Below are 57,671 nucleotides of genomic sequence, written 5' to 3' on the forward strand. Positions count from 1 at the left end.
GAGACAATCCAGCAAAGGGTGACAATGAGAAAGCCGTCTCTTACCTTTAAAACAGCAGTGGAGCGATGTCCAAAGCGGATCATCACAAGTCCGGAGATTCCGGCAATGGCGATGGTGGACAAAAACGCCAAAAGAGCAGGCATTTCGTTGTAAATGCCTGCTACTGCAAGTGATGGTATCATGGAAGCTCCGATCACCAGGAGTACCAGCCCGATGATCCGGCATACTGCGCGTAAACTAAGATTCATGTTCTGACCTGCCTCTATTTCCGAAAGAAGGAGAATTTGCCGCTTACCTTCAGCAGTTTTTCCAAGTTTGGAAGCTCTGTCAGCAAGCTGAAAATGATGACCCGGTCATCTTCCTCGATGATGGTTTCGCCGTCAGGAATAATGACGTTAAGCCCCCGGTGTATGGCAGCTACGATTACACCTCTTGGCAGATTCAGCTCCCGCAGCGGCGTATCGACAAGCCGCATGTGGTCGGAAGCCACGATCTCCATGATTTCAGCTTGTCCCTGAATCAGCACGGAAGAAATAACCCGTTTGGAGCCCTGCACAAAGCGCAGAATCGTGCTGGCAGTAATATCCAATGGGTTGAGGGCCATATCAATTCCCATGCTTTCGATCAAATCGGAATAGCTTTCTCGGCTGACCTTTGCAATTACATCTTCAATGCCGTGACGTTTTGCCATGAGCGCCAGCAGCAGATTTTCTTCATCATAGCCGGTGGCCGTTACAAAGGCATCCATTTCATCCAGGTTTTCTTCTTCTAAAAGATCCAGATCCGTGGCATCGCCGTGGAGAACCATGACATCTTCCAAATGGGTTGAAAGATAATGGCAGCGGTTTTTATCCATTTCAATGATTTTGACAGCGACTCCGAATTCAGATAATTTTCCTGCCAGATAATATCCGGTCTTGCCGCCGCCTACGATCATAACTTTCTGCAGATCGGTATATTTGCCTTTTTCGTGGACCTGAGCGTTCAGCTCCATAACCGGCGTGCGTTCTCCGATCACATAGAGGCCGTCCTCCGGGTGAATTACCGTATCTCCGTGAGGAATAATCACTTTTCCGTTCCTGGAAATGGCAGCTACCAGCATATCGCCCAGGACAGAGCTGACTTCGGGCATGGACAGACCGATGAGCTGAGGCAGTTTTTCAGAATTAAATTCCAGCAAAGACACTTTTCCGCTGGAAAAGATTCCGTTGCTCAATGTATATTTTTCCACCAAGTATTTGTAGATTTCCACAGTAATAGAAAGATCTGGGTTAACAATGCTGTCAATATCCATCGTTTCTTTGATGAACCCCAGCTGCCCCATATGTTCAGGGTCACGTACCCTGGAGATCACTTTCGCGCAGCCTAGCTTTTTGGCAAAAGCGGCGATCACAATATTTGTTTCATCACTTTCGGTGACGGCGATCAGATAATCGTAAGTGGAAATACCCAGGTTTTTTAATATTTTTGTTTCTTTGGCGTTGGCATTTACAGTCATCACATCCAGATGAGAGCTTAATTTCTGCAAAACAGATTCGTCCTGGTCGATGATGGTCACAGAATGATCTCCTCCCAGGAGCGCTTCCGTAACCTTGAGACCCAGCTTCCCTGCGCCAACTATCGCAATCTTCATTTCTTACCTCCAATATGAATAACACAACCATTTTACCACTAATTTGCGGTTTGGCAACAGATATTTGAGAGGAATATTGAAGGAAGTGTAAAAATAGCAGGAAAAGGTGTTTTTTTGGACGAAATTCTATATTTGTGGTAAAATAACTGACAAAGAAAAAAGGATGGTTTTGTTATGAAAATAAAGCGTTTTATCGGAGGGGTGCTGGAAAGCAACGGTTATGTGATTTACCAAAGGGAAGGCGGACCGTGTTTTGTCATTGATCCAGGTTACAACCCGGATCGGTTTGCTCAATATATAAAGAAGATGAACCTGAAGATGGAAGGTATTCTTCTGACCCATCACCATTATGATCATACGGGTGCGGTGAAAAAGCTGAAGGCAGAATTTGACTGCCCGGTCTACCTCCATCGGGAGGATATGGATTTGTATAAAGATCCAGTGGAATATCCGCTGGAGGACGGGGATATGGTTTATCTTGAAGAGGAAGCTATTGAGGTCATTCATACGCCGGGGCATACCAGAGGCGGCGTGTGCTTTTATTCGGAAAAAAGCAAAATCGCCTTTACCGGAGATACGATCTTCAACGTGGATTTGGGGCGGACGGATTTGGAGGACGGCAGTGAAGCGGATATGATCCACTCCTGCAAAGCGATTATCGATAAATGGAGCAACGAAATTTTCATTTATCCCGGCCACGGAGATGGCTGCAATATGAAAACGGTAAGAAAGCTGAATCAAGAATTTTTAGATATAGTGAGGGAAACATCATGTCAATCAAATTAATTGCTTTAGATTTGGATGGAACGACATTAAACGATGACCGGGTGATTAGTGAGGCCAACCGGAAGGCCCTGGAGGAAGCCATTGACCGCGGGGTCAATGTTGTGATTGCCACCGGGCGGACTTACAGCGCTCTGCCGGAAGATGTTTTTCGGATCCGGGGAATCCAGTATGTGCTTACGTCCAACGGGGCTATCATAACGGATTTGAGGGAAAAAAAGGTGATTTATGAAAATTGCATCGCACCCCCAGCGGTGGAAGAGGCTGTGGCGCTGCTGAAGCAGTATGATTTTATGGTGGAGGCGTTTACGGAGGGCCATGCGTATATCGATAAGTCTTTTTATGATCATATCAAGCAAACGGGCCTCAGCTTCCGCCATGTGGATTATGTGCTGACCACCAGGGAGCCGATTGCGGGGCTGTTTGATTTTATTTTGGAGCATAAGGAGCATATCGAAAATATTAATGTAAATTTTGAGGACCAGAGGGATCGGGCCAGGATGCGTCAGGTGCTTTTGGGCCTGGAAAATACCACGCTGACCACGTCCTTTGACCATAATTTGGAGATCGGCGGCGCTACCACCAGCAAGGCGGCGGCGCTCCAGGAGCTGGAGCATGTTTTGGGCGTCAAGCCGGAGGAAATGATGGCCATCGGAGACAGCCCCAATGATGCGGCGATGCTGCGGCTGGCGGGGATGCCGGTGGCTGTGGGCAACGCCAAGGATGAGGTGAAGGCTGTGGCGAAGTATGTGACCGGGACCAATCATGAGGATGGGGTCGCGCAGGCGGTGCGCAAGTTCGTGCTGGAGTGAAGGAGCTGGCAGGCTGGGGTGTAAAGAGGAAGGCGTCTGGCAGCCTGGGCGTGAAGGCTGGGCTGAGGGGGTGTTTTGTGGGATTTGGCAGATGAGGTGAACGTTTGTGCTGCTACGCTTCGGGGGCTGCGGCCGTCGGGGCTGGGAGGCTGGGGCAGGTGCTGGTACTGGAGCCTTGAGGCTCGAGGATTTGAGGCTTTGCGATTTGATAAACCGTATCGGTAGATAAACGTTGATCTTCAGCTTTTGATATGGTCTGGTGAAAGAAGGGTGGATGCACCCATGGACACAGAATAATGAAAGATGCGAGTCTTGACGAGCATCTTTTTTCCTTTTGTACTAGTAAGTGTGGTTTTGTGGATTTGATAATCGGGCCGGGGAAGGGCGATTTTCATTTTTTTCGCCGAAACCTATTCGAAATGGGCCAAATTAGTGTGAATGTCCATATAAAAATGGAATATGTTTCCTAAAAGACATGAGAAAACTAACTAATTTGCTGCTGTACGTGTGCTTAAAATTGGGAAGCTTGCGCTAACTTGGTTTTGTGATTCTAATATTTACTTATTTTTACTAAAAAAGGATCGTTTCGTATGGACATTGGTCTCGAAAATGCCGATTTCGAATAGGATTTGAGAAAATTTCTGTTTTGTCGGGCTGCCGCTATATTGGTTGCCCAGTTTCTCTAAACGCTGACCTGATTTCCCGGGCCCTAGAACTGCCATGAAGACCAGTTCGGCCAGGTTTCCATTACGCAGACGGCTCCCAAAAACGCAAAATTGAAAAAAATGTAAAATATGGAATAAATTTCTTGACTTTTGTCTCTCGATCCGCTAACATAAGGATAAAATAGAAACACAAAGGGGATTTGAGTATGAACAACCAATTATTGGGACGTCTTGGAGAAGATGCTGCTGCACAATATCTGGGCGGAAAGGGATACCGGATTTTATGCAGGAACTTTTGCTGCAGGGCCGGAGAGATCGATATTGTGGCATTAAAAGGAACTTCCCTGCATTTTATAGAAGTAAAGACAAGGCAAAGCGATCTGTTTGGCACTCCAGCCGAAAGCGTGGATCAGCGGAAAAAGGGCCACATGCGGATGGCTGCGCGAATTTACCTGTCCACCCGATCCAAGAGCTTCCGCCAGCCCCGCCAGCTCCAATTCGATGTGGTGGAGGTCCAGATCAATCACATAGAAGATGTTTTTTAAGGGGGCGTTCAATTATGCTTTCGAAGATTTTCACTGCTTCGCTGCTGGGGATGGAAGCGGACCTGGTAACTGTGGAGATCGATCTGCAGCCAGGCCTTCCGGCCATGAACATGGTCGGCCTTGCCGATACTACCATCAAAGAGGCAAAAGAGCGAATCCGCGCCGCCATCTTGAATTCCGGATTTGAATTCCCCAAAAGAAGGATTACGGTAAACCTTTCTCCAGCAGGAAGACCCAAAGAAGGAAGTCATTTCGACCTTCCTATTGCAGTTGGTATCCTGCTCCTTGGCAGTCAATGTGTGCCGGTCCGAACAGACACGGCTTTAATTGGAGAGCTGTCATTAGATGGCAAGGTAAAACATATTCGAGGTGCCTTGCCTCTGGCCATTGGCCTCAGAGAAAGAGGCATCCGCAAGCTGCTGCTTCCCTATAAGAATCTTGAGGAAGTGGCGCTGCTCGAAGACATCGACCTCTATCCGGTCAAGGATTTGCAGGAGAGCATGGATTATTATCTGGGGCTGAGACCTGCTTCCCCATATAATAGGAAGAAAAAAGGTACCTTCAGTCAGGCAAACCCATCGGATGATTTTTGTGACGTAGTGGGTCAAGAATGTGTAAAGAGGGCTGTCACAGTGGCTGCGGCGGGAAATCATGGACTTTTACTGATGGGCAGTCCGGGCAGCGGCAAAACGATGATCGCCAAACGGATACCTCAGATTATGCCGGAAATGAGCTATGCAGAACAGCTGGAAACCACTAGAATTCATAGCGCTGCCGGGCTTTTAAGTGAAAACTGCCCTTATATAAAGGAAAGGCCTTTTCGCATGCCCCATCATACTATTTCCAGAGCAGCGCTGATCGGCGGCGGCAGTAAGCCCAGGCCGGGCGAAATTTCATTGGCCCATAACGGAATTTTGTTTTTGGATGAATTCGGTGAGTTTGACCATCGAGTGACAGAACTGCTGCGTCAGCCGCTGGAAGACGGCAAGGTAGCCATCAGCCGCGCCCGGGGGACGATAGCTTTCCCTTGCAGCATAATGCTGGTCGCTGCAGCCAATCCCTGTAAATGCGGATATTTGGGAGACGAGCGGCACGTTTGCACCTGTACGGAAAAGCAGCTTAACCAATATCAATCTAAATTTTCCGGACCAGTACTGGAGCGGATCGATTTGCACATCAAGGTATCTGCAGTGCTTGACCCTAATTTGAAAAAGAAGGAAGGCGCATTGTCCAGCTATGAAATGAAAAAACAGGTTCAAAAGGCAGCGGCGCTGCAGGCGCAGCGCTACAAAGGGACCGGCGTTCGTTTTAACAGCCAGCTGGGGGAGCAGCAGATTTACAAGTATTGCCCCATGACAGCAGCCGGGCGGAAACTTCTGACGGATGCTTATCAAAAACTAGCGCTGAGCATGCGCACATATTACAAAATTATTAAGGTTGCCCGAACGATTGCTGACCTTCATGGTACCCACACAATCGATGAGTACCATATAGCAGAGGCGTTACAATATCGGGCATTGGATGATTTTTACAGGAGGCCGGACAATGGACATTAAAAAAGTTTATATCAAGGATGCTGATTATCCACTGCTTCTGAAAGAAATAAAAAATCCGCCGAATCCGCTTTACTATATTGGTGATTTGACGTTGGCGAAGAGACGCTGTGTAGCAGTGGTCGGATCAAGAAAAGCGACGGAGTACGGGTGCTGGGCCGCAAAGCGGCTGGGAAACTGTCTGGCTGAAAGCGGGGCGGTGGTGGTCAGCGGAATGGCGAAAGGGATCGATACATGTGCCCATATGGGTGCGTTAGAAAGCTGCAGCAGCCAGCTTTCGGATGAATCCGGCGGAAAAAACCGGAAGGGCGGAACCATTGCGGTTTTAGGTTGCGGTATCGATATTTGCTATCCTCAGTCCAACCGCAGATTGCGTGACCAAATCGCCGCCCATGGACTACTGCTTTCTGAATATCCACAGGGTACGGAACCGGCCAGATACCATTTCCCGCAAAGAAATCGAATTATCAGCGGCTTGTCCGAAACCACAGTAGTCGTACAGGCTAAGGAGAGTAGCGGAGCGCTGATCACGGCCGAATTGGCCGCAGATCAGGGGAGAAATGTGTATGCGATTCCGGGGAATATTAACAGCGCCTATAATTTGGGAAGCAATAAACTGCTTCGAGACGGGGCAACGCCCCTGGCCGTGCTGGAAGACCTTTTGGCTGATATGGGACTTTCCGGTCTTAGGTTCCAGAATTTACAAAAGAATTTAGGCAAAGATGAATTTGAGATCGTTTCTCTCCTCAAAAAAAATGGTGAAATGACGCCGGACCAGCTCTGCCGCGCCACTGGAAAGCCGGCTGGCCTTCTTAACGGAATCGTGACCATTTTGGAGTTGAAAGGAGTAATTTACACTTCTTTGGGAAAAATTTTTATTGCAAAATAAAAAAAAGGCGATATAATAAGCTTTTAGAACCAATAAGGAACAAAGTCGGCTTCACCGATTCTTAAAAAGAAGTAGATTTTGTTGATACTTCGGAAATATCGCTGACGATATTTCCTACGTAATAAAAAAATTCTGCAAGTTGCAGGATAATGATAATAGATGGGGAGGATTTTTTATGGCTGCTGCCAAGAAAAATTTGGTGATTGTGGAGTCACCATCAAAAGCAAAGACGATTGGGAAGTTCCTCGGAAGCAAATATAAAGTGATTGCTTCTGTAGGGCATGTAAGAGATTTGCCAAAGAGTAAACTTGGGATTGATATTGAACATGATTTTGAACCGCAATATATCGCGATTCGTGGTAAAGGCGACATTATTAAAGAACTGAAAAAAGAAGCTAAAAATGCTGCCAAAGTCTTTCTGGCAACTGACCCGGACCGGGAGGGCGAAGCGATTTCATGGCACCTGGCGTTTCTGCTCGGCATTGACCAAAATACGCCATGTAGAATTGTCTTTAATGAAATCACTAAAAAAGCAGTACAGGCCGCGATTAAGAATCCTAGGCCGATTGACCTAAAACTGGTAGATGCGCAGCAGGCTAGAAGAGTGCTGGACCGGCTGGTAGGTTACCAGATCAGTCCCCTGCTGTGGAGAAAAGTTAGACGGGGATTGTCAGCGGGCCGAGTTCAGTCTGCGGCTCTGAAGATTATCTGCGATCGAGAAAACGAAATCAAAGCATTTATCCCCAAAGAATATTGGAATATTACGGCTGAGCTGAAAAAAGGAAAGAAGTTCACCGCAAAGCTGGCTGAATATAATGGTAAGAAACTTACGGTAGAGAATAAAGAACAGGCTGATGAAATTGTTAAAGTTTTGAAGGCCGGCGAGTATATGGTGAAAAAAGTAGAAGAGAAAGAACGCGCAAGAAAGCCGTATGCTCCCTTTACCACCAGCAGCCTCCAGCAGGAAGCTTCAACCAAGCTGGGCTTTTATACGAAAAAAACCATGCTCATTGCACAGCAGCTCTACGAAGGTATCGAAATTAAAGGACACGGGACGGTAGGTCTGGTTTCCTATATCAGAACGGATTCGGTGCGAATCTCGGATGAAGCAAAAGCCGCCGCAAAAGAATATATTTTTGAAAACCTAGGAGCTGAGTATTATCAGAATAATGTATATTCCAATAAAAAAAAGGATGTACAGGATGCCCACGAGGCCATCCGCCCCAGCTATATTGAGCTGGAGCCTGATGAAATTAAAGACTCCCTCAGTAAAGATCAATACAATCTATATAAGCTGATCTGGTCCAGATTTATGGCCAGTCAGATGTCTCCTGCCAAATTTATGGGCGTTTCCGCAGCGATCGATAACAGCGACTATATGTTTAAAGCTACCGGGTCTAAGTTGATCTTTGATGGCTTTTTAAAGGTATATTCACCCGGGAAAGAGGATGACAGCGATAAACTGCTTCCTCACCTGGAAAAAGGCGAAAAGCTGGAACTGGTGGAGCTGCTGTCAGAGCAAAACTTCACTCAGCCGCCGGCCAGGTTCACAGAAGCAAGTCTTGTAAAAGATTTGGAGGAAAAGGACATTGGCAGGCCGAGTACTTATGCCCCTATCATTGCCACCATTATCGAACGAAAATATGTCAATCGTGAAAAAAAGACGCTGACTCCTACGGAGCTGGGCTTTATTGTCACACAGATGATGGAAGAATATTTTAAAGAAATCGTTGATACTGGATTTACAGCAGATATGGAAGATAAACTGGATGCGGTGGAAGTAAAAGATGTGGAATGGAAAGATATCATTCGCGACTATTATGGAACCCTTGAAAAGGAACTTGAAACAGCGGATAAAGAAATAAAGAAGGTTGAATTTGAAGTGGAGCTTACCGGAGAACTCTGTGAAAAATGTGGCAAACCGATGGCTGTCAAGCATGGCCGATTTGGCGAATTTGCAGCCTGTACCGGTTATCCGGAATGTAAGAACACAAAGCCGATCGTCAAATCAACTAATGTCAAATGCCCTAATTGCGGCAAAGATATCGTGGCAAGAAAGAGTAAGACTGGTCGTGTTTTTTATGGATGCAGCGGTTATCCCGAATGCCAGCAGTCTTATTGGAATAAGCCGATCGACAGGAAATGCCCGAAATGCGGTTCACTTCTTGTTGAGAAAAAAACTAAAACGAGTAAGTATGCGTGCTCTAACAGCGAGTGCGATTATAAAGAAGAATAGAAGTTTTATTAATTAGAACAAGGGGAATCATGAATGGAGGTATGAACATGGTACAGTTCCACGCGACGACGATCGTTGCAGTAAGAAGAGGCCCTGACGATGTCTGCATAGGCGGCGACGGTCAGGTAACAATGGGTGAAACAGCCATTATGAAGAATGGTGCAAAAAAGGTTAAAAAAATCTATCGCAATTCTGTTTTGACGGGATTTGCAGGCTCTGTAGCAGATGCTTTCTCCCTGACAGAGAAATTTGAAAGCAAACTGGATGAACATGGAGGTAATTTAAAGCGGGCTGCGGTAGCGCTGGCTCAGCTTTGGCGTTCTGATAAAGCTATGAGAAGTCTGGAAGCGCTGATGATTGTAGCTGATCGGGAAAGCCTGCTGGTTGTCTCTGGAAACGGCGAAGTGATCGAACCGGATCAAGATTTTATCGCCATTGGATCTGGAGGAAACTATGCTTATTCAGCAGCAAAAGCACTCTATAATAATACCGACATGACCGCAGAGGAAATCGTAAAAGAGGCCCTGGGTATTGCCTCATCCATCTGCGTTTACACGAATGACAACATATCAGTAGAAAAACTGTAGGAGGAAATTATGGCAAACAAATTATACCAGATGACTCCCAAAGAAATCGTAGGGGAATTGGATAAATATATCATCGGACAGGACGAAGCTAAAAAATCAGTAGCCATCGCCCTCAGAAACCGCTATCGGAGAAGTCTGCTGTCAGAAGAAATGCAGGAAGAAATCACACCCAAGAACATCTTGATGATGGGCCCGACCGGAGTAGGTAAGACAGAGATTGCCAGGCGTCTGGCAAAGCTGATGGATGCTCCCTTTGTAAAAGTAGAGGCTACGAAATTTACGGAAGTGGGTTACGTGGGAAGAGACGTTGATTCCATGATCCGTGATCTGGTGGAGGCGTCCATTCGTATCACAAAACAAAGCCAGCTGGATGAAAAGTATGCAATTGCTGACGAGATCGTGGAAGAACGGATCATTGAAGCAATCATTCCAGGGAAAAAAAAGCCGGCTAATGAACCGAGCAACAACCGGAATCCGTTTGACTTTCTGCTGAGCGGCGGTGGTTATCAAAGCCAGAAGCAACAATATGAGCAGCAGCAGATGGAACAGAATACACAGAATCCTGACGAAAAACAGGATGTTGAACTGGCCAGAGAACAGGTGAGACAACAGCTGAGACAGGGACTTCTTGAGGAACAGTTCATTGAAATACAGGTGACGGATGCTCCCAAGAGCAATACGCTGGACCTGAACGGGGAAGGTATGGGCATTGCCATTGGAAACATTTTCGGGGATATGATGCCGCAGAAGAAAAAGAATAAGAAAGTAAGAGTAAAGGATGCCAGAAAGATCCTCAGGGAAGAAGAGGCACAGAATCTGATCGATATGGATCAGGTAATTGAAGATGCACTGCATAACGCAGAGCAGAATGGAATCATTTTTATCGATGAAATCGATAAAATCGCTTCCGGATCCGGCTACCGCTCTTCCGGCGCAGACGTGTCTAGAGAAGGGGTGCAGAGAGACATTCTTCCCATCGTAGAAGGCAGTGTTGTCAATACAAAGCATGGACCGGTCAAGACCGATCATATCCTCTTTATCGGTGCGGGTGCATTCCATACGGCAAAACCGACGGATCTGATTCCGGAGCTCCAGGGTCGTTTTCCAATCCGTGTAGAATTGGAAAACCTGGACCGAGAAACGTTCCTCAAAATCTTGACGATTCCGGAAAACGCCCTGCTGAAGCAGCATAAAGCCCTTTTAGAAACCGAGGGCGTAGAGATTGAGTTCACGGACAGCGCGATAGAAGAGGTTGCTACGATGGCCTTTTTAATGAATGAACAGACGGAAAACATCGGTGCAAGAAGGCTGCATACCATTCTGGAGAAGCTTTTGGAGGATATTTCCTTTAATATTCCGGATATGGAAGAGGACAAATTTGTAATCGATGCTGATTATGTTAAAGAAAAATTCATGGAAAAAATTCATCCGGAAGACATCGATCGGTTTATCTTATAAGGTGGAGAAGGGTTTGAGCAAACACTCTACAATATACGCAAAATAGTAAAAAAGCGAACAATATAAAGGACAACTTAGTTTTAATTTTCTCGTTATAAAAAACTTTTTAGAAAACTCAAAAAATGAGTTGTCATATTTGAGAAAACCATATATAATACCTATATCAATAAAAAGATTGGAAATTTTGTACAACGACAAGTTGTAGAAGGAGAGACATCATATATGGAAAATCAAATTTTAGCAAAAGTAAGAAAACTGAACTGGGTCCTGCAGGAAAGCGTCGCAGGTGCATTTTCATTTAAAGAGCTGTGCGCGATCCTCAGCGATCTGATGGATGCCAATGTTTACATTGTTAATCGAAAGGGAAAGGTCATCGGTGTTAACTATAAGATTCGTTCCGATAGTTCCACAATCGCCGATCCGGAAACGGGATCTGAAAAGTTCCCAATCGAATATAACGAAGCATTGCTGAAAGTGACCACCACCCAGGCTAACCTGACAGCGGAAGAAGCGCTGAAGATTTTTAAATACGATTATGATACTTCGGACAAGCTTCACACCGTTATTCCCATTCTGGGAGGCGGGCAAAGATGGGGTACACTCATCGTGACCAGATATGCGCCGGAATTCAGCGATGAAGACTTAGTTCTCGGCGAATACGGGGCTACTGTGGTAGGGCTGGAAATACAGAGAAGAAAAGCGCTGGAAGAAGAAGAAGAATCCAGACAGAGGGCTGTCGTGCAAATGGCGATTGGAACCCTGTCTTACTCTGAGATTGAAGCCGTACAGCAGATCTTTTCCGAACTGAATGGAAATGAAGGTCTGCTGGTTGCCAGCAAGATTGCTGATCGTTCGGGAATCACCAGATCAGTCATCGTCAATGCGCTGAGAAAATTGGAAAGTGCCGGCGTAATTGAATCCAGATCCTTGGGCATGAAAGGCACGCATATTAAAATCGTTAATTCCAAATTTAACGAAGAACTTGAAAACCTGAATATTTAACGAATGAATAATTCGAAAAACAAGCACAAAACATCTCTGCCGAACATAGACTGATATAGTCGGCGGAGGTGTTATTATGAAAAGAAAAAGAAGACGGAGAGAAAGACGGTCCTTTGTACTGCCTTTGTCTCTGTTTTTAATATTTATCGCCATTGCTTCCTCTGCCAGCTATTATCTCAAGACTACGATAGAGCCCAATCTGGAAGAGATCGGAAAAATGAGGGCGCGGACACTGGTAACGCGAATGGTCAACAAGGCTATCAACGATCAGTTTCACGAAGAGACGGACACGGATAATCTGATCATTCGCAAGACCAATGATAAAGGTGAGACGGAAATGATCCAGGCGGATACCAAGGCCATGAACCTCCTCATTACTGAAATTTCCAAGGAACTACAGGAGGAATACCGCCGCATGGAAGAAGACAAGATCGATGTCCCTTTGGGAGCTGTCCTGGGAAGCCAGATTTTATCCGAGCACGGCCCCAAAGTCGATGTTAAGGTGATTCCTCTCAGTGTTTCCGGAATCGACTTTAAAACGGAATTTGAAGCCAAAGGGATCAACCAGACCAAGTATAAGGTATACATAATTTTAAAGAGTCAGGTCAAAGTGTTAGCTCCACTGTCGGCAGCAACCTTCGATATGTCCAGTACGGTTCTCATCGCCGAAGCTGTTATTCTGGGCGGTGTGCCCAAGAGCTACGTTCAGGTACCGAAAGAAGATATTTTAGATGTGACGGATGAGTAAAAGGTAGCATAATGCGGAAGAGTTGTGGTAAGATATAGCCATGGTTAGATTTAATGAAAAGAATGAAATAATAAAAGAAGAAGATTATCAGGCCATTCTGGTGGGCCTGCAGCTTGGGGAGGATATCTCCTATTCCATGGAGGAACTTTCCGGGCTGGCTCAGGCAGCGGGCGTCACTGTGTTGGGCCAGATGATCCAGAGCTTGGAAAAACCCAACTCCGCCACACTGATCGGAAAGGGCAAGGTGGAAGAACTGGCGCAGATGTGTGCTAATATGGAAGCGGATACGGTTATTTTCAACGAAGAGCTTTCCGGCATGCAGCTGCGGAATCTGGAAGAATCCCTGTCCGTCAGAGTGATCGATCGCACGATTTTGATCCTGGATATCTTTGCAGCCAGGGCCACGTCCAAGGAAGGCAAGCTGCAGGTTGAGCTGGCGCAGCTTCAGTACCGCCTGCCCCGATTGACCGGCTTTGGCAAATCCTTATCCAGGCTGGGCGGCGGCATCGGCACCAGGGGTCCGGGTGAAAAAAAGCTGGAGACAGACCGCAGGCATGTTGCCGGAAGGATGGACGATATAAAAAAAGAGCTGGCCCGCATAAAAAATACCAGGAGCGTCCAGCGTACACAAAGAGAAAAGGCCCAGATTCCAGTCGTGGCATTGGTCGGATATACCAACTCGGGAAAATCTGCACTTATGAACCGGCTTTTGAGCATGTCGGAAAAGGAAGACAAAGCAGTAAAAGAAAAGGACATGCTTTTTGCTACATTAGATACACAACAGCGCAGCATTCAACTGGAAAACAACTTTGAATTCATCCTAATCGATACCGTAGGCTTTGTCAGCAAGCTTCCTCATTCACTGGTGGAAGCCTTTAAAGCAACTCTGGAAGAGGTAAACTATGCCGATCTACTGCTGCATGTGGTGGATGGATCTTATGAAAATTATGATTTCCACATAGACGTGACCAATCGAGTAATTGATGAGATTGGGGCCGGCGGAAAAGAAAAGATTATGGTCTACAATAAGCTTGATCTGATACAAGAGCTTCCAGTGGATGCTACAGAATGCGAGTGCGTTTTTGTGTCTGCCAAATATGGGGATCATATTGACGAACTTTTGGCTAAAGTACGGGAAAAACTCTTTGCCTCTCGGGTGCGGGCCGCACTATTAATCCCCTATGACCGGGGGGAACTCTCTTCTTACTTATGTGAGAAGGCTATTGTGCATGGGATGGACTACAAGGAGGAGGGTACCCTTTTTGATGTTGAATTGTCGGAGATAGATTATAACAGGTTGAAAAAATATGATACAGTATAAAACCGTTGAAAAAGAGGCTCATGCAGAGCAGATTATAGAGAAATCCCGTTTTATCGCCTATGTCAAACCGGTAGAAACCAGAGAAGAAGCAGATGCTTTTATCGCTTCTGTAAGAGACTTGCATAAAACTGCTACCCATAACGTTCCTGCATTGGTTGTGGGAGAACAGTTTCAACTGCAGTGGGCCAGCGATGACGGGGAGCCGCAGGGGACTTCCGGTGCGCCGATTGTGCAGATGCTGGTCAAAGAGGGCGTGACCAATCTAGCGGTGGTTGTCACCCGGTATTTTGGCGGGATCAAGCTGGGAACGGGCGGTTTGGTGAGGGCCTATACCAGCAGCGCCAAACTGGGGCTTGAGGCGGCGGGAATCTGCCAGATGAAAGAGATGGCAGTCCTGCAATTCAAGCTGGATTATTCCTTCCTCAGTAAAGTGCAGAATCTTTCGCGAGATGGAAATTTTTCGATTACAGACATAATTTATGAAGAATTGGTTACGATAAAAGTGGTGACCGATGTGGAGAAAAGCGATGAAATAAAGGCGCTGCTGGGCAATCTTACCGCAGGGAAGGCAGCTCTCATTTCTGAGACGAAAGAGTTGAGAAAAAATGCTCTATAAATTTCCATAAATTGCGTTGACACGCACCTTTAGCTGTGCTAATATATAAAAGCTCTCAAGTTGTTCCAAGGTAGCTCAATGGTGGAGCAACCGGCTGTTAACCGGTAGGCTGTGGGTTCGAGCCCCACCCTTGGAGCCAGTTTTTAAAAATAAGAACAAAAAGGGAGAGAACCCGAGAGGGTAGAAAGCTCCGGCGGAGCTTTCTTCGTGAAGCAGTGCCCCGGCACGGCGGAGCGGATTCAGCTTGCGCAGCAAGCGTGAGCCCCACCCTTGGAGCCAATTTTTAAAAACTGCGAGAACTGACAAAAAAGATTAAAAAAGTTCTTGACAACTTGAGGAAAATGCTGTATATTTAATAAATGTGTCGAGTAGATAAAAACACTTGCTCATGGGCGCTTAGCTCAGCTGGGAGAGCACCTGCCTTACAAGCAGGGGGTCATAGGTTCGAGCCCTATAGCGCCCACCATAACAGTTGACGTTTGGCTGAAAAAGCGGACGTGTTATCAAGGAAATGCGGTCCGGTAGTTCAGTTGGTTAGAATGCCAGCCTGTCACGCTGGAGGTCGACGGTTCGAGCCCGTTCCGGATCGCCAATTTTATCAGACTGATACCAAACAGCGATGTTTGCTGGCGTGGCTCAACGGTAGAGCAGCTGATTTGTAATCAGCAGGTTGGGGGTTCGATTCCCTCCGCCAGCTCCAAAAAAGTCATGAGTTCCTTTCAAAGGTAAGCGAGCCCGAAAGGGTATGACTGTGAATAACGTTAAGCAAATTGTTTGCAAGACGAAAGTCGCATGAGAAAGATGCGACACCTATATCGAGGGTTTCCCGAGTGGCCAAAGGGGGCGGACTGTAAATCCGTTAGCTGAGCTTTCGGTGGTTCGAATCCACCACCCTCGACCAATTTCATTATTATGTTTAGTGTGCGGAAGTGGCTCAGGGGTAGAGCATCGCCTTGCCAAGGCGAGGGTCGCGAGTTCGAATCTCGTCTTCCGCTCCATTTATGCGGATGTAGTTCAATGGTAGAACCTCAGCCTTCCAAGCTGATGGCGTGAGTTCGATTCTCATCATCCGCTCCATTTTTGGGCTCATAGCTCAGTTGGATAGAGCAACGGCCTTCTAAGCCGTGTGTCCGGGGTTCGAATCCCTGTGGGCTCGCCATTTTTTCAAGATTGGGGTATAGCCAAGCCGGTTAAGGCAACGGACTTTGACTCCGTCATTCGTAGGTTCGAGTCCTGCTACCCCAGCCATACGACCCATTAGCTCAGTCGGCAGAGCACTTGACTTTTAATCAAGGTGTCCGGAGTTCGAATCTCCGATGGGTCACCAACTTTTTTAGGGTATGGTGTAGCAGAACAAAGACTTACAAGTGAGGAGAGGTGTCCGAGTGGTTTAAGGAGCTGGTCTTGAAAACCAGTGACTCCGAAAGGGGCCGTGGGTTCGAATCCCACCCTCTCCGCCATAAGGATTCTGAGGATACTCGCAGAATAATATGACGGGAAAAAATTATTTTAGCCTGGAGAAGTACTCAAGAGGCTGAAGAGGACGGTTTGCTAAATCGTTAGGGTTCGTTAAGGGCCGCATGGGTTCGAATCCCATCTTCTCCGCCATTTATAGGGGTATAGCTCAGTTGGTAGAGCAGTGGTCTCCAAAACCACGTGCCGTGGGTTCAAATCCTACTGCCCCTGCCATATCACTAATCCCACTTTCGGGGTGTAGCGCAGTTTGGTAGCGCAACTGGTTTGGGACCAGTGGGCCGCGGGTTCAAATCCTGCCACCCCGACCATCATAGAGGAAGATTGTGACAGAAGCCCGGGTAAATGGGAAACCTGTATACGGTTCGCTTCTCAGCATACTTTGTTCGCTGCACTTGTACATAGCGATGAAAGACCGCGTGAAATGGGCAACGTGCACACGGTGTACTCCTACGCAAACAAAGTTTGCTCCGCTGTCCCATTTGTACGATGCGGCTAAAGACCGCGTAAAATGGGCCATTAGCTCAGTTGGTCAGAGCATCCGGCTCATAACCGGCAGGTCCGGGGTTCAAGTCCCTGATGGCCCACCATAAATAAATATGATTATGCCCAGATAGCTCAGTAGGTAGAGCAGAGGACTGAAAATCCTCGTGTCCTTGGTTCAATTCCGAGTCTGGGCACCATTTTAAAGGTAATCTTTTGCTGACTTTATGTCCGAAGGGTTACTTTTTTTCTTGTCTGTAATGAATGTTCCCTTAATTTTTTGGCTGCGTTAGCAGTTGATTTTCCCTTCCTGGTACGATACAATGGATAGGCAGAAAGAAGGGAAGAGGTGAAGATAATTGGCTCAGCTTTATTATAGATACAGCACTATGAACGCCGGAAAATCGGCGGAGATCATCCGCATTGCGCATAATTACGAGGAGAGGAGCAAGCGGGTACTGACTCTTACGCCCAGCGTAGATGACCGTTACGGCCTAGGCGTAATCACGTCTAGAATAGGAATTCAGAGAGAGGCCCTGGTGGTCAACGAGAACACCAATATTTTGGAACTTTTTATGATGGAGAATACCAAAGAAGAGATTTCGTGTGTACTGATCGACGAAGCGCAGTTTTTAAAAAGGCATCATGTGGAAGAGCTGGTAGAAATTGTTGACAGCTGCGATGTGCCGGTGCTGGCTTACGGACTGAAAAATGACTTCCGCAATGAGCTGTTTGAAGGCTCGTATTATTTGTTGGTCTATGCAGATAAAATTGAAGAGATCAAGACGATTTGCTGGTGCGGACGAAAAGCAACCATGGTAGCCAGGATCGTGGATGGAAAATTGGTGAAAACCGGAGAACAGATTGTAATTGGGGGAAACGACATGTACGTTTCGCTTTGCAGGAAACATTATAATGACGGTAGAATCGGGCCTAAAATTAAGAAATAACGAATATAAGAGATGCTTTGCGTATGCAGGGCATTTTTTTTATGCAGAAAATTATGGAGATGAAACTATCTCCTGCAATTAGTTGCCCGTGCCGGACATCCTGTCGGATATTATCCGAAGAAATTGACATTTGTCGTTTTTTATGATAGGCTTATTTGGCATAGGTACACAGAATGTTGTATTGTAAACTATTCCCAATCAATAATTTAAGTTGGTGATACAGTTATGGATGTTAAAGGATGCGATAAAAAAGGGATGGTGATTATGAGGAAGCGATTCGTTTAATGGGTAGTGATGAACGAATCATCAAATATTTTATTTATGAAGCTTCCATGAATCGTTTTTGTCTGTTCTATCTGAAGAAACGCCTTATGAGGAAGAAGTGAAATGAAATACGATAAATTTCAATATGATAGAATATTTGAGATCTTAAAGCACAAAATTGAATCAGGGCTGATGCCCAAAGGGACTATGCTTCCCTCTTTTGCTGATCTTTGCAAGGAATACAAAGTATCTAACAAAACGATACGCCGCGTGGTTGCAATGCTGTCTGACGCAGGACTCATTGAGACAAAGGAACGGCAGCTTTCTGTGGTTATTTTTGATCAAACTGACCCGGCGAACGATCATGCTGACAATTTGAAAGCGCCAAATGTACCGATTATGACAGACATTTTAAAAACAGCTGAAATTCTTTACTATCCTTTTATCTGCTATGGAATTTCTCTGTGCAATAAGAGCGATTGGGATATTCCCGAAAAAATAGTCCGGCAATTGAATCCTAAGCTACCGAACCTTTTTTGGAAAAACTCCAAACTGATCTGGCGCTTTTTTATCGCTAGATGCGAAAACGAGCTAAGCCTTCATATTGTCGATGCTCTTGGCTTTCTTGGGGTGGAATATCGGGAAAACAGTTTTTATTCACGCGTCGCATATCAGCAGACACTCATTGATTTTATTGAAAAGAGTAGAAAAGAGACACCAACAAGCGATGCCATCAAAGATTTTCTTGCATATATTCATTTTATTACGATTTCAAGAGATGATTTTCGGTGTTATGTTCCTGCTGATTCGCCCTTTCGCATCGGCGTTCAGGGGCTGGACCAATGGATGAAAACGGCAGAAGAGCGCTATTCCAGTGTATATCTGGATATTTTGGGACTCATCGCAATCGGTTATTATCAGCCGGGAGACAGGCTGCCGTCTCACGCCCAGATGCAAAAGCAGTATGGTGTTAGTGTTAACACAACGACGCAAGCCGTTCAATGTCTGCAAAAATGGGGTGTTGTAGAGGCTACTCGTGGAAAAGGAATTTTTGTTTCAACGAATATACAGGCATTGAACGATATTCCTTTGGACCCTCGGTTGATTGCCAGCCATATCAGAAGATATTTTGAATGTTTGGAGCTGCTTTCCTTGACCGTGGAGGGAGTGGCTTGCCATGCTGCCGCTCATGTTTCTGATGAGCAGATACATGAATTAATTCAGCGATTAGACGAAGCAAAAATATACGGGAGTTTGTATCAGCCGGCGCCTATTGTTTTGCTGGAGTTTTTAACAGAGCATATTCCATATGAGACCCTGCAGTCTGTCTATGCGATTATACTCAAAAACTATCGAATTGGCCGAAAAATACCCAAGCTAATAAATGGAGCCAACGCATCTCGAAAACTAGAGATACACCGCAAGTGTGTAGAAGCGGCAAATGCACTGATCGGCGGGGATCGCAGCGCATTTGCAAAACAAGCTGCGGAGATGTTCACATATACTAATCAGCTTATTATTGAAGAGTGTAAAAGGTTAGGCTACTGGAAGACCGTTAAAGATATTTATGACGGCTCGCAGCTGTGGAAATAGCATGAATTGGCCCCTAATAAAAGACAGATGGTATAGACGTGGTGCTGGCTTTTGGATATTTATGGCTCCTATGCACAACGTAACGATAGATGATAAAGAGCTTTTCGGTGTTTTCATGCTGGTGGATTCAAACACCTACGCAGAGATCGCAGCCACTGCGTTATATCAAAATCAAGGCGCTTCCTATGTGGTGAATCAGCGGGGCGTTATTGAACTGCGGCCGAACAAATCCGCCGCCAACAATTATTTTGGAGGATATAACCTGCTTCATACCTTGCGGGAAAAGAACGTGGACGAGCAGCAAATCCATGCGTTGCAACGGGGGATGCAAGAGCAGCAAGAAGTCGAATTTGTCGCAGATATTAGCGGAGAAACTTGGCGTATTCAAAGCTTTCCCGATAGCTGGGGCAACAGCATCATCATTGTAGTACCCGTTTCGGTTACAGCAAAAGGAAAATGTGTTAAAATTGACCTTGGAGGACGGCAGTGAAATCGAGGATGACAAGGTCTACACCGTCGCCGTTTGGGCCACTTCAATAGACGAATCCTATATTGCATCTGTCCTGAAGAGCCACAGTGAGCTTGGCAGCAATATTGATTTGGTTACTGCGTCCGTCAAAAAGGCAGGAACCATCTCACCGCCAAAGGATAACCGGATTACCTTGGTCTGGGATAAAAAAGAAGAGTAAATATTTGCAACAAGGCGTTGGGATAGGAGGATATATGCGTTATTTGATAAGAACAAAGAGGAAACATATCATAAAGTTTTTTGCTGCGGTTTTGATGTTTATCACGATACTTTCAAGTACAGCGCCTGTTTTTGCTGGAGAAGACGCTCACGCCCGGATTCGGGTTCCGTTTCCGGAGGTCAAAGGCTTTACGATGATTGACGAAAACGGAAAACGCTCCGGTTTGATCGTGGATTATCTGTATGAAATTGCAAAATACACCGGTTGGTCATACGAATTTATTGATATCGATGCCAATGAAATGACGGAAGAGTTTATTGCAGGGAAATATGACCTCATGGGCGGCACATACTATTCAAAGGCGTTTGAGCAATACTTTGCCTATCCGGATTATAGCTGCGGCAATACCAAAGCCGTGCTGCTGGCGTGTCAGGAAGATAATTCCATAAAAGGGTATGATTTAAGAGACTTGAACGGCAAAACGATAGGCGTTGTGAAGCGTGCGGTCGAGAATGTACGCCGGTTGAAGGAATTCCTATCTGCCAATGACATAAGCTGTACAATTAAGCAATATACCTCTGAAGAAGTTGCAGCCGATCAAATCAATACGGATCTGATTACCGGGAAAATTGACCTGAAACTTGGAAATGCGACTGATGACACAGGTGAGTTCCGCGCGGTCGCGTACTTTAATGCACAGCCTCATTATCTGGTTGTGCAGCCGGACAACCAGGAACTGCTCGATCAGCTGAATTGGGCCATGAAACGTATTATGTTATCGGATCCCCATTTTTCAGAAGAACTATACAAGCGATATTTTGATGATACAGGTGTGGAAAACCTGCTGTTGACTAGAGAAGAAGCAGCCTATATTGAACAGAAGGGCGCCGTGACTGTAGCGGTCCCCGACTATTTTCACCCGCTTTATTGTATTGGTTATGAGGACGGTAATCATGCTGGACTGATTCCGGAGCTGCTGGAAAAGATTACAGACCGATATGGCGTAAAGTTTGAATATATATCTGCTGACTCTTATGCAGAAACGCAACAGCTTGTTATAGATGGCAAAGCGGATATGGCGGGCTTTTTCTTTGAGGATGCAGCTGATGCCATGCGCGATAAATTGGCTCAGACGAAACCATATGCCGCATTAAATGACCTAGTGGTGCGCAACCGATCGGTTACTTATCCGTCTGAAGGATTGACCTGCGGACTTTTAAAGGGCCGCAGGCTGCCGTCATATGCAAAAGCAAGTGAAGTAAAATATTATGAGACAATTGACGAGGTTTTAAATGCGGTCGATGATGGAAAAGTGGATTTTGCCTACGGGATTTCTGCACGAATAGAGCAGATGATCCAGGACAACGTTTATACCAACGTGATTCCTGTTACCTTATCGGCGAATCGCACCAACATTAGCTTTGCTATGTCGATGCCGGCAAATCCGGAGCTGCTGTCCATCATGAACAAAGGTATCAACAGCTTATCTGAGGATGACAGGAACTCTCTTTTAGATCATAACTTGGTCTCGATCGGGGACGCTAAGGTATCACTGAAAAATTTTGTGGCGACAAATCCTATTTTATCAATTACGGTTATATCCGCTTTTTTACTGCTCTTTTCACTGGTAATTATCGTAATTGCCACTATGCGTGTAAAGAACGCCAATATGCAAAAAAATATGGCTAAAGCAGAGGCAGAAAACAAGGCAAAAAGCGAATTCCTTTCTCGCATGAGCCACGAAATCCGTACGCCAATGAATGCCATTGTAGGGACAACTGCATTGATTGCAATGAAGGATGATATACCCCAAAGTATAAAAGGATATCTGGCAAAGCTGAAAGCAACCTCGCAGTATTTGTTGGGGCTGATCAATGATATTTTAGATATGAGCCGTATTGACAACGGCATGCTTTCAATTGTAAAGGAAGATTTTTCCCTGCAAAAGCTGCTCGATGAGCTTTACAGCATGATGCAAACACAGGCGCAGGCCGAGCAAGTAGGGCTTACTTGCGAAATAAAGATTGAACATTCAGATGTATGCGGAGATTGTATTCGGTTAAAGCAAGTCTTGATGAATTTGATTTCCAATGCCATTAAATTTACACCGGCAGGCGGAGACGTTCAGCTGTCAGTAGAGGAGACCGATGCAACCGACGTACAAGCTGTCTATCTGTTTCGGATTTCTGACACTGGCGTTGGCATCAAAGCAGAAGATTTAGAGCGTGTTTTTGAATCCTTTGAGCAGGCCGGAACCAGTCATCTGCGCAGTCAGGGAACGGGGCTGGGACTACCGATCAGCCGAAATATCGTACAGCTCATGGGCGGCACTTTGAAGGTGAAAAGCGAAGTGAATATGGGCAGTGAATTTTATTTTAGCATTTGTCTCCCCTTCGGAAAGCCTATAGGTTTAGAAATACAGGCTGAACCTTCTGCCCATTTTGAAAATGCGCGAATTTTATTGGCTGAGGATCACCCAATAAACGCAGATATTGCGATGGACATATTAGAATCAAAGGGGATACAGGTGGAACTGGCTGAAGATGGAGAAGCAGCGGTTAAACGCTTTGAGCAAAGTACTCCCGGGTATTTTGACCTGATTTTAATGGATATGCGAATGCCCAACATGGGAGGCCTAGAGGCAACAAAGGCTATTCGAACCTCTTCTCATTCCGATGCAGTAAGCATTCCAATCGTTGCCCTAACCGCCAACTCTTTCCAGGAGGATCGCGATATGGCAAAGGATGCAGGTATGGATGATTTTCTTACAAAGCCATTGGAGATCGACCTGCTTTATGCGGTTCTTCAAAAGTGGATATCAAGTAAAAATGAAAAATGACAATAAGATATCAATCTTTTCTCACGATGAAAAATCATCGCAAATTAGACCAAAACAATCTTGAGCGATCATTTTACATTGCACCTTTTATGAATCTGGATCCGGAGGGCCTGATCCTTCGGCTCCAGCATGGCAGAGCAGCGCCTCTCCGAATGCCTCGTATTTCCAATCGTTTACAAAATGGATGGAAAAAAGGGCACATCGCATTCGTTTTCATGAATGCGACAGCCCCTTTGCCAGTATACAGCGCCCCTATTTCGCCAAACGCCCCTGCCAGGTTTTTCGGTCTTTGAGGGCCTTGTGGATTCCGTTTAAAATAGTCCTTTTCTTATAGCTCCACTCCGGCGCAATGAGCGTCGGCCTGGGCGCATCGCCGGAAAGCCGGTGAATGGTGATTTCGGACGGAATGATCTCCAGGGCAGCGACCACCAGATCAATGTATTCTTCGATTGACTGGAAGGATACATAGTCAGGATAGAGGGTTTCCATCTGGGAACCGCGAACTAAATTGAGCATGTGCAGCTTGATGCCAAAGATTCGCTGCGGACACCTGCGCGAATTATCGGAGCCGCTGATACCATCCAAAGATAAATCCCGGCAAACGTAGCGCACCGAATCCAGCATCTGCTGCTGTGATTCGCCGGGAAGGCCGAAAATCAAGTGGGTCACCACTGGAATTCCCCTGGCGGAAAGCGCAGCCACCGACTGATCGTACACCTTCAGCGGATAGCAGCGATTAATGAGCTTTGCTGTTTCCTCATGGATCGTCTGCAAGCCCAGTTCTACCCACAGGAACGTTTTTTGATTGAATTCAGAGAGCAGGTCTAAAACTTCTTCGGACAGACAATCGGGCCGGGTGGCGATGGCAAGACCCACCACTCCCGGATAATCCAGGGCTTGGGAATACTTACAGCGAAGCTCGCTTATAGGAGCGTAGGTATTGGTGTGGCTTTGAAAATAAGCCAGATAGCTGGCATGAGGCCACTTGTCCGACAAAAGGCGGACCTGGGAAGGTATATCGCTGGCCAGATCGCCCGAGCCTGCCGCTGAACAGAAGATACAGCCGCCGGTTCCCTTGGTGCCGTCCCGGTTGGGACAGGTGAATCCGCCGTCTATAGAAAGCTTGACAATTTTACGGCCCATTTTTTCCTTTAAGTAAGCGCCGATGGCGTTGAAAGTGTAACTCGTTGAAATCTCTGACATCTTATCCCTTTCTAATCATAGAAAAAACACATTTTTTAAGTCCTGAATATTTTCAGAAGAATATTTATATGATATAATAAATTGTTAAAATTGCAAACAAAAATCTCAGATAAGAAGGAATGAACTTTATGACAGGGGAGAAACGGACAAAACCGCTGCCAAGCGGGGGAAACTTCGGCGGACAAGCGAAAGAAAGCTTTGCCTGCATGAAAGGATTTTCTGATAAAATCGAAAAACCATCTTTGCTTCTGCACAGCTGCTGCGGTCCTTGCAGCACAGCCGTTATAGAAAGACTTGCCGGTGACTATCAGATCACCATCTTTTTTTATAATCCATGCATTACCGACCAGGAAGAATACCGGCGGCGCAGGGAAGCACAGATGACCTTCATTAAAAAATACAACGAAAGCCTGCCGCCCAAAGAACACATCAGCTTTATGGAAGGACCTTACGACACCAAGAACTTTTATCGGGCCATAGCAGGTTTGGAAGACGAACCGGAAGGTGGAAAGCGGTGCCTGGAATGTTTTCGCATGCGGCTGGAAAAAACCGCGGAAACCTGCAAACTGGCGGGATGCGACTACTTCGGCACCACGTTGACGGTCAGCCCTCATAAAAACTACGAGCTAATCAGCAGTCTGGGTAAAAAACTGGCGGTCCGTTACGGACTCAGCTTTATCGATGAAGACTTTAAAAAGAAGGACGGCTTTAAACGGAGCATCCAGCTGTCCAAACAATACGGACTGTACAGACAGAATTACTGCGGATGCGAATTTTCCAAACGATAAAAGGAGAAACTATATGTCAAAAGTAATTATACCTGAGAATTACACGCCGGTGATCGACTTTATGGAAAGCCAGAGAGCGATCAAAAAGATCAAGGATTTTTTCCAGCAGGAGCTGGCTTACGGCCTGAGTCTGCGCAGAGTCACGGCACCGCTGTTCGTGGCGCCGGAAACCGGACTCAACGACAACCTGAATGGCGTTGAACGGACCGTAAGCTTTACGGTCAAGGATATGGGAGAAAAACCAGTGGAAATCGTCCAGTCCCTGGCAAAATGGAAGCGGATGGCCCTGGGCAAATACAGAATCCAGCCGGGCAACGGCATCTATACCGACATGAACGCCATCCGAAGAGACGAAGAACTGGATAACCTCCACTCCATCTACGTTGACCAGTGGGACTGGGAAAAGGTAATCACCAAAGAGCAGCGAACAGAGGAATATCTGAGGGAGATTGTGACAAACCTTTACAATGCGCTGAAGAACCTGGGCGATTATGTAAATCGCCTCTATCGAAATCTGAGGACAGAGCTTCCCAATGAAATTTTCTTCGTCACCACCCAGGAGCTGGAGGACATGTATCCGGATAAGACGCCCAAGGAACGGGAAGATGCGATTACGGAGGAAAAACGGGCCGTATTCATTATGAAGATCGGCGGAACGCTCAAATCGGGCCGGCGCCATGACGGACGCGCTCCCGATTATGACGACTGGGAGCTGAATGGAGATATCATTCTCTGGAATGAGATCCTGGGGCAGGCTTTTGAAATTTCATCCATGGGAATCCGGGTCGATGAGAAAGCCATGGAAAAACAATTAAAGGAAGCGGGAGCTGAAGATAGGCGTGCCATGGAATTCCATCGTATGATTTTGGGAAAAGAGCTGCCATATACCATCGGCGGCGGTATCGGCCAGAGCCGTCTGTGCATGTTTTTCCTGCGGAAGGCCCATATCGGAGAGGTGCAGGTTTCCATCTGGCCGGAGGATATGATCAAAGAATGCAGTGAAAACAATATATTCCTGCTGTAAGGGGAGCGGATGAAATACATAAACGTAGCCATAGACAACAAAAGCGAACATACAGACACGCTCTATACCTACGGGTGCGAGGACGACCAGGTCCGCGTCGGACAGAAAATCCGCGTACCCTTCGGATTGGGCGACCGGGTGAAGGATGCTTATGTGTTTCAGGTGCTGGATGAACCGGAGCAGGAATACAAACGTCTCAAATTTGCCGGGGAAAGAGACCCGGAAATCTTTCTAACAGAAGAAATCATCGATACCTGCCTATGGATGAAACGCAGATATCTTTGTAAATATATCGATGCGGTAAAGTGCTTCACACCTGCGGGCAGCAGGTCCAAGCGGGGCAAAGAGAGAAACCCCTACAAAGATACGCAGGGCGAACCGCAGAACATACCCAGCTTGACCGGCGAGCAGAAACAAGTGCTGGAGCCAATCCGGCAGGGGCTCGTCCAGGGCCGCCACCGGCGCTTTCTGCTCCACGGCGTTACCGGCAGCGGCAAGACGGAAGTCTACATGCAGGCGGCGCAAACTTGTCTTGAGCAGCAGCGGCAGGTAATTATGCTGGTGCCGGAAATTTCGCTGACAAAGCAGATTATCGAGCGGTTTATCGGCCGTTTCGGCGCCGAACATATTGCGGTGCTCCACAGTCGTCTTTCTCTGGGAGAGCGGTATGACGAGTGGAGAAGAATTCGGAGCGGACAGGTAAGCATTGTCATTGGTGCAAGATCAGCGGTCTTTGCGCCGTTGTCACGGATCGGGCTTATCATTCTCGATGAAGAGCATGAAGCCACATACAAATCGGACATGACGCCGAAATACGATACCGTAGAGGTTGCGTTAAAACGGCTCCAATCCCATGAGGGCGTATTGCTATTAGGCAGTGCCACCCCCGGCATATCCACTTATTTCCGCTCAGAGGAGGGCATCTATGAAAGGCTGGAGCTGACCAGCCGCTACAATCAGGTGGCGCTGCCTCAGGTATCGGTGGTGGACATGCGGACCGAGCTGAAAGATGGCAACCGCTCCATCATCAGCAGGCCCCTTTACCAGGCCATGAAAACAGCCCTTGAAAAGAAGAAGCAGATTATTTTGTTTCTCAACCGGAGGGGATACTCGACGTTTATATCCTGTAGAGAGTGCGGAAAAGTCCTTAAATGTCCGGATTGCGGCATATCCCTCACCTATCATAAAGAAAAAAACCGGGCTGTCTGCCATTACTGCGGATATGAAGAGGTTCCGCCTCCCATCTGCCCCGACTGCGGCAGCCATTACATCCGCTATTTCGGAACTGGGACGGAAAAAGTCGAAGAGACGGTCCGTGAGTTTTTCGAAAACACGACCATCGAGCGGCTGGATTTGGACACAACCAAACGCAAAGGCAGCATTGAGCGGATATTAAATAACTTCAAAAAGGGTAAAATCCATATATTGATCGGCACCCAGCTGGTTGCCAAAGGGCTGGACTTTAAAAATGTGGGTCTGGTGGGGATTATTTCAGCAGATGTCACTTTAAACATTCCCGATTTTCGTTCCCCGGAACGGACTTTCCAGATGATCACCCAAGCCGCCGGAAGAGCGGGGCGGGGCGATGAAACGGGGACCGTGATCATTCAGTCCTACACGCCGGATAATTACGCCGTGCAGCTGGCGGCGGCTCAGGACTACCGGGAATTTTATGAGACAGAAATTCAATTTCGAAAATACATGGGGTATCCGCCCTACAGCGATCTGATTCAGATGGTCTTTGCTTCCAAAGACGAAGAAAAGGTCCGGGCGGCCGCGGAGGTTTGGTATGAACGGATCCTGCACCATCTAAAGGAGGATGAAAAGCAGCATGTGTTCCGGCCCCAGCCGGCGCCCATGAGCAAGGTCAAAGAGCAGTACCGGTACTGCCTGCTGATCAAATGCCCCCAGGGGAAGCGAAGAGCTTACTCGGAAATCCTTGACAGCATCAAGGAAAAGGAAAAAATAAAGAAAAAAGAATATACGGTTACAGTGGATATCAATCCATACAGCTTTGTATAACATGGAGGAGAAAATGGCATTAAGAAATATTGTACTTGAAGGAGATCCAATTTTAAGAAAACATTGCAGAGAAGTGGACCAGGTGGATGATCGCATCCGCATGATCCTGGACGATATGGTGGAAACCATGCGCAGCGCCAACGGTTGCGGACTGGCTGCGCCTCAGATCGGCATGATGCGCCGCATGTTTGTGGCAGAGCCGGAGGAAGGCAGGGTATACTGCTTTGTGAATCCTGAGATCGTAAAAATGGAAGGATCCCAGACCGGTGATGAGGGCTGCCTGAGCGTGCCGGGCTACCAGGGAACGGTGGAGCGGCCGATGAAAATCAAGATCAAAGGCCTGGATCGGGAAGGAAATCCGCAGGAATTCGATTTTGAAGGCTGGGACGCGGTGGTTATGTGCCACGAGTTCGACCATCTGGAAGGAATTCTTTATATCGACAAGTCGAGTAACATCTATGAGCTTACAGACGCACAAGAGGAACAATAAATGAAGATTGTTTATATGGGAACCCCGGAGTTTGCCGTGCCGGCGCTGACCGCCTTGGCCGATGCCGGCCATGAGATTGGATATGTGGTGACTCAGCCGGATGCGGTGCGTGACCGGGGCAAAAAAGTAAAAATGACGCCGGTAAAAGAAAAAGCGCTGGAATTGGGACTGAAAGTATTGCAGCCGGAGAAACTAAAAAAAGACGCTGCCTTTTTTGCAGCCCTTCGTAACTATGAACCGGATTTGATCGCAGTGGCGGCCTACGGGCAGATCCTTCCCAAAGAGATCCTGGATCTCCCCAGGCTGGGATGTATCAATATCCACGGCTCCCTGCTGCCCCGCTTTCGCGGCGCGGCGCCCATTCAAAGAGCGATCCTGGAAGGCGATGAAGAAACGGGCATTACTCTCATGTATATGGAAGAGGGACTGGACACCGGCGCCATGCTGGCCAAGAAAACCACACCCATTGGAAAAAAGAACGGGCAGCAGCTCCACGACGAGCTGGCTCTGATGGGGGCGGAGCTCTTAGCAGAAACGCTGCCGGCCATCGAAGCCGGAGAAATAAAGCCGGAACCGCAGGATGACGCCAAATCCACCTATGCGCCGATGATTGCCAAAAAAGACGGGGAAATCGATTTTTCCTGGGACCCTCAGCGGATTGAGCGGCTGATTCGGGCCTTTGATCCCTGGCCGGGGGCATTTACCTCTTATCAGGGAAAGCTGCTGAAAATTTGGCAGGCGGACGTGTCCGATGCGCCGCAAACCGAGCCGGCCGGCACCATCACTGGGGTAACGGGGGAAGGAATTGAAATTTCTGCAGGAGGCGGAACGCTGATTGCTCGGGTCATACAGCTGCCTGGAAAAAAGAGAGTGGCTGTGAGCGACTATTTAAAGGGCAATAGCATTGAAAAAGGCAGCGTTTTAGGATAAAATAGAATGAAAAACAAAAGGAGGGGTACGGAATATGCCGATGTTTGGGATGTTTGATCCTACGATTATTCTGCTGATTCCGGCAATTTTATTTACGCTGTACGCACAGGGAAAGGTCAATCGTGCTTATCGAAAATTTTCGCAGGTACAGAACCGGACCCACATAACAGGGGCGCAGGCAGCGAGAAGAGTGCTGGATGCAAACGGTCTTCAGAACGTAAGGATTGAAATGGTGGGAGGAACGCTCAGCGACCACTATGACCCGAGGGACCGGGTCATGCGTCTTTCCGCTCAAGTATATAACGATGCGACAATCGCGTCGGTCAGTATAGCAGCCCATGAATCAGGACATGCCATCCAGCATGGGGCGGGCTATACGCTTTTGACAGTCAGAAACGCCATCGTTCCGGTGGTCAACGTGGCTTCCAATCTTTCCTGGTTGCTGCTGATTATCGGAATCGTGATTTCCGGTACCGGAAGAGTCACAACCGGAAACTTGGTTTTCGATATCGGGATTTTGTTCTTTGCGGCCGTGGTGGTTTTTCATCTGGTAACGCTGCCGGTGGAACTTAACGCCAGCAGCAGAGCGATCCAGCAGCTGCAGAGCCTGGGTATTATCGGTACGGATGAGATTTCAGGCGCGAAGAAGGTCCTATCCGCGGCAGCCATGACCTACGTGGCGGCCCTTGCGACAGCCGTTTTAAATTTAATAAGGTTATTATTGATTAGGGAGCGTGATTGATCATGGATGCAAACAGGAAAACCGCTTATTTAACACTGATGGATGTGGAATCAAAAAAATCCTATTCCAATATCGCTTTGAACCACCAGATTATTTGCAATAAGCCTAATTCCCAAGGCTTTGTCAGGGAACTGGTCTATGGAGTGCTGGAAAACAAACTGCTGCTTGATTATTATATCGACCAGCTTGTGAGCTCGGGTGCAGGTTCGCTTAGAACCAGTGATCTGACAGTACTGAGGATGGGAATTTATCAGCTGGGATGCATGAATTCAGTGCCTGAATACGCGGCAGTTAACGAGAGCGTTATTCTTGCCAAACGATATTGCCGGGGCAGAGAGGGCTTCGTAAACGGCGTCCTGAGAAATTATTTGAATCGAAAGTTCTCCATCAAGCTCCCGGATCGGGCGGAAGATGAGGTCAAGTATTTATCTATAAAATACTCTTATGCACCGTGGATCATTGAGCTGTGGCTGGAACAATATAAAGTGGATTTTGTGGAAGAAATGCTGAAAGCCGGCAATGAAACGCCTCAAACTACCATACGGCTCAACTGGCTGCGGATTATAAAAAAGGACTTGATTCAAAAGCTGGAAGAGAAGGGGTATGAAGTGACGCCGGGCGAGCTGTGCCAGAATGCCCTTCATATCAAAGGCAGCGAGCTTTTAGGCACGGAACTTTACAAGCACGGCCTCTTTTCCATTCAGGATGAAAGCTCGATGTTGGTAGCGGAAAAGCTGGATCCTAAGCATGGAGATGTGGTGATGGATGTTTGCGCGGCTCCCGGCGGAAAGACGATGGCCATTGCAGAACGAATGAACAATACGGGCAGTATCATTGCATCCGATATTTATCGCAGAAAGCTGGATATCATCGATAAAGAGGCTGAGCGGCTGGGGATCACCAATGTGGAAACCCGTTCCTGGGATGCGACCAGAGTGGATTCGTCCATGATCGAAAAGGCGGACCGAGTGGTGGTGGATGTTCCCTGCTCCGGTTTGGGCGTGGTCCGCAGAAAGCCGGAAATCAAATATAAGAAAAAAACTACGGAGATGGAGCTGCTGCCAAAGAAGCAACTGGCAATCCTGTCCGCATCTTCTCAGTATGTCAAGCCGGGCGGAACGCTGCTATACAGCACGTGCACCATTAACCCTTATGAAAATCAGAGAATCATTGCTGACTTTCTCAAAAAGAACCCGAGCTTCAAAAAGGAAGAGGCCATTCAGCTCTTGCCTCATATCAATCATACCGACGGATTTTTTATCTGCGTGATGAAGAAAAGCAGGGGCCTCGTATAACATTTGTTAATACATTTGAGCGGAGAAATGAATATGGCGCAAATTGGATTTAAGAGCAATACCGGGGTAATTCGCAATAATAATGAGGACGCGTGTTTCGTCATTCCCAGCCACAACGTTTACGTTGTGGCTGATGGTGTAGGCGGAAACAACGCCGGGGAGATCGCCAGCAGGACCTGTGTGCGGGGCGTAGCCGAATATGTGGCTGCCAACCCCATTGAGGACTGCAGAGATGATCAATCGATTTATCAATATTTTACCCGGTGCCTGGAACTGGTCAATGAAGAGATTTACCAGATGGGGCAAAAACATAAAGAAAATAAGGGCATGGCCACAACAGTGGTCATCGCCTACATCAGGGAGAATACCGCCTATGTGATCAATGTGGGAGACAGCCGCGCGTATTTATACCGCCAAGGGAGGATTTCACAGATTACAGAGGATCATACTTATGTAAACGAACTTCTGCGCAACGGCGTGATCACCACCGAGGAAGCGGAGAACCACAACCAGAAAAATGTGATCACCAGAGCCGTAGGAGCAGAACCTGCGATAAAAGCTGACTTTTTTCAGACTCAGCTGGAAAAGAACGATATATTGATGCTTTGTTCGGACGGACTTTACGGTGAGGTAGATGAACAAACGCTTGTTGAAATACTGGGCAAAAAGAATACCATGTCAGGAACATGCGCCCGTCTTGTGGAAGAAGCGATCCGCTGCGGCGGCAGGGATAACATCACCGTAGTCTGTTTGAAAATATAAGGGAGGATGAGAATGAGCAGTAAGATCTTAGCTGGGCGATATGAACTGTTTGAAAAGATTGGCGAAGGCGGTATGTCTGTTGTCTATAAAGCAAAAGACAAGCTTTTGAATCGCTATATCGCCATCAAAGTATTAAAACCGGAATTTGTCAAAGACCAAAAATTCATCGAAAGTTTCAGGAGGGAATCCCAGGCAGCTGCCAGCCTGTCTCATCCCAACATTGTAAATATTTTCGACGTAGGCCAGGAAGGGAATATACACTATATCGTCATGGAGCTGGTGGAAGGCAGAACCCTCAGCGATTTAATCCATGAGGAGGGACCGCTGCCTTATCCCAGGGCGATCGAACTGGCAAAGCAGATTGCCGCCGCCCTGAGCGTTGCCCACAAAAATCAGATTATACACAGAGATGTCAAACCCCATAATGTGCTGATTACTGCCGGCGGTACTGCCAAGATCACCGACTTCGGAATCGCCAAAGCGGTCAATTCATCCACCATTGTCGATACCACCGGAGGCGGAATCATGGGGTCGGTTCATTACTTTTCCCCAGAGCAGGCCAGAGGCGGTTACGTGGATGAGAAATCCGATATATATTCACTGGGAATTGTAATGTATGAAATGCTGACCGGAAGAGTTCCTTTTGACGGCGACAATCCGGTGAATATCGCCCTCATGCATATCAACAGCGAAATGGTACCGCCTTCAAAATTGGTTTCCGGCATTCCGCCGGCATTGGAGCGCATCGTTCTCAAATGTACGGATAAATATCAGACGAACCGGTTTGCCAGCGCCGACGATTTGATCAAGGCACTGGATAACCTGGAGTTTGTGGGAAGCGTTGTCGGAAACTCGGTGTTCATGACCGGAAACGATGATCCGGAGAAACCTTTGGTAGATACGGATTTTGACGATGGCGAGGATGATGAGGACGATTACGAGGAGCCAAAAAAGAAAAAGAAGAAAAAAGGCGGTATGAGCAAAAACAAAAAGATTGTGATTGGCGTGATCGCAGGTCTGGTCGTGGTGGCCGCGGTTGCTGTGGCCGCAGCTATGGGGTTGTTCAGCGGCAAACCGGTTATCGTGCCTGATCTGAGCGGTCAGACCCTGGAGCAGGCTCAGAAGCTGGCGGAAGAGGTAGGCTTTGAGGTGGAACAGGGGGATCTGGTCTCCGATCCCAAAATCCCTGAGGGACAGGTCGTTTCGCAAAATCCGGAGGCCAATACCACTGCTAAGAAAGGGACTACCATCAAGGTTAATATTAGTAAAGGCCCTGGAAACGGTAAAGTGCCGGATGTGACCGGAAAGACTGAGGCCGAGGCCAGGGATCTGCTGGAAGCCAATAACTTTGAAGTGGGCAACGTGAGCACCGGGGCCAGTGAGCTGGAAAAGGGGAAAGTATTCAAACAGACTCCGGAAGCAGGATCGACAGAGAAGGAAGGCACATCCGTGGATCTGGTATTGAGCGACGGCTCCCAGATGAAAGTCGCAGTTCCTTATCTGATCGGAAAGGATATTGATACGGCCCGCCAGGAGTTGGAGGATCTGGGTCTGAAGCCGGGGAGAGTCGATTATGCACCGAGCACTACTTATTCGGTCAACCAGGTTATGTGGCAGCAGTACGACGCCAATAAAGAGGTCTCCAAGGGAACTTCCGTCAAGCTGACCGTCAGCACCGGACCGGAAGAATCGAAAGAAGTAGACCTTTATATCGATTTCAGTCAGGCAGAGAACGAAATGTTCTTTATGACCGTAACCCAGTCCGACAGCGATGGTACTAGAAATCTGATTTTTAATCAGCAGAGAATGAAAAGTGACGGCGGCGAGACTGTCAAGCTGGAAGGTAAAGGTACAGCTACTGTAATCGTTACCTTTGACAACAAACAAATGATGAAGAAAAAAGTGGACTTTACGAAGGGGACCATCCGTTGATGAAGGGAACCATTATCAAAGGAATTGCAGGATTTTATTATGTAAAAAGCGGCACTGAGGTTTTCCAGTGTAAGGCCAGAGGTGTCTTTAAAAAAGACGGTGTTACACCTTTTGTGGGAGATCTGGTGGAATTTGAAATGGGGCGGGGTCAGGAGGATGACGGGCTGATCACCAAGATTGCAGAACGCAGGAACCAGTTCATCCGTCCGCCCATTGCCAACGTGGACTGCTTTGCGGTGGTCATGGCGGCGGCCCGGCCCAAACCCAATCTTTCCATTGTCGATCGGTTTTTGGTTATGGCAGAAAGAAGCGGCGCTGATATTATTCTTTGCATGAACAAGATTGATCTGGCAGATGAGGAGCAAGTTTCCGCTATCAGGTCTGTCTATCAGCCCCTTTATCCGGTAGTCTGTCTATGCGGCAGCACCGGCCAGGGAATCGAGACGCTGAAAGATCAGCTGAAGGGAAAACGTACCGCCCTGGCAGGACCATCAGGTGTGGGAAAATCGACGATTTTAAATCGCCTCAAACCGGGTGCGGATGCAGAAATCGGCGATGTGAGTCAAAAGACGAGGCGGGGAAAACATACCACCCGCCACTGCGAGCTCTTTGATCTGGGCGGGGGTACCATGATCTTTGATACGCCCGGCTTTACTTCTTTTGATGTCTTGGAAGCGGATGAAGAGGAACTCCAATATCTGTATCCGGACATGGAACCTTTTATCGGCGGCTGCAAATATGATAATTGCAGGCATATCAAAGAGCCTGGCTGCGCCGTGCGTCAGGCAGCAAAGGAAGGTTTGATCGCTTTCCGCCGCTACCAATCTTATCAGGAGCAGCTGCAGGAGATACAGGAAAAGAAAAAATACTGACTATGATTAATAGAAAGGACTAGTTATGATCCGATTAGCACCATCCATTTTATCCGCCGATTTTTCCCGGCTGGGGGAGGAAGCGGCGGCCATTGAAAAGGCAGGAGCCCATGTGATTCACGTTGATGTGATGGACGGGCATTTTGTTCCCAATATCAGCTACGGAGCGACTGTTATGAAGAGTTTGTGCGGCAAAACCAAGCTGCCCTTTGACGTCCATTTGATGATCGAACATCCGGATAATTATCTTGAGGATTTTGTGACCGATCAAACAGAATATATAACGGTTCACCAAGAAGCATGCCCTCATCTGCACAGAACCGTGCAGCATATCAAAAGCCTCGGTGTGAAGGCTGGCGTGGCCTTAAATCCGGCCACCTCCCTGACGACTCTGGACTATATTCTGGATGAGGTGGATTTGGTTTTGATCATGTCGGTCAATCCGGGGTTCGGGGGCCAGAAATTCATCGGGTCGGCGCTGAAAAAGGTGGAAGCGCTCAATGCCTTGAAAGAGCAGAATGGTTATCCGTTTACCATCGAGATCGACGGCGGTATCAATCTGCAGAATGTCCGTTCTGTTACTGATGCCGGAGTGGAGCTGGTGGTTGCCGGTTCTTCTGTATTCGGCGCTGAGGACATCAGACAGCGTGTCGGCGAATTTTTGGATTTATTCTAGAAAAAATAAAAAAACTGCTTCCGAATCGGGGGCGGTTTTTTGCTTTTTCTGTCGAAAGGCTTCGAAACGTGTAAAGGCATGACGAACGGTGGTGCCTTAGAAACGTTGAAATTTCAATTTTTGTATGGTATACTGTTTTCTTGTCGGGGGTAAAATTTATGGATGAAAAAAAGAAGCAAAAACTAAGCATGATCGTTCCCTGCTATAATGAAGAAAAAGTTCTCCGATTATTTCATGGTGCACTGATCAAGCAGCTTCACCAGCTGAAACCGGAAAAATACGATTATGAGCTAATCTTCATCAATGATGGAAGCCGGGACAAGACCTTAAACTTAATTCTTGAATTCGCGGCCAAAAACGACCGCATTAAATACATTTCTTTCAGCCGAAACTTTGGAAAAGAGGCGGCCATGCTGGCCGGCCTGGAGCACGCATCTGGAGACTGCGCAATTATAATGGATGCGGATTTACAGCATCCTCCTTCCATGATCCACCAAATGCTGGATAAATACGAAGAAGGGTATGACCAGGTCATTGCCAAACGGGACCGCAAGGGCGAACCGAAGAAAGCCGCCTTCCTTGCCAGGACTTATTACAGGCTGGTTAATAAAATGGTGGATGTCCGTATGGTGGACGGCGCCGGCGATTTTCGTCTCCTCAGCCGGGAAACCATTGAAGCGGTTCTTTCTCTGAAAGAAACCAACCGCTTCTCCAAGGGTATCTTTTCCTGGGTAGGCTTTAACCAGACCTATATCGAGTACGCCAACCGGCAGCGGACGTTCGATGAGAGCCGCTGGTCCTTTAAACGGCTGCTCCGCTACGGCGTTGACGGCATCGTCTCTTTCAATGTGCAGCCTTTGCGCATGTGCGTGTACTTGGGCGGTGTTCTCCTGGGCATCAGCATGCTCTATTTAATTTATCTCTTCGTGCGAATTCTGATCTACGGCATCGACGTACCCGGCTACTTTACGACGATTACCCTGATCGCCGTGCTCGGCGGCGTGCAGCTGATCTCACTGGGGATCATTGGTGAATATGTGGGCAGGATTTATGCAGAAGTAAAAAAACGACCGATCTATATTGTGGCCAAAACAAACATCAAGAAAGATTGATGAATTTCCATTGATGAGTTTCAATTATTGCCAAGGAATGTGAGTAAGAGGAATTGTTAATATGATGGTGAGATGTGTGCTTGATAAGACTTTGTTTAAGTTCGTTATTGTTGGGATTATAAATACGCTTTTGGGCATGGCGATCATGTTCGGGCTCTATAATCTGGCGGGCGTGTCCTACTGGCTTTCAACGGCCGCCAACTATGTGATTGTCAGCTTTCTCAGTTTTTATCTCAATAAGCGGTTTACCTTTCGCCATGAGGGCAGCGCCATTAAAAGCGGACTGCGGTTCGCTCTGAATATCGGAGTTTGTTATTTTCTTGCCTATGGGGTGGCCAAACCTTGGACCATGATTATGTTCAGCGGACAGGATCGCAGGCTGCAGGAGAATGTAGCCATGCTGGCGGGGATGTGCCTGTTCACGCTGTTCAATTATCTGGGACAAAGGCTGTTCGTGTTCAGTGATTCCGGGCGGGGTCTTTGGGGCGCCCGCCGCGGCAAGACCAGGGAGGAGCTGGAGGCTGAGCTGCGGGAGGTAATGGACAGGAAAGATGACCGGGATCCTGGGTGCTATTTCGACCGGGAAGCGCTGGAAAGGCGGCGGGAGAAGGCGCTGGCTGCAGCCAGGCGCAATGTGATCGCTACCGAGCCGCCGAAGGAGATTGCCCGGCTGATTTGGGAGGCGGAGGAACGGGATCGGAAACAGGATTCGCTGGAGGGGGATGAATCCCGGCGGAAGGATTAAATTTGGTATTTTAGGGTGAAAATGGGGGAGGGATGGGGTATAATGGGAAAGGATGGGTAACTTGTTTTCAAACTCTACCCTATTGTTAGAAAAGCTGTCCAATATAGTTCGTGGATTGGGAAAGGACTTTTATATGACTAAGAACTTATTAAAAAAGATGCTCATAATGATCACTGTACTGACCGTTGGCTTTGCATTTTCCGTTTCCTCTGCCTTTGCGGCAACAGCAGGGGATGTGATTTATGGTGTAAAAGGTAATGTAATTGGCATCTACAATTCGGCTGGAGAGATTGAGTTTCAACCTTTGGAAAGCGATTATAAAGGGACAGAGTATGAGAAATTAAACGCCTTGGCACTGCAGCAGCTGTGCGGCAATGATGCGGCAAAAACCATCGTAATTCCTTCCGGGAAAACGGTTAGAATGAACTTTGCCATTTTAGTCGGCAATAATACAACGATAAAAGCGTCAGGTGCGACCATCGTTCAAGTGGATTCGAAAAAAGGAATGATTGCCAATAAGGTTGATGCTACTTCTTATAACTCGGTGAAAAATGTAAAGATTCTTGGCGGAGTCTGGAAAAACGCCAGCAGCAGCGGACTGAAAGGCTCCATGTTTAAACTGGCTCATGGGCAAAATATACTGATCGATGGGTGCGATATTTCCGCAAACTATAATGGCCATTCAATTGAATTGATTGCGTGTAAAAATGCGACTGTTCAGAACTGCCAGATATACGGATTAGGGAAAGCAAGCAAAACCTGCAGTGAAGAGCAGGTTCAGATTGATATAGCTACGCCCAAAACAGCACCGGGAATTAAAGCATATGGGTCTAAATATGTAAAAGGTCAGACCTGCAAGAACATAAAGGTTTTGAATAACTATATTAAGGGAGCCAGGGGCGTATGCGCCAATTATGCTTCCAAAGAGAAAACGTATAAAAATAAGTTTCACAGCGGTATTACAGTGACCGGGAATACCATTGAAGGCATCAGAAGTGAAGCACTGGCCTTGTTTAATACGACAAGCGCAACGGTAAAGAACAATAAAATTTACTCCAAGGGAGGCAGAACCGGGAGCGCATATACTGTTGGTGTTCATTGTGCGATTTTTGGTAAGGCGCCATCTTCCATTAAGAAAGCTAAGATTACAATAAGCAATAACACGATCAAAGGCGGCAGACAGGCTGTGCAGGTCTATTCTCATACCAAATCCAAGTATGGGAAGGTAGCCATCACGAAGAATAAATTGTATTGTAAGAAAGGGAAGAAGAATGCGATAAAAGCTCCCAAGCAATCGATCAGAAAGCTTTCGAAGAAGGGGAATAAGATTTACAAGTGGAAATAATACTTTTGCAAGCTTAAATTAGAAGAATGAAAAAACTAAAAAATCAAATTGGTATTATGCTAAAAAAGACGAGGTTTTAAATTGAAGTTAAAATGGTTTATAAAATGGAGAAGCGGTATTGCCGCCATCACTAGTATTTGTGTGCTTTTATCGTTGGCAGCGGTGCTTCCCGCAGAGGCACACGCGGCGAAAAAAGAGTCAATACCGACGATTACAGGACTGAAGGCTACCAAAGCTGGCAATAAAGCGATTACGCTGAAGTGGAAACCGGTCAAGGGCGCTGCAGGGTATGTGATCTACAGGGCGAATCCTGGCAGTAAGAAGTATAAAAAAATAAAGACGCTGAAAAATGGGAAAAAAGCTCAATGGGCTAATAAGAAGTTAAAGACCAGCAAAACCTATAAGTACAAAATTTCTGTATTAAAAACTATAAATGGAAAGAAACAAATTGGAGCAAAGTCGTACTGGGTATCGGCCTTTACTGGCACAAAAACTGCAAAAAAAGCAAATGTGAAATCCATAAAAGTAAGCCCCTCTTCCGTGTCTTTAACACTTAACCAGAAGAAGACATTGAAAGTGAAACTGGGCACAGCAGGCGGAAAAAAGCCTATAAGCAGCAGCAAGCGGTGGAGCTCCAGCAACAAGCGAATTGCAGTGGTGAACCAAAAAGGCAGGGTGACGGCTAGGCAGGAGGGGATTTGCTATATCTACTGTAAGGCCCATAATGGGAAGACTGCAAAGGTAAAAGTGAAGGTTGTTGATAAATCAAATCTTGCAAAATCAATACCGATCCTTACCTTTCATCGGATCGTACCGCCAGAGATAAAAGCGGATGCCAAAAACAAAGATAATGAATGGATTGCCTCGGCGGGTGATTTTGAACAGCAAATGAAATATTTGCACGATCAGGGTTACCAGACTATTAGTATGGACGAGTTTTATAGTTGGTACCGTGGGCAAAGCAAGCTGCCGAAAAAGACGGTCATGCTCACCTTTGATGATGGGGATTATGAACTGTACTACATTGTTTTGCCTATTTTGAAAAAGTATGGGTTTAAAGGAACCGCCTTTATTATTGGGGCAATGACAGAAGAAACAACGCATGCTTATGAAAAATCTTCAAATCGTTTCCGCATTGGCAGAGATTTGATTGATCAGATTGGAAGAGAATATCCGAACCTGGAATTTCAAAGTCATTCCTATGGACTTCATGTTTATGAAAATAATAGGCCCATTGTATATTCAATGAACCTGGACCAGCTGAAAGAGGATTTTAGAATAACTGAAGCCGCGGGATTTCAATATGTTGCATACCCGTACGGGGCTGAGACTCCCGCTCTTATAAAGGCATTCAATGAAAGCAGCCTTAAATTGGCGTTCGGCTTCAAGCATTGGAAAAATGCAACACCCAAGTCGCCCGCCTATGATATTCCCCGGGTGAAAATTAATGGACAAATCTCTTTTGAAGAATTCAAACAACGTGTGAGCAAATAGAACAATATGTTTCATAAACGGGCCGTAAAATGTAATGGATAGAACTAAAATACCAAATAACTTGCAATATGCCGTATAATGTTGAACTTCTGTGTAAAATATGATATACTAATCCGAGTTTTTGGGATTATAATAATGAACAAAACGTGTATTCATTAAGAAACGAGTGACTTTTAACCAATGGGTAAAAAATATAGCAGGATTATCATTTTAATAGTAGTTGACATGGCCATTGTCGCCTTTAGTTCAATTATGCCGCTGGCGCTGCGCTTCGGTATTTTTACGATGGATGTAATGTACCTGGGACCCGCCATAAAATGCCTTCCGGCGGATATTGTGATTACAATTCTTGTTATGGCATTGTTTAAGCTCTATAATCGTGTTTGGACGTATGCGGGAATGGACGAACTAATGTCAGTTTTGAAGGCATCACTGATCATTGAAGCTCTCTACGTGGCGTATAGGCTCTTTATGGGAATTGCGATGCCGCGTAGTTTTTATATTTTCAATTGGGTTTTTCTGTTCCTCTTATTAGCGGGCTCCCGGGTTTCTGTAAGACTGTTCCGCCAAATAAAGCATAAATACACAAAAGGAGCGGGATCTCACAGAATGATGATCGTTGGAGCAGGATCCGCAGGTTCTGTTTTGATCAGAGAACTGCAGTATAACAGTAATGCAAAGATTGCCTGCTTGATCGATGATAACCCAGGGAAAAAAGGTAAATACATCCATGGGATTCCCATTGTGGGAAATCGTCAGGATATCCCTCATACGGTTGAGAAATACGGAATTGATGAAATTATTATTGCCATTCCGGCGGCAGAGCCAAGGGTGATACGTGATATTATTTCTATTTGCAATGAAACACCAGCCAAGCTGAAAATTTTGCCTGCAATTACATCAACCCTGACTTCTTCCCTGAGCCAGAAAGTTCGTGAAGTCAATTATGAAGACCTTCTAGGAAGAGATGCCGTTGTTATTAATAATAAAGATGTCGAGGAGTTCGTCAAAGAAAAGACGGTGATGGTCACTGGAGGGGGAGGTACCATTGGCTCGGAACTATGCAGACAAATTGTGGCGAATCATCCAAAGCAGCTGATTATTGTTGACATTTATGAAAACGGCGCGTATGAATTGCAAATGGAGCTTTTGCGTACTTATCCGGAGGCAGATGTCAAGGTGCTAATTGCCTCAGTCAGAGACTTTGACCGTATGGAGACGATTTTTCAAACATATAAAACAGATATTATTTATCATGCAGCCGCACATAAACATGTGCCACTTATGGAATACTCTCCTAACGAAGCGGTCAAGAATAACTGTAAGGGTACCTTAAATATGGTCAGGCTGTCGGATCAGTATGGTGTACAGCGTTTTGTGCTGATTTCTACAGATAAGGCGGTTCGGCCGACCAATGTGATGGGTGCTACTAAACGTATCTGTGAGATGATCATCCAGTCCTACAATAAGATGTCGGAGACCGAATTTGTGGCAGTGCGTTTTGGCAATGTGCTGGGAAGCAATGGCTCGGTAATCCCACTGTTCTTAAAACAGATAGAAGCAGGGGGGCCGGTGACTTTGACTCACAGAGAGATTACCCGTTTCTTTATGACCGTCAGCGAGGCAGTATCTCTGGTGCTGCAGGCAGGTCTTCTGGCCAGGGGCGGGGAAATCTTTGTTCTCGATATGGGACAACCTGTAAAGATTTATGATCTTGCAGTGAATTTGATTCGTCTGAAGGGCTATGTGCCAGATGAAGATATTAAGATTGAAATTGTAGGACTCAGGCCAGGCGAGAAATTATATGAAGAACTCTTGATGGCTGAGGAAGGCTTGGAGAGTACACCCAATGAGTTGATTTATATTGGACAACCGATTGATATGGACTGCAAGAAATTCTTGAGACAGCTGGATGATTTGATTTATGCAGCTGAACAGAATGGTAATAGCATAAAGAAGGAAATTGGAAAAGTTTGTGATACGTATAGTCCGCAGATATAAAGTAGCAGAGAGAAGGATTTAAATGGCAGATAAAGAGAGGATCTTTCTGGCCTCACCGCATATGAGCGATGCAGGCTATGAAATGGAATATATAAAAGAAGCATTTGAAACCAATTGGATTGCACCATTAGGTGCCAATGTTACCAATTTTGAAAAAGAGATTTGCGACAAGCTTGGATGTAAAGCAGCGACAGCATTGTATTCAGGGACAGCAGCAATGCATCTGGCATTAAAACTTTTAAATGTTAAGGAAGATGATTTGGTGTTTTGCCAGAGCCTGACTTTTTCTGCAACAGCAAATCCAATTATCTATGAAAGAGCAAAACCCGTTTTTATTGACAGCGATAAGGAAACATGGAATATGAGTCCGGAAGCGTTAGAGCGGGCTTTCCAAAAATATGAAGCGCTGGGACAAAGACCAAAAGCTGTAATCGTTGTTCATTTATATGGACTTGCTGCAAATATGGATGAAATCAAGCGAATTTGCAAAAAATATGATACACTGATCATTGAAGATGCAGCAGAAAGCTTGGGCACAAGCTATAAAGGACAAATGACAGGAACCTTCGGCGATTACAGCATTATATCGTTTAATGGGAATAAAATAATTACTTCTTCTGGCGGGGGAATGCTGTTATGTAATACCGAAAAAGCTGAAGAGGATGCGAGTAAGGCACTCTTTTGGGCAACACAGGCCAGAGATCAGGCGAGATATTATCAACATAGCGAACTTGGCTATAATTACAGGATGAGCAATATTGTTGCTGGTATTGGAAGAGGACAGCTGAAAGTACTGGAAGAAAGAGTGGCAAAGAAAAGGGAGATTTACCATACTTATAAAAACGCCTTTTCAGATCTGCCTGATATTACAATGATGCCAATTCATGACGAGCTTGAACATAGCAACTGCTGGCTATCATGTATCGTTTTGGATAATGAATCAAAAGTTTCTCCTTTGGATATTCAATTAGCATTAGAAGCTGAGAATATTGAAGCACGGCCTATTTGGAAACCGATGCATATGCAGCCATTCTTTTCTGAGTATGATTATGTGGATAATGGTGGGGTAAGTGAGTGGCTTTTCGACAAAGGTATCTGCCTGCCGTCGGATACAAAAATGACAGAAAATGATATGGATAGAATTATAAAGATTATAAAGGGTTTGTGGTAGAGGATGGAATATAAGCGTTGCTTTTATGAAAGATATATAAAAAGGCTGGTGGATTTTATACTGGCATCAACCGGTATTATTATATTAAGCCCCATTTTGTTGACTGTAGCATTTTTGGTAAGAATTAAACTGGGAGCACCAGTGCTATATAAGCAACAACGGCCTGGAATCAATGAAAAGGTTTTTACAATTTATAAATTCCGGACTATGACAGATGAAAGAGATATAAATGGTGCTTTGTTACCTGACGAAGTCCGTCTCACTAAATTTGGAAAGATGTTGCGCTCTACAAGCCTGGATGAATTGCCAGAGTTAATAAATATTTTGAAAGGCGATATGGCAATCGTGGGACCAAGACCATTGTTAGTACAATATTTGCCATTATATAATGAAGTCCAGAGAAAAAGACATAACGTGAGACCTGGGATTACTGGATATGCACAAGTAAATGGCAGAAACAGCATCAGCTGGGAAGAAAAGTTTGATTTGGATGTGTATTATGTGATGAATATTAGCCTATTATTAGATTTAAAGATTTTTTTTAAAACATTTCAGGCAGTATTTAGACGGGAAGGGATTAGTAGCGATACATCTGCTACAATGGAAGGTTTTATGGGATCGCCTAATCGGGGAGATGATGAAAAATGAAAGACTTGATTATTGTAGGTGCTGGAGGGTTTGGAAGAGAACTTTTACAAATTATTAAAGAGGTGAATAAAACGAAAGCAACCTGGAATATAAAAGGTTTTATTGATGATAATTTGAAAGCCTTAGATAAATATGAGTGTGACTATGAAGTGATTGGAACAATTAAGGACTACTCCCCCTCTGAAGGAGAAGTTCTTGCCTGTGCGGTAGCCAATCCAATGATGAAAGAAAGCATTATAGGCTCACTGAAATTAAAAGGTGCTACTTTTACTAGTATTGTACATCCTGATGCAATGATTTCCGATTTTGTAGAACTCGGGAAAGGCTTGATTGTATATCGCGGAGCAATGATCGGCCCCAATGTAAAGATTGGAGATTTTGTAACGCTTTTGTCTGCAGGAATTGGACATGATGCGCAGGTTGGAGACTATTCTACAATATCTTCATTTTGTGATATTACAGGAGGAGTAGCCCTTGGAAAAAGAGTATTTTTGTCCAGTAGAGTAAGCATAATTCCTAATCGCAAAATTGGTGATGATGTATATGCATGTGCGGGAAGTGTCATCATGAATAACGTTAGGAAGGGGAGCAAGGTTATGGGGTATCCAGCCAAAAAATTTAGTTTGTAAATTAAAATTATAAAGGAGTATAAGCTATGAACACGAAAGAAATGATTGAAGAGTTGGAAGAAATTCTTGACGTAGAAGAAGGATCGTTAGAATTATCGACAAAACTTGCAGAATTGGAAGAATGGGATTCTGTATCAAAATTGTCTGTTGTTATTTTTTTAGATGAAGAATTCGGTAAAAAAGCAACTGGTGACGATGTTGCAAAGTTTGAAACTGTAAAAGATATCATTGAATATGCACAGTAGTTGGGAGAAGAAATGTATACGAGCATTATTGATTATTTTGAACGTACAACACAAAAATATCCAGACAAGACAGCAGTTATAGATGGAGACCACTTCATCTCTTTTGTAGAACTGTCAGCTCAGGCAAAGCGTATTGCAAATGAAATAATCGCTAACGTTGGCTTGCAAAGAAATGTGCCAATTGCCGTTTATTTAGAAAAGTCAAAAAATACAGTGGCTGCGGACCTGGGGATTTCATACAGCAGTAATTTTTTTATGAATCTGGACACAAAAACCCCGAACGATAGGATTTTGGCAATATTGCAACATACTGAAATAAAGCTGATTCTCACAGATAGGAAATTAGAAAACAAACTATCTCAAATAATTCAGGGTATGGAATTGGATTGTAAGTGCTTAATTATCGATGATATATTAGACCGTAATGAATTTTCGTTAAATGAGGAAGAACTAATTCAGCGACGTGGTTTGCAGATCGACACTGATCCATCATGTATTATAAATACATCAGGCTCCACAGGTATTCCGAAGGGAGTCGTTTTAAACCATAAAAGCTTTTTTGATTTTCTGGATTGGTCCGTCGAAACCTTTAGTCTGGACGAAAAGATTGTAATGGGAAGCCTTTCGCCGAGCGTTTTTGATATTTTTGTTTATGAGCTGTGGCTTATGGCTGGCAACGGTGCAACGATTGTTATTTTAAATAGTAATTTAGCCATGTTCCCTGCAAAGCTTCTGGAACAAATGAAAGAATATTCGGTTAACTTTATTTTTTGGGTGCCTTCCATTATGGTGAACATAGCTAATATGGATTTGCTCACAAAGATTTATTTAGAGGATTTAAGATTAGTTTGGTTCGCTGGCGAAGTTTTTCCAACTAAGCAATTTAACTACTGGAGAAAATCACTGCCTAACGTTAAATTTGCTAATTTATATGGGCCCATTGAAATAACATTAGACTGCACCTATTATATTGTAGAGCGAGAGTTCGAAGACAGTGAGCCATTACCAATCGGATATCCATGTAAAAATACAGATATCCTCATTTTGAATGAGAAAAATCAATTGTGTGAGCCGGGAGAAGAGGGAGAACTATGTGTAAGAGGAACATCACTGGCAATGGGCTACTACAATAACCCAGAAAAGACCGCCATGGCATTTACTCAAAACCCGCTGAACAAATCATATCCAGAGCTCATATACAGAACAGGTGACATTGTCTATATTAATCAATTTGGAGAAATTGCTTTTAAAGGGCGAAAGGATAGTCTAATTAAGCATATGGGTTATCGGATCGAATTGGGTGAGATAGAACATGCCATTATTAATAAATTGAACATTGTTGAATATTGTTGTGTCGTGTATAATAAACAGGCAAAAGAGATTACCTTATTCTATGAATCGCCAGAAGATATTTCTCCGGGTGAATTTAGAAAAGCATTGATATCCTTGTTTCCCAAATATATGATACCTACGGTCTATATTAGAAAGGATATCTTACCAAGGAATACCAATGGAAAAATAGATCGGCAAAAGCTGAGCGAAGAGGTAAATAAATAATGTACAATCCGATGTCTTTGGAAAACAAAAATATTATTGTTACTGGCGGGGCCTCCGGAATAGGGAAGGCTGCTGCAATAGAGATTTCTAAACTGGGTGGAAATGTTTTGCTAGTGGACATAGATGAAATGGGTATGAAACAAACTTTATCATCCTGTTCAGATTCATCACGTGGCGAAGTAATTGATTTGCAAGATAACGAGGCTATTGCAGATACTTTAAAAAGTGAAGCAAAGCTAATGGGAAAGTTTGACGGACTTGTTCATTGTGCAGGAGTGCCATCGGTAGTACCTTTACGAATGTTAAATAGTGACAACTATAAGAAAGTGATGGAAATTAATACATTTGCTGCAATTGAGCTGGTCAGAAATTTTGTGAGCAAAAAGGTATGTGCAGCTAGCGGAGGGTCAATTGTTTTAATATCTTCTGTATACGGAGTCGTTGGCTCGGCATGTAATTTAGCCTATACTGCAAGTAAGGCTGCAATTATTGGAATAACAAAATCGTTGGGGATAGAGCTGGCCTCAAAGAATATACGGGTTAATTGTGTTGCGCCAGGGTTTATTAAAACGAATATGGCAGAAGACGTAGAGCTTAAGTTTGATAAATCGTATAGCGAAGTCATTGAGTCGCTGCACCCCCTAGGGTGGGGTGAAGCTCAGGATATTGCAATGGGAATAGCCTTCCTTTTATCAAATGCATCAAAATGGATGACCGGAGCTGTACTGAATATTGATGGCGGCTATACAGCCCAGTAATATAGGAGGAATCAAATGAAGCCCTATGTATTAATTACAGGTGCATCTTCTGGCGTTGGTAGAGTATTGGCGAAAGAGTTGGCACAAGATTATAATTTAGTTTTAGCTGGAAGAAACAAAAAAGCACTAGAACAAACAGCAGAAGAGTGTAAAAGTGAAACCCTTTATTGGGAACAGGATTTAAGCAATCTGGAAAATCTGGAAAAAAATCTGACAGACTTAATTAGGATACAAGAACTTTCAATTAGTAAATTTGTTCATTGCGCGGGAGATATGAAAATGATGCCCTGCAAAATGTTTAATGCAGAAACCTTTGAAAAAACCTTTGCAGTAAATGTTTTTTCTGCAGCGTTGATTGTTAAAGTATTGACTTCGAGAAAAATAAATAAAAAAGCATTGAATAGTGCAGTTTTTATTTCCAGCAATATCAGTAATAGAGGGGCTAAGACATTTGGCGTTTATGGGTCTTCAAAAGCGGCCTTAGATGGATTAATGAGAAATTTGGCAGTTGAATTAGCGCCGCAGGTTAGAGTAAATTCTATTCTGCCTGGAGCCATGAGAACAAAAATGACAGAAAAGATTTTTGAAGATGCTGCAATGCAGGAGAGGATGCAGCAAAACTATCCTATGGGTATCGGAACTCCTGAGCAACTGACTGGGATGGTAAGGTTGTTACTATCCGATAGGGCTGAATGGGTTACAGGTCAACAGTTTGTTATAGATGGTGGAAGGACCATTGATGTTACAGATTAGAATTGAAAGGACAAGGAAGATGGATAAAATTAAAAATATTTTAAAAGAAATAAGACCGGAATTTGACTTTGAAACCAGTGAGAATTTTATAGAGGATGGATTTTTAGATTCTTTTGATATTGTTACTTTAATCGCAATGATTGAAGAAACCTATAAGGTTTCAATTGATGGGCTGGATATAGTTCCTGAAAACTTTTATTCTTTTGATTCAATTAAAGATTTGATACAGAAGAGCGGAGGATCAATTGAAAACAATATTTAGAAACAAACGGATATCCGGTATACTAGGGATACTGCCGGAGACTATTTCCTACTTTGATGACGAAGTAGACAACTATACTTTCCCGCCAAAGCAGACAATGCGTTTAAAAAAAATTATGGGATATGAATCACACAGGCTCTCAAAGGAAACCAGCTTTGCTTCGGATTTTTGCAAATACGGAGTTGAGTATCTATTAAGCAATCAGATGATTTCCAAAGATGAAATAGGAGCAATCATAGTAGTAACGCTGTCTCCAGATTATTTTCTGCCGCAAATCAGTAACATTGTCCAGGGTGAATGCGGATTTGATGAGGATGTTTTATGTATGGATATTCCTCAAGGATGTTGTGGTTTTCTGATGGGATTGATACAAGCGTTCATGCTATTGGAACACTTAGGGGATAAAAAGGTTTTACTTTGTAATGTTGATGTGTTGAGCAAAAAAGTATCATCTAAAGATAGAAATGATTATCCACTGATTGGAGATGGAGCTGCTATATCGATAATTGAAAATTCGTCTGGCGCAAAGGACGTTCATTGTATTATGAAAATGGACGGGACAAGAAGAAATGCACTTCACATTCCGGCAGGAGGTTTTCGCAGGCCAAATTCAATAGAAACTGCCGAGCTGAAGGATTTAGGTGACGGGAACTTTCGTGCGATGGATCATATGCATATGGATGGTACAAGTGTCTTTAATTTTGTGCAAGAGGAAGTGCCGCCATGCATCCATGAGTTAATGGAATTTTCTGATAAAAAGTTACAAGAAATGGACTATTTCCTTTTTCATCAGCCAAATCGCTTTATGCTCCAAAAATTAAGAGAAAAGCTGCAAGTCCCAGAACAAAAACTTTTTTCCGATTTGGTGACTAAATATGGAAACCCTAGCGGCGTATCAATACCACTTGTGATAGCGGATAACTTGAATCAAGAGCTTGTGTCGGATAAATTTGACTGTGTGTTATCTGCTTTTGGATCAGGACTTGCCTGGGGTGCAATGACTATGGAGCTGGGAGAACTGCGTTTTTGTCAGATGATAGAATCAAACTTATAAGGTGTATATGAAGGGTATGATCTATGGACAATTTTGAATACAAACAAATATTTGAAAAAATAAAGACGATTCGCAATAAAGGAACGGTTTACACGAATTTCTTGCCACTCATGGGGGAAGATAGCAAGAAAAGTTATAGGGCCATTTATACTGAAAACACTGTGGCTTTTTTAAAAAAAGAAGGCTGCGTCGATAAACTGATATTCTGTTCAAATAATAAAGATGAACTAATCACGCATTTGCGAGAGACATTTGCTGATGTTTCTATAGATATATTTTCCAAAGAAAAAACAATTGATGATGATTTTATATGCAATAGTGGCTTTCAAAAATCCGGATTATTACAGCGGATTTCTTTTCCGGATATAAACATGGATGAAGAAACTGTTATGAAGGATGAAAACCTCCGGGATCTTTATACTTGCAGAGATGATAACATAGGAAGATTCGCTGAACCGGGGGAGGAAAGCGAAATTTTTAACTTGTTAAAGCGAACGTTTGATTTACATGTAGATCATATACCATCAAAGCAGGAACTTTTGGAGTACTATATCCTAAATAATAAAATCCTTTTGCACCGAGAGAATGGAATAATTACTACCTTGATTTCTTTTGATATTATAGGTAAGAAATTGTTTATGTTCAGCGTTATAAATTATAGCGATTATAAAAAATTGTGTGCGCTTGAAATGAAGTTACGCAACATTATAAAGACAGAGGGAATTCATTATATGTATACCTATGTGGACTTATTTAATAATCGTGCAATTAGATATCATAAGCGGAGAAATGCAAGATTTGAGGATTTTTATAACCATATATATACAAAGGCTTGAGTAAAAATGATGAAGATCGAGACTTATAGTTATGACTTAATAGATTCGAAAATGTATCTGCTTCTTGAAGGCAACGAGGCGATTGTAATAGACCCCTTTGAAACAGGACAAATTCTTGAGGATTTTCCAGATATACGCATACAAAAAGTATTATTAACACATGAGCATTATGATCATATTTCAGGAGTCAACTGGGTTAAAAAAATGTATGGCAGTGAAGTGATTTGTTCGGAAGCATGTGCGCGAAACTTAACATCACCCATCAGAAATGGATCAAAATACTTTAATGTGTTATTTATAGATAAAGCACAGGACATAAAAGCTTTGGCTAATCAAGTAAGGCCTATGACATGTGAAGCAGACTTTACGTTTAAAGATGAATGGCAGTTTTTATGGAATAAACATAAAATCAAAATGAAAGCAACGCCAGGGCATTCTGAAGGCAGCAGCTGTATTATTGTGGATGATAAAGTTTTATTTACTGGAGATTCGCTGCTTAATGGTATTCCTGTAATAACAAGGTTGCCTGGTGGGAATAAAAGAGATTACGAGCATATTACATTAAAATATTTTAACGAATTAGATACACAGTTACAGGTATATCCGGGACATGGGAAAGGGGCCACTTTAAAAGAGGTTTTGCAAATAGGAATTTAATGAACTTGTAAAAGCGGATGCTGGATATCTGTTATAATGACTGAATGCGCGGGCTATTTATAAATAATGATTTATGAATAGCCAAGGAATTCCAGAGAATAGTGGAGGTATGATAATTGAATATTTGGATTTTAAACCATTATGCAACAGCCATGTATTTTGATGGCTTAGGGCGGCATCAAAGCTTTGGAAAATATTTAATTCAAAAGGGACATAAAGTTAAAATTTTTTGCGCAAGCACTATTCATAATAGCGAGGAGACAATAGAATTATCAGGAAAATTATCTTTGGAAAAAGAAGGTAAAGACGGTGTTCGCTATGTATTCGTGAAGACTCGAAAATATAATGGCAATGGATATTTACGAGTGCGGAATATGATAGATTATTATATAAATGTAAAAAAAACTCTTGAGTATTATCAAAAGAAAGAAAACAAGCCGGACATTATCCTGGCTTCGTCTGTACATCCACTAACTCTTGTTGCTGGTATAAAGATAGCACATAGATTTAAATGTCCATGTGTTTGTGAAGTAAGGGACTTATGGCCTGAAAGTATTGTGGCATATACAAAATATACAGACCGAAATATAGCAGTAAAGTGTTTATATGTATTGGAAAAATGGATTTATAAAAGGGCGGATAGTTTAATATTCACGATAGAGGGTGGAAAGGATTATATAATAGAAAAGCATTGGGCTGATAGTATAGATATGGATAAGATATATTATATAAACAATGGAGTTGATTTAGACCAGTTTTATCATAATTTATCTGTTCATCAAATTAAAGAGGATGCTCTGGAAAATAAAGGTCAGTTTAAGGTGGTTTATGCAGGCGCTATTAGGCCAGCAAATGGTGTTGGGTTTCTCATAAAAAGCATGGGATACTTAAAGGATATCAATGTGACACTTTTGATTTATGGCGATGGAGAACAGACGGAAGAACTGAAGGAATATTGCAGGAATCATAAAATTCAAAACGTTTCTTTTAGAGGTAAAGTAGGCAAGGAGTTTATCCCGTATATATTGTCTAAAAGTGATTTAAACATACTTAACTATCAGAGTGGCGGTTTATGGAAATACGGCGGCAGTCAGAATAAACTGTTTGAGTATTTGGCTAGCGGAACGCCCATCCTAGCAAACATTAAAACGGGATACGATCCAATTGAAAAATTCCATTGCGGTATTGCTGAAAACTTTAAAAATGAACATGAGTATAGCAATGCTATCTTAAGTTTTATCAACATGGAAAAAAAACAATATGAAAGAATTTGTGACAATGCTAAACAAACAGCTAAAATGTATGATTTTCTTGTATTAACAGAACGGTTAGAAAAAGTTTTGATGGATACGATTGCATCTAATGCATTGAAAGGGTGAAAAAATTGAAAAGTAAACTTTTAAATAAAATTAAAAAAAGAAAGATTAAAGTTGGTGTTGTTGGTTTAGGTTATGTTGGATTGCCTCTTGCGGTCGAAAAAGCTAAAGCAGGTTTTGAGACTATTGGTTTTGACATACAAACAGAAAAGGTCGAGATGGTAAATGCGGGAAAGAACTATATTGGAGATGTGGTAGATAAGGAGCTTGCTAGTTTAGTTAAGGAAAAACGATTGAAGGCTACAACTGATTTTAGTTTTGTTAGTGAAGTGGATTTTGTGGCGATTTGTGTTCCAACGCCTTTAGATTCGCACCAACAACCGGATATTAGCTATGTCAAATCATCTGCCCAAAAAATTGGGGAGTTTTTAAATCCAGAGACTATTGTTGTTTTGGAATCTACAACATATCCTGGAACTACGGAAGAATTATTAAAACCTATATTAGAGGAAGTCTCGGGACTGACCTGTGGAAAGGATTTTTACTTAGGCTTTTCACCAGAAAGAGTGGATCCGGGAAACTTAATATATAAGACAAAAAATACGCCAAAGGTAGTTGGTGGCGTTGGAGCAGAGGCTACAGAAGTAATTGCGGCGATGTACAGAGCCGTATTAGATGGAGATGTTTTTGAAGCATCTTCACCAGCAGTAGCTGAAATGGAAAAAATCCTGGAGAACACATATCGAAATATTAATATTGGGTTGGCCAATGAAATGGCAATGCTCTGCGACAAGTTAAATATTAATTACTGGGAGGTCGTAGAGGCGGCAAGTACAAAGCCCTATGGGTTTCAACCATTTTATCCGGGCCCTGGTTTAGGAGGACACTGTATACCACTTGATCCATACTATCTTTCTTGGAAGGCAAGAGAGTATGGATTTCATACATCTATGATAGAGAGTTCGATGATGATTAATGATAAAATGCCAGAATATTGCGTCCAGCGAGCCAGCAGAATTTTAAATAACTTTGAAAAATCATTAAAAGGCGCCCGTATACTAGTTTTGGGTATTGCGTATAAACAAGATATAGATGATTATAGAGAGAGTCCAGCCATTGATGTGATAAAGTTGTTAGAAGAAAACGGAGCAGCGGTGGATTTTTACGATCCCTTTATAAGTGCATATAAAAAAGGAGAAAGGATGCATAAGGGCCTAAAAAGCATTGATAATCAGATTCTAGCAGAGTATGATTTGATAATAATCACAACTGCGCATTCTGTGGTTGATTATAATATGGTGCAAAAAAATGCAAAAGCCATTTTTGACACAAAAAATGCAATGAAAAATATAAAACAAAGAAAGAATATCGAGGTATTATAGACGGTGAAGATTATTACAATTCTAGGAGCAAGACCACAATTTATTAAAGCAGCAGTGGTTTCCAGGGAGATCCGTAAAAAGTATGAAGAGGTAATAGTTCATACTGGGCAACATTATGACTATAATATGTCAGAAGTTTTTTTTGAAGAACTAAAGATTCCAAGGCCTCATTATAATTTGGGGGTTAACGGTGGAAATCACGGAAAAATGACAGGAGAAATGCTTATAAAAATTGAAGAAGTTTTACTCCAAGAAAAACCACACTTAGTTATTGTATATGGAGATACAAATTCTACACTTGCAGGTGCGTTGGCTGCAGTAAAACTTCATATTCCAGTTTGTCATATAGAAGCTGGAGTTAGACTAGGAACTCTTCATAATCCGGAAGAAGTCAACAGAATTGTTACTGATCACGTTTCAAATTTACTTTTATGCTGTACAAAATCAGGGGTTGGATTCTTGGAGAAAGAAGGAATTAAAGCGCAAATTGCTTTAATTGGAGATCCTATGTATGATGCATTTAATTACTATAGTAACTCTTTGAATAATATATCAAGAACTTTAACTGGAATTGAAGAGAAAGCAATTACCATACCTGACAAGTATTATTACTTGACATGCCACAGACCAGAAAATACAGATAATAAGGAAGCTTTATTGGAAATCCTCAAAGCTGCTGATAGCCTGGATAGTATATGTATTTATCCAGTGCATCCCAGGAATAAAGAGGCTGTTACAACACTGAAAAAGGAATATGGCTTTAATAATATATATCTATGTGAACCAGTTAGTTACATGACAAGTATTTATTTGTTACTTCATTGTAAAAAAGTAATTACAGATTCAGGAGGCTTGCAAAGAGAAGCTTTTTTTGCAAAAAAGCAATGCATAACAGTTTTTAATCAAGTGATATGGCCTGAAACGATGATAAACAATCGAAATCAATTAGCAAACGCCAAAGAAAATGATATACTTGAAAAATTAGCCTTAGAACAGTCATTGGCAGGATGTGAAGAACCATTTGGTGATGGTAACTCTGCAAAAAAGATTGTAATAGCTATCGAGGATTTTTTTAGTAGAAAAGTATGAGGTGACTCTATTGGATAATATGCGGTGCATTTTCCATGTCCCTATGACAATTAGTGATCAACCAAAATCCGGGTCAGGTATTCGTCCCCTTAAAATGCTTCAGGCATTTAGAGACATTGGGTATGATGTTTCTGTTGTGATGGGAAATGGAAAAGAAAGAAAAAAAGCAATCCAAAATATAAAAAAAGAAATAAGAAAGGGAGAGAAGTTTGATTTCTTGTATTCAGAAAGCAGCACTATGCCAACCTTATTAACTGAAAAAAACCATATTCCGCGATATCCTTTGCTAGACTTTCAATTTTTCCTGTATTGTAAAAACAACGGAATTAAAATTGGATTGTTTTATCGGGATATATACTGGAAGTTCCCAGTATATAAAAAAACAGTTGCTGCACATAAACGATTATTAAGCATTCCTCTATACAAATATGATCTTGAAAAATACAAGAAATTATTGGATATTTGTTATGTGCCATCCCTTGATTTTTCTACTTACCTTAATAAGGAATTAAACTATCATGTGTTACCGCCTGGTGGAACGTTTGATTTAGATTTTCTCAGAGAACGTAAATTACGTGTCAGCGGATACAGGGAGGAGCGCACTAATGAACTAAATATTTTTTACGTTGGTGGTATTGCAGGACTACACGATATTACACAATTCTGTTCAGTAGTTTTGAGTGACCCAAGACTTCATCTTACTATATGTTGTAAAATGGAAGATTGGAAACTGCATCATTCACAATATGAAAAGTTTCTATGCGATCGTATAAAAGTGATTCATAAAAGTGGTTCTGAGCTAGAGGAATATTTTTTAGATGCAGATATTGCTGGTTTATACTATAAGAATGAAATTTATCGAGATTTTGCAATGCCAGTCAAGCTCTTTGAATATGTTTGCTATGGTGTACCTGTTATAGCGACAAAGGGTACAGTAGCTCAGGAATTTGTCACACAAAATGATGTTGGTTGGGCGGTCAATTATAATGAAGAAGATTTGTCCGGCCTTTTTGTTCATTTATGTGATAACTACGGTGAGGTGGTTCAAAAAATGCAAAATTGCATTAGTTGTGCTAAAGATAACTCCTGGGAAGCTAGAGCAAAACAAGTATCAGATGATTTAAAACAGCTTTCTATAAAATAATGCAGGAAGGAAAGGTTTTTATGGATTTTACATTTGATGAATATGCGGCAATTATCGATTCATTAAAGCGATCGGGCTACAAGATTACAGACTATCAGTGTTCCCAGTATGCTGCGGGTAAAAGAGCAATATTACGGCATGATGTAGATCTTTCTTTAGAAAAAGCAGCAATTTTTTCGGATTTTGAAAGGCAGCTGGATGTTTCTTCAACCTACTTTATTCTACTTACCTCCGACTTTTATAATTTCTTGTGTAGGGATTCTTTGGAATCAATTAAGCGAATATTAGATAACGGCCATGAAATCGGGTTGCATTTTGATGAAACACAATACAATTTTGCTTTCGATACTAATAGAAATGAAGCGATGTGTTCAGCAATTCAGAAAGAGGCTATGCTCATGGAAGAAATTATTGGCAGCGATTATAAAGTGAGGTCGGTATCCATGCATATTCCATCGAAAGCCACATTAGAATCGAATTTAGAAATTCCGGGCATTGTCAATTCATATAGCAAAGAGTTTTTTATGAATTGGAAATATGTTTCAGATAGTGAGATGCGTTGGAGAGAGGACGTGTTTGATATAATTAATAGCGGGAAGTATGCGGATTTACATATCTTGACACATCCATTCTGGTACAGTGAAAGCAATGAAACAAAACAATATAAGGTATACAATTTTTTAAAGGCCAGAAAAGTTGCAGCTTTTAATGATATGAAGATAATTACGCCTGGAATAGAAACGGAAACAGACTTAGAATCTATATGATTTAATAGGAGGAAAATTCGCTATGAAAAAGTTTGAATTCCAATATAATATTAAAGATCTGGAACAAACAGGGCTATGTAGCAAAATTGCAAATAAATTTATAATTAAACATGTCGCATCTATAACGAACCCCGATTCCTACTCGTTGATGTTTGTCCAAAAATTGAACAAGAAAATTGAAAATAAGTTGCTGAATGTTTTGGAAAGTTTAATTATTTTGCCTATACAAAAATGGGAACTTCCGAAAGAAATTCTTGAAAATAATGAATGTATTTATACAGAGAACCCCAGACTGCAATATGCTAAGATTTTCTCGCATATTTTACAGAAACAGCGAAAAAACGATTCGAAGTATAAAATGATAAATAATAGCCGGGTTGGTGAAAATGTGACTATTGGTGAAAATGTAGAGATAGAGCCATTTTGTGTTATTGAGAACAATTCAATCATAGGAAATAATTGTATCATTAGATCAGGCACAAAAGTTTGCAGTAATGTAGAACTTGCAAATAATGTTATTATTGGAGAGAATAGTGTTATAGGTAGTCAAGGATTTGGTTTTGAACGTGATACGTCAGGGAAGGCATATCGATTGCCCCATGTAGGAGGAGTGACAATTGATCAAAATGTCGAAATAGGAGCGCGTTGCACAATTAACAGCGGAACGATTGACCCTACGATTATCGGAAGAAATGTGATGATTGATGATAATGTATTTATAGGACACAATGCAATTGTAAAGGAAGGATGTACAATTGTTGGTAATGCGGTGATAGGGGGGAGCAGTGTAATAGGAGAAGACACGTATTTTGGGCCTAATTCCTATATTAT

Annotated in this window: 53 protein-coding genes and 16 tRNA genes (2 of these 69 cut by a window edge); 66 read left to right on the forward strand and 3 right to left on the reverse strand. The window is 43.8% G+C overall.

The genetic code is table 11. The features are described from left to right. Nucleotides 1-248 carry the start of a TrkH family potassium uptake protein gene (locus LG211_RS00470; RefSeq protein ID WP_148395443.1) on the reverse strand. 1,216 nt of this gene lie to the left of the window's left edge, so 248 of the gene's 1,464 nt are visible here — the first part of the coding sequence; it begins with the start codon at nt 246-248; the stop codon falls past the left edge of the window. 14 nt (nt 249-262) lie between these two features. Beyond that, nucleotides 263-1,633 carry a Trk system potassium transporter TrkA gene (gene trkA, locus LG211_RS00475; RefSeq protein WP_253021076.1) on the reverse strand — a complete coding sequence of 457 codons (1,371 nt, stop codon included), beginning with the start codon at nt 1,631-1,633 and terminating at the stop codon, nt 263-265. 174 nt (nt 1,634-1,807) lie between these two features. Here trkA and LG211_RS00480 point away from each other — a divergent pair, with 174 nt between their 5' ends. The 33 genes from LG211_RS00480 (at nt 1,808) to LG211_RS00640 (ending at nt 23,139) form a co-directional block, all read left to right on the forward strand. Then, a complete protein-coding gene (locus LG211_RS00480; protein ID WP_148395445.1) occupies nt 1,808-2,419 on the forward strand; it encodes an MBL fold metallo-hydrolase in 612 nt (203 codons plus the stop codon). Next, on the forward strand, nt 2,404-3,228 hold the full coding sequence (locus LG211_RS00485) for a Cof-type HAD-IIB family hydrolase (RefSeq protein ID WP_269476824.1): 825 nt from the start codon (nt 2,404-2,406) through the stop codon (nt 3,226-3,228). The genes LG211_RS00480 and LG211_RS00485 overlap by 16 nt, the downstream gene beginning before the upstream one ends. Nucleotides 3,229-4,099: 871 nt before the next feature. Further along, entirely contained in the window at nt 4,100-4,438 is a 339-nt protein-coding gene (locus LG211_RS00490) for a YraN family protein (protein WP_148395447.1), read from the forward strand. A gap of 14 nt (nt 4,439-4,452) precedes the next feature. After that, on the forward strand, nt 4,453-5,994 hold the full coding sequence (locus LG211_RS00495; RefSeq protein WP_148395448.1) for a YifB family Mg chelatase-like AAA ATPase: 1,542 nt from the start codon (nt 4,453-4,455) through the stop codon (nt 5,992-5,994). Continuing rightward, the gene (gene dprA, locus LG211_RS00500; RefSeq protein ID WP_269476825.1) at nt 5,984-6,880 is read left to right on the forward strand and encodes a DNA-processing protein DprA; all 897 of its coding nucleotides are present in this window, start codon (nt 5,984-5,986) and stop codon (nt 6,878-6,880) included. Before LG211_RS00495 ends, dprA begins: the two co-directional genes overlap by 11 nt. A gap of 175 nt (nt 6,881-7,055) precedes the next feature. Beyond that, on the forward strand, nt 7,056-9,116 hold the full coding sequence (topA, locus tag LG211_RS00505) for a type I DNA topoisomerase (RefSeq protein WP_148395450.1): 2,061 nt from the start codon (nt 7,056-7,058) through the stop codon (nt 9,114-9,116). A 47-nt stretch (nt 9,117-9,163) separates the two neighbouring features. Further along, nucleotides 9,164-9,703, forward strand: a complete 540-nt coding sequence (hslV, locus tag LG211_RS00510) for an ATP-dependent protease subunit HslV (protein ID WP_148395451.1) — start codon at nt 9,164-9,166, stop codon at nt 9,701-9,703. Between the two features lie 9 nt (nt 9,704-9,712). Continuing rightward, a complete protein-coding gene (gene hslU, locus LG211_RS00515; RefSeq protein ID WP_148395452.1) occupies nt 9,713-11,161 on the forward strand; it encodes an ATP-dependent protease ATPase subunit HslU in 1,449 nt (482 codons plus the stop codon). A 222-nt stretch (nt 11,162-11,383) separates the two neighbouring features. Continuing rightward, the gene (gene codY / locus LG211_RS00520) at nt 11,384-12,163 is read left to right on the forward strand and encodes a GTP-sensing pleiotropic transcriptional regulator CodY (protein WP_148395453.1); all 780 of its coding nucleotides are present in this window, start codon (nt 11,384-11,386) and stop codon (nt 12,161-12,163) included. A 76-nt stretch (nt 12,164-12,239) separates the two neighbouring features. Continuing rightward, the gene (gene yunB / locus LG211_RS00525; protein ID WP_148395454.1) at nt 12,240-12,911 is read left to right on the forward strand and encodes a sporulation protein YunB; all 672 of its coding nucleotides are present in this window, start codon (nt 12,240-12,242) and stop codon (nt 12,909-12,911) included. 40 nt (nt 12,912-12,951) lie between these two features. Next, nucleotides 12,952-14,232 carry a GTPase HflX gene (gene hflX / locus LG211_RS00530; protein WP_253021081.1) on the forward strand — a complete coding sequence of 427 codons (1,281 nt, stop codon included), beginning with the start codon at nt 12,952-12,954 and terminating at the stop codon, nt 14,230-14,232. Continuing rightward, complete coding sequence (locus LG211_RS00535; protein ID WP_269476826.1) at nt 14,219-14,848, forward strand: YigZ family protein; 630 nt, start codon at nt 14,219-14,221, stop codon at nt 14,846-14,848. The genes hflX and LG211_RS00535 overlap by 14 nt, the downstream gene beginning before the upstream one ends. Before the next feature lie 64 nt (nt 14,849-14,912). Continuing rightward, a tRNA-Asn gene (locus LG211_RS00540) sits at nt 14,913-14,987 on the forward strand. 251 nt (nt 14,988-15,238) lie between these two features. Further along, a tRNA-Val gene (locus tag LG211_RS00545) sits at nt 15,239-15,314 on the forward strand. Between the two features lie 49 nt (nt 15,315-15,363). Beyond that, nucleotides 15,364-15,440 (forward strand) — tRNA-Asp (locus tag LG211_RS00550). 33 nt (nt 15,441-15,473) lie between these two features. Then, a tRNA-Thr gene (locus tag LG211_RS00555) sits at nt 15,474-15,548 on the forward strand. A 116-nt stretch (nt 15,549-15,664) separates the two neighbouring features. Beyond that, nucleotides 15,665-15,749: transfer RNA gene (locus LG211_RS00560), tRNA-Tyr, on the forward strand. A gap of 22 nt (nt 15,750-15,771) precedes the next feature. Then, nucleotides 15,772-15,846 (forward strand) — tRNA-Gly (locus tag LG211_RS00565). Between the two features lie 5 nt (nt 15,847-15,851). Continuing rightward, nucleotides 15,852-15,925 (forward strand) — tRNA-Gly (locus tag LG211_RS00570). Between the two features lie 5 nt (nt 15,926-15,930). Beyond that, nucleotides 15,931-16,007, forward strand: a tRNA-Arg gene (locus LG211_RS00575). Between the two features lie 12 nt (nt 16,008-16,019). Continuing rightward, nucleotides 16,020-16,096 (forward strand) — tRNA-Gln (locus LG211_RS00580). A 3-nt stretch (nt 16,097-16,099) separates the two neighbouring features. After that, nucleotides 16,100-16,175, forward strand: a tRNA-Lys gene (locus LG211_RS00585). A gap of 44 nt (nt 16,176-16,219) precedes the next feature. After that, nucleotides 16,220-16,308 (forward strand) — tRNA-Ser (locus LG211_RS00590). 56 nt (nt 16,309-16,364) lie between these two features. Then, nucleotides 16,365-16,456, forward strand: a tRNA-Ser gene (locus tag LG211_RS00595). Between the two features lie 5 nt (nt 16,457-16,461). Then, nucleotides 16,462-16,537: transfer RNA gene (locus LG211_RS00600), tRNA-Trp, on the forward strand. Nucleotides 16,538-16,555: 18 nt separating this feature from the next. Beyond that, nucleotides 16,556-16,632 (forward strand) — tRNA-Pro (locus LG211_RS00605). A 202-nt stretch (nt 16,633-16,834) separates the two neighbouring features. Then, nucleotides 16,835-16,911 (forward strand) — tRNA-Ile (locus LG211_RS00610). A 17-nt stretch (nt 16,912-16,928) separates the two neighbouring features. Next, nucleotides 16,929-17,004 (forward strand) — tRNA-Phe (locus tag LG211_RS00615). 159 nt (nt 17,005-17,163) lie between these two features. After that, nucleotides 17,164-17,754: a thymidine kinase gene (locus LG211_RS00620; RefSeq protein ID WP_148395456.1), complete on the forward strand. Its 591-nt coding sequence runs from the start codon at nt 17,164-17,166 to the stop codon at nt 17,752-17,754. 387 nt (nt 17,755-18,141) lie between these two features. Then, complete coding sequence (locus LG211_RS00625; RefSeq protein WP_269476827.1) at nt 18,142-19,611, forward strand: GntR family transcriptional regulator; 1,470 nt, start codon at nt 18,142-18,144, stop codon at nt 19,609-19,611. 1 nt (nt 19,612) lies between these two features. Continuing rightward, nucleotides 19,613-20,101: a hypothetical protein gene (locus tag LG211_RS00630; RefSeq protein ID WP_269476828.1), complete on the forward strand. Its 489-nt coding sequence runs from the start codon at nt 19,613-19,615 to the stop codon at nt 20,099-20,101. After that, nucleotides 20,070-20,300, forward strand: coding sequence for a hypothetical protein (locus LG211_RS00635; RefSeq protein ID WP_148395458.1), 231 nt, complete (start codon nt 20,070-20,072; stop codon nt 20,298-20,300). The genes LG211_RS00630 and LG211_RS00635 overlap by 32 nt, the downstream gene beginning before the upstream one ends. A gap of 34 nt (nt 20,301-20,334) precedes the next feature. Next, nucleotides 20,335-23,139 (forward strand): ATP-binding protein, encoded by a 2,805-nt coding sequence (locus tag LG211_RS00640; protein WP_269476829.1) that lies wholly within the window; start codon nt 20,335-20,337, stop codon nt 23,137-23,139. Nucleotides 23,140-23,391: 252 nt separating this feature from the next. Here the strand turns inward: LG211_RS00640 and mnmL are convergent, their stop codons facing one another. Beyond that, nucleotides 23,392-24,342, reverse strand: a complete 951-nt coding sequence (mnmL, locus tag LG211_RS00645) for a tRNA modification radical SAM protein MnmL/YtqA (protein ID WP_148395460.1) — start codon at nt 24,340-24,342, stop codon at nt 23,392-23,394. Between the two features lie 128 nt (nt 24,343-24,470). On the opposite strand from mnmL, the gene LG211_RS00650 reads away from it, so the two are divergent. From LG211_RS00650 to LG211_RS00810, 33 genes are all read left to right on the forward strand, one after another. Beyond that, entirely contained in the window at nt 24,471-25,130 is a 660-nt protein-coding gene (locus tag LG211_RS00650) for an epoxyqueuosine reductase QueH (RefSeq protein WP_253021087.1), read from the forward strand. Nucleotides 25,131-25,143: 13 nt separating this feature from the next. Beyond that, nucleotides 25,144-26,154, forward strand: a complete 1,011-nt coding sequence (asnA, locus tag LG211_RS00655) for an aspartate--ammonia ligase (RefSeq protein WP_148395461.1) — start codon at nt 25,144-25,146, stop codon at nt 26,152-26,154. A gap of 9 nt (nt 26,155-26,163) precedes the next feature. Continuing rightward, nucleotides 26,164-28,176, forward strand: coding sequence for a replication restart helicase PriA (gene priA / locus LG211_RS00660; RefSeq protein ID WP_253021088.1), 2,013 nt, complete (start codon nt 26,164-26,166; stop codon nt 28,174-28,176). Nucleotides 28,177-28,189: 13 nt separating this feature from the next. Next, nucleotides 28,190-28,666, forward strand: coding sequence for a peptide deformylase (def, locus tag LG211_RS00665; RefSeq protein WP_148395463.1), 477 nt, complete (start codon nt 28,190-28,192; stop codon nt 28,664-28,666). Continuing rightward, complete coding sequence (gene fmt, locus LG211_RS00670; protein WP_253021089.1) at nt 28,667-29,596, forward strand: methionyl-tRNA formyltransferase; 930 nt, start codon at nt 28,667-28,669, stop codon at nt 29,594-29,596. A 40-nt stretch (nt 29,597-29,636) separates the two neighbouring features. Continuing rightward, entirely contained in the window at nt 29,637-30,338 is a 702-nt protein-coding gene (locus tag LG211_RS00675) for a zinc metallopeptidase (protein WP_148395708.1), read from the forward strand. 2 nt (nt 30,339-30,340) lie between these two features. Next, complete coding sequence (gene rsmB, locus LG211_RS00680; protein WP_148395465.1) at nt 30,341-31,633, forward strand: 16S rRNA (cytosine(967)-C(5))-methyltransferase RsmB; 1,293 nt, start codon at nt 30,341-30,343, stop codon at nt 31,631-31,633. A 33-nt stretch (nt 31,634-31,666) separates the two neighbouring features. Then, the gene (locus LG211_RS00685; protein WP_253021090.1) at nt 31,667-32,395 is read left to right on the forward strand and encodes a Stp1/IreP family PP2C-type Ser/Thr phosphatase; all 729 of its coding nucleotides are present in this window, start codon (nt 31,667-31,669) and stop codon (nt 32,393-32,395) included. A gap of 12 nt (nt 32,396-32,407) precedes the next feature. Next, nucleotides 32,408-34,327, forward strand: coding sequence for a Stk1 family PASTA domain-containing Ser/Thr kinase (gene pknB / locus LG211_RS00690; RefSeq protein ID WP_269476830.1), 1,920 nt, complete (start codon nt 32,408-32,410; stop codon nt 34,325-34,327). After that, nucleotides 34,327-35,199, forward strand: coding sequence for a ribosome small subunit-dependent GTPase A (gene rsgA / locus LG211_RS00695; RefSeq protein WP_148395468.1), 873 nt, complete (start codon nt 34,327-34,329; stop codon nt 35,197-35,199). Before pknB ends, rsgA begins: the two co-directional genes overlap by 1 nt. Nucleotides 35,200-35,224: 25 nt before the next feature. After that, nucleotides 35,225-35,875: a ribulose-phosphate 3-epimerase gene (gene rpe / locus LG211_RS00700; protein ID WP_253021092.1), complete on the forward strand. Its 651-nt coding sequence runs from the start codon at nt 35,225-35,227 to the stop codon at nt 35,873-35,875. Between the two features lie 158 nt (nt 35,876-36,033). After that, nucleotides 36,034-36,987: a glycosyltransferase family 2 protein gene (locus tag LG211_RS00705; protein ID WP_148395469.1), complete on the forward strand. Its 954-nt coding sequence runs from the start codon at nt 36,034-36,036 to the stop codon at nt 36,985-36,987. Nucleotides 36,988-37,048: 61 nt separating this feature from the next. Continuing rightward, complete coding sequence (locus tag LG211_RS00710) at nt 37,049-37,732, forward strand: GtrA family protein (protein WP_269476831.1); 684 nt, start codon at nt 37,049-37,051, stop codon at nt 37,730-37,732. 133 nt (nt 37,733-37,865) lie between these two features. Then, entirely contained in the window at nt 37,866-39,077 is a 1,212-nt protein-coding gene (locus LG211_RS00715) for a right-handed parallel beta-helix repeat-containing protein (RefSeq protein WP_269476832.1), read from the forward strand. 81 nt (nt 39,078-39,158) lie between these two features. Next, a complete protein-coding gene (locus LG211_RS00720; protein ID WP_269476833.1) occupies nt 39,159-40,571 on the forward strand; it encodes a polysaccharide deacetylase family protein in 1,413 nt (470 codons plus the stop codon). A gap of 180 nt (nt 40,572-40,751) precedes the next feature. Then, the gene (locus LG211_RS00725) at nt 40,752-42,572 is read left to right on the forward strand and encodes a polysaccharide biosynthesis protein (protein ID WP_269476834.1); all 1,821 of its coding nucleotides are present in this window, start codon (nt 40,752-40,754) and stop codon (nt 42,570-42,572) included. A gap of 22 nt (nt 42,573-42,594) precedes the next feature. Then, nucleotides 42,595-43,743, forward strand: a complete 1,149-nt coding sequence (locus LG211_RS00730; RefSeq protein WP_269476835.1) for a DegT/DnrJ/EryC1/StrS family aminotransferase — start codon at nt 42,595-42,597, stop codon at nt 43,741-43,743. 3 nt (nt 43,744-43,746) lie between these two features. Beyond that, nucleotides 43,747-44,391, forward strand: a complete 645-nt coding sequence (locus LG211_RS00735) for a sugar transferase (RefSeq protein WP_269476836.1) — start codon at nt 43,747-43,749, stop codon at nt 44,389-44,391. Continuing rightward, a complete protein-coding gene (locus LG211_RS00740; RefSeq protein ID WP_269476837.1) occupies nt 44,388-45,020 on the forward strand; it encodes a NeuD/PglB/VioB family sugar acetyltransferase in 633 nt (210 codons plus the stop codon). The genes LG211_RS00735 and LG211_RS00740 overlap by 4 nt, the downstream gene beginning before the upstream one ends. Nucleotides 45,021-45,046: 26 nt before the next feature. Continuing rightward, nucleotides 45,047-45,265, forward strand: coding sequence for a phosphopantetheine-binding protein (locus LG211_RS00745; protein ID WP_269476838.1), 219 nt, complete (start codon nt 45,047-45,049; stop codon nt 45,263-45,265). A gap of 12 nt (nt 45,266-45,277) precedes the next feature. Next, complete coding sequence (locus tag LG211_RS00750; protein ID WP_269476839.1) at nt 45,278-46,822, forward strand: amino acid adenylation domain-containing protein; 1,545 nt, start codon at nt 45,278-45,280, stop codon at nt 46,820-46,822. After that, nucleotides 46,822-47,580 (forward strand): SDR family NAD(P)-dependent oxidoreductase, encoded by a 759-nt coding sequence (locus tag LG211_RS00755; protein ID WP_269476840.1) that lies wholly within the window; start codon nt 46,822-46,824, stop codon nt 47,578-47,580. The genes LG211_RS00750 and LG211_RS00755 overlap by 1 nt, the downstream gene beginning before the upstream one ends. Before the next feature lie 15 nt (nt 47,581-47,595). Continuing rightward, nucleotides 47,596-48,333, forward strand: a complete 738-nt coding sequence (locus tag LG211_RS00760; RefSeq protein WP_269476841.1) for an SDR family NAD(P)-dependent oxidoreductase — start codon at nt 47,596-47,598, stop codon at nt 48,331-48,333. Next, complete coding sequence (locus LG211_RS00765) at nt 48,320-48,595, forward strand: acyl carrier protein (protein ID WP_269476842.1); 276 nt, start codon at nt 48,320-48,322, stop codon at nt 48,593-48,595. The genes LG211_RS00760 and LG211_RS00765 overlap by 14 nt, the downstream gene beginning before the upstream one ends. After that, nucleotides 48,579-49,649 carry a 3-oxoacyl-[acyl-carrier-protein] synthase III C-terminal domain-containing protein gene (locus LG211_RS00770; RefSeq protein WP_269476843.1) on the forward strand — a complete coding sequence of 357 codons (1,071 nt, stop codon included), beginning with the start codon at nt 48,579-48,581 and terminating at the stop codon, nt 49,647-49,649. The genes LG211_RS00765 and LG211_RS00770 overlap by 17 nt, the downstream gene beginning before the upstream one ends. Nucleotides 49,650-49,672: 23 nt before the next feature. Then, nucleotides 49,673-50,485, forward strand: a complete 813-nt coding sequence (locus tag LG211_RS00775) for a hypothetical protein (RefSeq protein ID WP_269476844.1) — start codon at nt 49,673-49,675, stop codon at nt 50,483-50,485. 6 nt (nt 50,486-50,491) lie between these two features. Further along, nucleotides 50,492-51,142, forward strand: coding sequence for an MBL fold metallo-hydrolase (locus LG211_RS00780; protein WP_269476845.1), 651 nt, complete (start codon nt 50,492-50,494; stop codon nt 51,140-51,142). Nucleotides 51,143-51,258: 116 nt separating this feature from the next. Beyond that, nucleotides 51,259-52,521, forward strand: coding sequence for a glycosyltransferase family 4 protein (locus LG211_RS00785; RefSeq protein ID WP_269476846.1), 1,263 nt, complete (start codon nt 51,259-51,261; stop codon nt 52,519-52,521). Next, nucleotides 52,518-53,840 (forward strand): nucleotide sugar dehydrogenase, encoded by a 1,323-nt coding sequence (locus LG211_RS00790; protein WP_336246012.1) that lies wholly within the window; start codon nt 52,518-52,520, stop codon nt 53,838-53,840. The genes LG211_RS00785 and LG211_RS00790 overlap by 4 nt, the downstream gene beginning before the upstream one ends. 3 nt (nt 53,841-53,843) lie before the next feature. Continuing rightward, complete coding sequence (wecB, locus tag LG211_RS00795) at nt 53,844-54,929, forward strand: non-hydrolyzing UDP-N-acetylglucosamine 2-epimerase (protein ID WP_269476848.1); 1,086 nt, start codon at nt 53,844-53,846, stop codon at nt 54,927-54,929. 19 nt (nt 54,930-54,948) lie between these two features. Continuing rightward, a complete protein-coding gene (locus LG211_RS00800) occupies nt 54,949-56,073 on the forward strand; it encodes a glycosyltransferase (protein WP_269476962.1) in 1,125 nt (374 codons plus the stop codon). A 20-nt stretch (nt 56,074-56,093) separates the two neighbouring features. Next, nucleotides 56,094-56,840: a polysaccharide deacetylase family protein gene (locus LG211_RS00805; RefSeq protein ID WP_269476849.1), complete on the forward strand. Its 747-nt coding sequence runs from the start codon at nt 56,094-56,096 to the stop codon at nt 56,838-56,840. A gap of 22 nt (nt 56,841-56,862) precedes the next feature. Next, on the forward strand, nt 56,863-57,671 hold the 5' portion of the coding sequence (locus tag LG211_RS00810) for a DapH/DapD/GlmU-related protein (protein WP_269476850.1). The gene runs 115 nt beyond the window's last position; the window shows 809 of its 924 coding nt (coding positions 1-809); its start codon is at nt 56,863-56,865; its stop codon lies beyond the right edge, outside the window.

The sequence above is a fragment of the Hominibacterium faecale genome (genome assembly GCF_020734085.1).
GTDB lineage: Bacteria > Bacillota > Clostridia > Peptostreptococcales > Anaerovoracaceae > Hominibacterium > Hominibacterium faecale.

What these genes read in the sequence shown, in the direction of transcription:
- trkA (WP_253021076.1), bottom strand. Translation starts at nt 1,633, where the DNA reads ATGAAGATTGCGATAGTTGGCGCAGGGAAGCTGGGTCTCAAGGTTACG.
- LG211_RS00480 (WP_148395445.1), top strand. Translation starts at nt 1,808, where the DNA reads ATGAAAATAAAGCGTTTTATCGGAGGGGTGCTGGAAAGCAACGGTTAT.
- LG211_RS00485 (WP_269476824.1), top strand. Translation starts at nt 2,404, where the DNA reads ATGTCAATCAAATTAATTGCTTTAGATTTGGATGGAACGACATTAAAC.
- LG211_RS00490 (WP_148395447.1), top strand. Translation starts at nt 4,100, where the DNA reads ATGAACAACCAATTATTGGGACGTCTTGGAGAAGATGCTGCTGCACAA.
- LG211_RS00495 (WP_148395448.1), top strand. Translation starts at nt 4,453, where the DNA reads ATGCTTTCGAAGATTTTCACTGCTTCGCTGCTGGGGATGGAAGCGGAC.
- dprA (WP_269476825.1), top strand. Translation starts at nt 5,984, where the DNA reads ATGGACATTAAAAAAGTTTATATCAAGGATGCTGATTATCCACTGCTT.
- topA (WP_148395450.1), top strand. Translation starts at nt 7,056, where the DNA reads ATGGCTGCTGCCAAGAAAAATTTGGTGATTGTGGAGTCACCATCAAAA.
- hslV (WP_148395451.1), top strand. Translation starts at nt 9,164, where the DNA reads ATGGTACAGTTCCACGCGACGACGATCGTTGCAGTAAGAAGAGGCCCT.
- hslU (WP_148395452.1), top strand. Translation starts at nt 9,713, where the DNA reads ATGGCAAACAAATTATACCAGATGACTCCCAAAGAAATCGTAGGGGAA.
- codY (WP_148395453.1), top strand. Translation starts at nt 11,384, where the DNA reads ATGGAAAATCAAATTTTAGCAAAAGTAAGAAAACTGAACTGGGTCCTG.
- yunB (WP_148395454.1), top strand. Translation starts at nt 12,240, where the DNA reads ATGAAAAGAAAAAGAAGACGGAGAGAAAGACGGTCCTTTGTACTGCCT.
- hflX (WP_253021081.1), top strand. Translation starts at nt 12,952, where the DNA reads ATGGTTAGATTTAATGAAAAGAATGAAATAATAAAAGAAGAAGATTAT.
- LG211_RS00535 (WP_269476826.1), top strand. Translation starts at nt 14,219, where the DNA reads ATGATACAGTATAAAACCGTTGAAAAAGAGGCTCATGCAGAGCAGATT.
- LG211_RS00625 (WP_269476827.1), top strand. Translation starts at nt 18,142, where the DNA reads ATGAAATACGATAAATTTCAATATGATAGAATATTTGAGATCTTAAAG.
- LG211_RS00630 (WP_269476828.1), top strand. Translation starts at nt 19,613, where the DNA reads ATGAATTGGCCCCTAATAAAAGACAGATGGTATAGACGTGGTGCTGGC.
- LG211_RS00640 (WP_269476829.1), top strand. Translation starts at nt 20,335, where the DNA reads ATGCGTTATTTGATAAGAACAAAGAGGAAACATATCATAAAGTTTTTT.
- mnmL (WP_148395460.1), bottom strand. Translation starts at nt 24,342, where the DNA reads ATGTCAGAGATTTCAACGAGTTACACTTTCAACGCCATCGGCGCTTAC.
- LG211_RS00650 (WP_253021087.1), top strand. Translation starts at nt 24,471, where the DNA reads ATGACAGGGGAGAAACGGACAAAACCGCTGCCAAGCGGGGGAAACTTC.
- asnA (WP_148395461.1), top strand. Translation starts at nt 25,144, where the DNA reads ATGTCAAAAGTAATTATACCTGAGAATTACACGCCGGTGATCGACTTT.
- priA (WP_253021088.1), top strand. Translation starts at nt 26,164, where the DNA reads ATGAAATACATAAACGTAGCCATAGACAACAAAAGCGAACATACAGAC.
- def (WP_148395463.1), top strand. Translation starts at nt 28,190, where the DNA reads ATGGCATTAAGAAATATTGTACTTGAAGGAGATCCAATTTTAAGAAAA.
- fmt (WP_253021089.1), top strand. Translation starts at nt 28,667, where the DNA reads ATGAAGATTGTTTATATGGGAACCCCGGAGTTTGCCGTGCCGGCGCTG.
- LG211_RS00675 (WP_148395708.1), top strand. Translation starts at nt 29,637, where the DNA reads ATGTTTGGGATGTTTGATCCTACGATTATTCTGCTGATTCCGGCAATT.
- rsmB (WP_148395465.1), top strand. Translation starts at nt 30,341, where the DNA reads ATGGATGCAAACAGGAAAACCGCTTATTTAACACTGATGGATGTGGAA.
- LG211_RS00685 (WP_253021090.1), top strand. Translation starts at nt 31,667, where the DNA reads ATGGCGCAAATTGGATTTAAGAGCAATACCGGGGTAATTCGCAATAAT.
- pknB (WP_269476830.1), top strand. Translation starts at nt 32,408, where the DNA reads ATGAGCAGTAAGATCTTAGCTGGGCGATATGAACTGTTTGAAAAGATT.
- rsgA (WP_148395468.1), top strand. Translation starts at nt 34,327, where the DNA reads ATGAAGGGAACCATTATCAAAGGAATTGCAGGATTTTATTATGTAAAA.
- rpe (WP_253021092.1), top strand. Translation starts at nt 35,225, where the DNA reads ATGATCCGATTAGCACCATCCATTTTATCCGCCGATTTTTCCCGGCTG.
- LG211_RS00705 (WP_148395469.1), top strand. Translation starts at nt 36,034, where the DNA reads ATGGATGAAAAAAAGAAGCAAAAACTAAGCATGATCGTTCCCTGCTAT.
- LG211_RS00710 (WP_269476831.1), top strand. Translation starts at nt 37,049, where the DNA reads ATGATGGTGAGATGTGTGCTTGATAAGACTTTGTTTAAGTTCGTTATT.
- LG211_RS00715 (WP_269476832.1), top strand. Translation starts at nt 37,866, where the DNA reads ATGACTAAGAACTTATTAAAAAAGATGCTCATAATGATCACTGTACTG.
- LG211_RS00725 (WP_269476834.1), top strand. Translation starts at nt 40,752, where the DNA reads ATGGGTAAAAAATATAGCAGGATTATCATTTTAATAGTAGTTGACATG.
- LG211_RS00730 (WP_269476835.1), top strand. Translation starts at nt 42,595, where the DNA reads ATGGCAGATAAAGAGAGGATCTTTCTGGCCTCACCGCATATGAGCGAT.
- LG211_RS00735 (WP_269476836.1), top strand. Translation starts at nt 43,747, where the DNA reads ATGGAATATAAGCGTTGCTTTTATGAAAGATATATAAAAAGGCTGGTG.
- LG211_RS00740 (WP_269476837.1), top strand. Translation starts at nt 44,388, where the DNA reads ATGAAAGACTTGATTATTGTAGGTGCTGGAGGGTTTGGAAGAGAACTT.
- LG211_RS00745 (WP_269476838.1), top strand. Translation starts at nt 45,047, where the DNA reads ATGAACACGAAAGAAATGATTGAAGAGTTGGAAGAAATTCTTGACGTA.
- LG211_RS00750 (WP_269476839.1), top strand. Translation starts at nt 45,278, where the DNA reads ATGTATACGAGCATTATTGATTATTTTGAACGTACAACACAAAAATAT.
- LG211_RS00755 (WP_269476840.1), top strand. Translation starts at nt 46,822, where the DNA reads ATGTACAATCCGATGTCTTTGGAAAACAAAAATATTATTGTTACTGGC.
- LG211_RS00760 (WP_269476841.1), top strand. Translation starts at nt 47,596, where the DNA reads ATGAAGCCCTATGTATTAATTACAGGTGCATCTTCTGGCGTTGGTAGA.
- LG211_RS00765 (WP_269476842.1), top strand. Translation starts at nt 48,320, where the DNA reads ATGTTACAGATTAGAATTGAAAGGACAAGGAAGATGGATAAAATTAAA.
- LG211_RS00775 (WP_269476844.1), top strand. Translation starts at nt 49,673, where the DNA reads ATGGACAATTTTGAATACAAACAAATATTTGAAAAAATAAAGACGATT.
- LG211_RS00780 (WP_269476845.1), top strand. Translation starts at nt 50,492, where the DNA reads ATGATGAAGATCGAGACTTATAGTTATGACTTAATAGATTCGAAAATG.
- LG211_RS00800 (WP_269476962.1), top strand. Translation starts at nt 54,949, where the DNA reads ATGCGGTGCATTTTCCATGTCCCTATGACAATTAGTGATCAACCAAAA.
- LG211_RS00805 (WP_269476849.1), top strand. Translation starts at nt 56,094, where the DNA reads ATGGATTTTACATTTGATGAATATGCGGCAATTATCGATTCATTAAAG.